Source organism: Providencia sp. NPDC089933, assembly GCF_049545585.1.
In the GTDB taxonomy this organism is placed as follows: Bacteria; Pseudomonadota; Gammaproteobacteria; order Enterobacterales; family Enterobacteriaceae; genus Providencia; species Providencia huashanensis.
This window is the reverse complement of record NZ_JBMWDT010000010.1, coordinates 106,067-150,463: the sequence shown is the minus strand read 5'-3', so window position 1 is coordinate 150,463 and position 44,397 is coordinate 106,067. Positions and strand designations below refer to the sequence as shown.

Sequence of the window (44,397 nt, the reverse complement as noted above, 5' to 3'; positions counted from 1 at the left end):
CGAAACCAGATGCACTTATTGGAACAGCGAAACCAAATACACTTATTGGAACAGCGAAACCAGATGCACTTATTGGAACAGCGAAACCAAATACACTTATTGGAACAGCGAAACCAGATGCACTTATTGGAACAGCGAAACCAAATACACTTACTGGAACAGTGAAACCAAATGCACTTATTGGAACAGCGAAACCAAATACACTTATTGGAACAGCTAAACCAGATGCCCTTATTGAAATGACAGCGGCGCTAGAGCCGTCTCAGGAAATGACTTCATCTGTAGAGGCACTGGTTGAAACTCAACATAAACCTCTCGTTTTTGTTGCTAAGCACAGTTGTTTTGGAAAGACGGCATGGTGTGGAATAACACACTGATAATATTGTTTGATTTTTAATCTGTAAAATAAATCAATCGAAATAATTTATTAGTGTAAGGTACTTATTTATATAGGTACCTTATTCAATCAAATGATTAAAAATACTTACATAATGAAAAATAAAGGGTTTTTAGTTAGAAAGATTGATTCGATAGTTTAATCAATAAGATTTAAGCTTTTAATTTTATCTTTTTGTTTTTTTAGCGTATAAAGTTTTACCGAATAACCTTTCTAGTATTTATCATGTCAATTAATAAACTTATTGATTCACTCTCTACACAGGGCTGGTATGTGTGGGACGGTTTCTTGATCCCGCCTAATATAAAAGCTATCAAGGATTGCATTCCAGAAACACTGCAAGATGCACGTATTGGTCACCGTAATTTGTTACAGGGGAATAAAGCAATTCGAGGTGACCAAACAGTTTGGTTAGAACCTGAAATGGGGGCTCCTATCTGTGATTATATGGAGAAAATGGAACAAATAAGACAGGAAATCAACCGTCAACTTTACCTAGGTTTACGCGGTTTTGAAACGCATTTTTGCCGATATTCACAGGGTGGTTTTTATAAGAGACATGTCGATAACCCTAGGGGTGTTGGGCGGCGTAAGGTCACGACGGTTTTATATATGAATGAATCATGGCAACCTAGTGATGGTGGTGAATTGGTGGTTTACGACCAAACAGGTAATCAACTGTTTACATTAGAGCCGATTGCGGGGCGTATGGTCTTTTTTATGTCAGAAGAGTTTCCCCATGAGGTTTTACCAACTAAATTGATACGTGAAAGTATAGCCGGTTGGTTTTTAACTGAAACAGTATCTTAATTAGTTTTTTCATATTCTAGATACTGTTAGATAGTAAGCTATCTTATCAAGATTTCAACAATAAACTTTTAAAACATACAAACTATAAATTTGTATTTTAACGTTAATAACGATATTTTATTTTACTACGTTAATAGTAGCTTAACTTTAAAAAGGAGTTTTATTATGAAATCTAATTATGGAACGCTTGATAACGTAAAAAATTTGATTAAAGAATTAAATAATCAATTCAAAGTTATTGAAGAGAAGTTTTTAAAGTATGAAACTGAACAGATTAAAAATTTTTATAAACTAATTGATTTAAAACCGTTAAGTTCAGATGAATTAGTATTAGAAAATAGAGAGTCTACAGTAAAATATATTTTTGAATCAATGAGTTTTTATAGTGAAAATAAAATTAAACATTTACTTTTTAAAAATTTAATTCATGAATTAAGTGAATATAATGATGTTGCAGTAGATAAAAAGCTAATAAGTACGCTTGATAAGTTTCAGGAGGGGATAGGTAAAATATCGGATATAACATACACTCTACCTAAAATTTACGCCTCAAAACCGCCGCTTATTCAACATGCTTTTCTATCAAGCTTCAATAATAATATAGAAATGAAATATCTATTTAAAGAAATAAATAGTGAAGTCATTAAATATGTTGATATCATCAAGAAAGACTACAATCCCCAAGAGCAAGTACAGATTTCATCGTTGATTAAAGCGAATCAAAGTAGCGCGTTTCTTCCCCAAAGCCCACCGCAAACTATAGAGGAGCAGGCTAAAGCCTATCGTAAAGTACTTGAGCCACAGAATTTAGCACCAGTTATCGAAGGGTTTAGAGAGGGTACACAAGAAACTTTATTATCGAACCACATGGCGGCACTAAAGCCAGTAGAAAGTCACTCTTTAGATAACAACCTGTCAGCAGATTTTACTATTCACGGCTGCCAGATCTTTATTCCACATCAATATCGTATGTAATAGGTCACGTTGGGGGTCCACCTTTCAGAGTGGACCCCCATTAGTTAGTTACTTCGCTTAAACTCTATTCCAACAAAAGTGATCGTAGCATTTCCCCTTTCTATTTGGTAATGGGAATGATGTCGCTGTTTGTCTAATGAGCTCAGTTGTTGTGAGTAATACTCACTGAGTTTCCACTGGATTAATTGCCTTGCGAGTCTCTTATTTGCGTGTTGGCTACGCTCAGACTGGACTTTAACCGCAATACCTGTGGCAATGTGTTTTGCTCTAACTGCAGAAGACGTTTTATTTACATGTTGCCCACCCGCGCCTTGGGCTTTAGTAAATTCAAACTCAATCTCACTTTCTTCAATAGGTTTGATCGCTGAAAAACGCGTGACATTGAGAAACCAATTTTTCCGTTTATGGCGAGGCCTGATGGGGCTTTGACATTGCCATTGAACAGTGCCGCACCAAGTATTGGCTAATGTTTCTGTATTTTCACCTTCCAGGCAAACTAATGCAGATTTTAACCCTTGTTTCGATGGGACAGACTCTAACAAATTGACTGTAACTTGGTGTTTATTCGCTTCTTGTAGAAAACAGGCTAGTGCTTTTTCAACTGCAATACAGCATTCTTCAGGGCCTTGTGCAGAGGAAAATTGTAATAACATGATTAACACTCCCCACTGGTTTTGTAGGTAATGATAGGTTTAAGCCTAGCCACCACTTGGATTACTCCAATATTCACCATGCTTTCAATCACAGTATCAATTGATTTATACGATTGTGGGGCTTCTTCATAAATCAGTTGTTTATTGGCGCAAATGACACGGCTACCTAGTTCTGTTCGAGATAATTGAACAGGTGTGTAGCGATGAGATAGGCGGCCTTTACACTCCCCTCGCATCCATTTGCGCCCAGCGCCGTGAGCGAGGGAATTCAGGCAAGCGTCATTTCCCTGTGGTGCGACTAAATAACTGTAATCGCCACGCGAACCAGGAATAATTACCAGCCCTCGGTCTGAAGGGGTTGCTCCTTTACGATGTAACCACCCAGTTATGCCATTAATTTGACATGCCTCGACTAAATTATGGTTAACATCTAGGCTTAGTTCACCAGTTGATTTAACCTGTTGCAGCATGCGTAGCCCTATAAGACGGCGATTTACCTGTGCAAAATGTAAAGCACCTTGATGAGCTTTAAGGTAATTATCAGCATCACGAGTGCCTGATAGAAGCCCATTGTGGTTATATTTTTCAACGTGTTGTCGAAGAATTGATTGGCCTAAACCACGCGAGCCGCTATGAACTAATAGCAGTAGCTGTTGCTTATTTAACCCACTCGTAGCAAATAATTCAGGGTGCAATACTTGGTCAATGGCTTGGAACTCTGCAAAATGATTCCCACCACCAATAGAGCCTAATGATGCCATAAATTCACATGTTCTCATTGTGTCTGGCACATGTTCTTCGAGCCATGCTAATGAGGCATGATCTGACATCTGAGATAGCTGTTTTTCTAATTTATCGAGGTTAACTTTTGATTGTTTAATATCTGTTTTAAACAGACTCATACCGCAGCCGATATCATTGCCAACTAATGCAGGATAGAAGCGTTTAGTAGAGAAAAATGCCGCACCAATTGGATATCCTCGGCCTGGATGAAGATCAGGCATACCAACAACAGATATCATATCTGGTAAGTTTGCCGTTGTTTGTAATTGTTGGATCGCTTTGCTTTCAATCCATGTATTTTTCGTTGCGATATAACTAACGTGTTCGCTAACGAAATGAAGGGTATTGCCCATAAGCTATTTACTCATTTAAATATTAAAAATAAGGTTATTTAGCGGGCCAATATGAATAGGATCTTTTTTTTAAAGAATGGCTATTTTTGACAGTGCCCGCAAAGAGTTTGATTAATTTTTGACATTGTAAACCTCCTTGCAGTTAGTTGATGAATATAAAACGTTGGGAATACTAGCTATAACTTTTTTCTTTTGCAAGCGCTATTTTTACAAAGAAATATTTTTAGTCATTTTCTTATAATAATATATTCTCGTTAATATTTTTCGATAATTTATAACGAGATTGTTTATTGTTATATTATATGATTATTAATTTTAAAATATACTTTTTATTATCGTAATAACAGGTGTGAGGAATATAAAAGTTTGTTACGCTGTGATTCTGTGCTTGAGCCTTTCTGGTTCAAGCTTATTTTTTGGATCAGAAATGAAAAAGCCCCGTTAGTTATTATTAACCAACGGGGCTAGATCCAAACCTAGACAGTTAGGTTTGTGGTTTTAAGCACCTAATTAAAATACCCCAACGCTACTATTAGTATTGGGGTATTTATTCATTTAAATAATATAAAAGTATAATTAAGCGATATGAACGGTTTTTCCACCGATAATTGTGCGCAATACTTTTACATTTTCAATATCATCGGCTGGGATTTCAAATACATTGCGATCTAGCACTATCATATCGGCAAATTTGCCTGCTTCGAGTGAACCAAGTACATCTTCTCGGTGTTGCGCATAAGCAGAATCAATAGTTGCTGAGCGCAAAACTTCGATAACAGTAAGGTTGCGGTCATTATCCAGTCTTGGCGCTTTTTGACCATTAATATCACGCCCACGTCGTGTAGCTGCCACTTTTAAGTCATACCATTCGTCAAAATCATCAATTGGCCAGTCACTACCAAAAGCAACAACAGCACCTGCATCGACAAATTTAGCGATAGGTTCTAATTGTTCAAAACGTTCATCACCTAGCATTTTCTTTTCAAAAGCAGCGAGCTCAGGTGTTGGTGCTGCCCATTGGAAAGATAGGCAAGCGATGGTTTTCAAGCGGGCAAAGCGTGCATAATCATCTGCATGTACTAGTTCGTTATGGGCTAAGCCTGGGCGAATATCTTTTTCGGGGTGTGCCGCTCGCATTTTTTCAATCGCATCTAATACAATTGACACAGCACCTTCGCCGACAGTGTGTAAGTGTGGGTCATAACCTGCCGCTGCTATTTTTTCCATCAGTTCATCAAGGATTTCGGCAGTGAAGTAGAGGTCGCCATAGTTATTAGTTTCGACCCAATTAGGGGCATCATCAGTACCTTGATTAATACGATATGGTTGTAATAATGACGCGGTCATGGTTGGAAACTGCATCACGCCATCAACAAACATCTTAATATTATTCAATCCTATTCCTGGAGCCGGTGTCCAATCTGCTTGGTGCCATTTTTTGGCAAATGCAACGGCTTTATCCACCGCGCTAGCAACGGATGCCACATCAGGAGTTTCATCTGGGGTAATTTCACGAGCCGCTTGGAAACGGAGCGTTAAATCACCGCGTTGTTGTAATTGTGAAAATGCTTCGAGTTGTTGTTCAGAAACCCGAGCATCCATGACCATAGTCACGCCTTGTTGATTTAATACTTTTTGAACTAATTCAGCAACTTCAATAGCTTGGTCATCGCGAATAGAAGGAATGCTGTCGGCTGCACGCATGGCAGGGGCATCTTCTAAAATACCGTTTAACTCGCCATTTTCATATTTACCAATTTTACCATCAGGGGGCTCAGGGGTTTCTTTGGTAATGCCAAAGAGTTCGAGTGCACGGCTATTGGCGAGCAATGTATGGCAATCATTGGAAAACAGGACGACAGGGCGCTGAGTGTTCAGTTTATCCATGTCTTCACGGTACATATCAACCCCTGCAGGGAGCATTCCTTGGCGTAGCCAAGCGGTTACTTTTAGCCAATCATTTTCACCGGTACGAGGGTCTTTATCTAAATGGTCTTGAACGCGCTCTAAAATTTGATCGATAGTCAAAGATTCATAGTTCAAATGGCAGCCGAACAATTGAATGCCACCCCAAAATGGGTGCATATGACCATCAATAATGCCGGGCATCATCATTTTGCCTTCTAAATCGATACTTTCTGTTTCAGGACCAACATATTGATGAAGTTCATCTGAGGTGCCTGTTGCGAGAATATAGCCGTCACGGAGCGCAATCGCATCAACTACGCGATTCTGGTTATCTGCGGTGTAGATATAACCGTTAAAATAAATAACATCAGCAAATGGATTATTCATAGTAAACCGTCTGTATCAGTAGTGCTTTAGAAGCAACAAAGCTAAAAAAACAACGGGGAAGGCAAATGCTCCCCCGTAATTATTTATAAAGTATGAAATGATTAGTTAATAATCATCTCAGTTTCGTCATCAGAAATTGCAGGAGGACGACGAGTGAAGCCATGGGTGAGCAGGGTGAGATAAACAGCACCAGCAGCTAACCACCATAAACCGACTTTAAAGGCTTCGCTATCAAGGCTTGTCCATAACCATAAGGTTAAGATAACACCAATGGACGGCATTATCAGGCATGTGACAATTTTTGTATTATCTAATGACGCTTTTCGGTCAATATAGAAATGTTTGATTACGGATAAATTCACGAAAGTGAAGGCAATCAAAGCACCAAAGCTTATCATCGATGCAACCATGCTTAGGGATAAAACTAACGAAAGCAGGGAAGCGATAGCCACAAAAATAATGGAATAAACAGGCGTATTGAGTTTTGGATGTAAATAAGCAAATAAAGAACGCGGCAGTACGCCCTCACGGCCCATCGCATAGAAAATCCGCACAATACTGGCCTGTGAGGTCATCGCTGAGGCAAATACACCAATAACATAGGCGGTGATAAAGCTCGATGCCATCATTGCGCCACCGACTTGTTTCATCACAGCAAGGCTAGCAACATCGGTATTAGGAATAAAGTCCTGCCACATTGGATAAACGAGGTGTGCGCCGTAGGAGATAACGACAAATAGCGTTCCAGCGATAAACACAGTGTATAGGATTGCTTTAGGTAATGCGCTGCGAGCATCTTTGGTTTCTTCTGCCATGGTTGAAATTGCATCAAAGCCAAGGAAGGCTAGGCACAGCACTGCGGCACCTGCAAACAGCCCAGAGGCTTGATCTGCCATAACCGTAATTGGTGCCAATAAGGCATCTGCATCTAATACAAATGATGTTTTAAAGCTTAGGTATAAAAATACAGCGATAAACACAAATTGCATTAAAATGATTAGCATATTCATTGAGGAAACTAATTTGATCCCCAATATATTCATAATGCTAACAATTGTGATGGTGCTACAAATAATCACATACATTGGAATATCAGGGAAAGCTTCATGAACGAAGATCCCAATCGCGATGTAGTTGATAATTGGTAGGAATAGGTAGTCGAGCAATTGTGCCCAACCAACTAAAAAGCCAAGTGTGCCGCCGAAAGTTTTTTGTACATATGAGTAGGCAGATCCAGAAAGTGGAAGTGCGCTAGTCATTTTGCAATAGCTCATGGCAGTAAAAAAGACAGCGGCTAATGTAATCAAATAAGCGACAGGCAAATGCCCTTCACTTAATACAGTAACTTGCCCATAGGTGGTGAAAATTCCGAGTGGTACCATATAGGCCAGCCCGAAAAAAACTAACGCAGGAGTGGTTAGTACGCGTTTCATTTGAACGGTATTCTGTTGCATTTTGAAGCCCTTCCCAAAAGCCCTTAACAACGTTAACTCTGTCTGAATACTCAGGGAGAGTGAACCTAAAATGCAGCCATATAGCTTGGTCTTTATAACATTGGCTATAGTACTACACTGTTTTTATTTAATACTTACGCGTCATATTCAATTTCAGAAAACCTCGCACCAGGACATTTTAATTAAATGTCATCGTGCGCACTTTAATGAAACGTCAGTGATGAATCGGACCATCACCATCCGCTGGGGTGAATACAAGCGGCGTACAATATAATTACCAAGTTCCTATTAAGCAATCATTAATTGAAAAAAATATAGAATTACTTTTATATCAATAAGTTGTTTATAGAAGAGTCAGTTAATTGATGAGAATTTAAGATAGGTTAAATGATAGCTATTTTTAGAATAAAATCAAGCCAAATGAGGTTATTGTAATTAATTGATTTATATGGTTATTTTTGATTTCGTTATGGGGTGTGAGAATTAATCTATCTGGTTTTGATTAACTCTAAGTATTATTCATAATAAAAAATTAATATTCTTTTTTATCATCATTGCATTAATTAAATTAATTATTTTTGTTCCATATAATGAAACACCGACTTTCTTTTTATATTAAAAACAAAGTCGGTGTTTGAAATTGGCACTGTTTATCCACTATGCAGCTTTATATAAATTGCGATAATTTATTTCTTCCTCAGCTTTTGTTGAGTATATAAAGCATCTAATGTAAACAAAACTAATGCAATCCAGATAAAGCCAAAAGTTACTAATAATTCAGTGGTCATGACTTCTCCATACACAAAGACCGCCAGCAAGAACATAATACTTGGCCCCATATATTGGAAAAACCCAAGGGTGGATAACCGTAAATGGTTTGCTGCCTCTGTGAATAATAATAATGGCACCGTCGTAATAACACCCGCGGCAATCAATAGAATATTCAAGTGCCAATCATTGACAGCCATGTTACTGGTAGGGCTATCTGCAAAAAATAATAAGAAAATAACGCCAACAGGTAGTAGCCATAATGTCTCGAATGTCATCCCTGTTTGAGCATCTACGCCAAGTTTTTTACGTAATAAACCATACGTTGCAAATGTTACAGCTAGACTTAAGCCGATAACGGGGACTGAACCGAATTGCCAAAGTTGGATTAATACCCCAGTTAAGGCAAGCGCGACGGCAAACCATTGCATAGGGCGGAAGCGCTCTTGTAAAAATAACATACCAAACAATACGTTAACTAATGGGTTGATAAAGTAGCCTAAGCTTGCTTGTAACATATAACCATTATTAACAGACCAAATATAAATTAACCAGTTGCAAGCAATTGTTGTCGCTGTCACGCCGAGAAGTAATATTTTCTTGGGTTGCTTGAGTACTTGACGGACATAATTCCAATGTCGTGAAACGGTTAATAACAAAATCATAAAGAAAAATGACCAGATAATACGATGAGTCAGGATTTCTTCTGCGGGCACTTCTTGGATACTTTTAAAATAAATAGGTGCGACACCCCAAATAAAATAGGCGCCTAAGGCACATAATACGCCTTTGGTAGTATTTTGCTGGCTCATTGTTGGCTCTGAAATTGAATTAAAAACTAAAAGAAATTTATACAGAGATACCGAGCCGTTTTTTGTGCGGCTCGATTTTTGATGCCACTAATGTGACATTGCTCAGGTTTTTTTACAAGTTAATAGTTTACTAAGTGACTAATTATTTACAACACTAACTCAACCAACGAGATAAGTAGCGGTCGCAGTCGCAATATGTTGGTTATTTTCATTATGTAATTCACAACGGGTGACGGCTATTTTATTGCCGTCTCTTAATAAACTGGCACTCGCGGTAAATACTTCACCACGTCCAGGACGTAAATAATCCACGCGTAGATCAATTGTGCCCATTCGCGACATTTTATCCACAATTTCTGTATGTGATAGCGGGTCAATGCGCTGCAATATGCGGTTAATACACACCATTCCGCCAGCAACATCTAAAATAGAGGCAATCACACCACCATGTAGAATATTTTGAGTGAAGTTGCCAATGAGTTGTTGGCGGTTTTCAATTGTTAGCTGAACAAAATCATCATTCATATTGGCCAGTTTAATGCCGAGTAATTGGTTAAAAGGCATTTTGTAGATAAATGCATGGCTCATTAGCTCACTGGCTTCTTCTAAGGTATAGATACGGTCATTCATCATGTTCATCCTTTGAATAAAATGTAAATGATAAGTTAACATTATGTATAAAATATGTCTCTAACAAACGTATGAATAATCTTTCAACAGTCTGTGGGTTTTATGTGTAAAATAGGACAAACTTTTTTTTGACGATGTTGAAAATAGGAATGACTAATGCGTGCTTTAGCAGTGTTATTGAGTGCCGTGCTCTGTTTTTGGTCTGCTTCTCTATCTGCGACTGAAATTAATTCCCAGTCAAATCAGGATATAACGAGCAACACACCAATCAGAGGGAGCATTATTTCAGGGTTATTACAAAATTATGATAACCCTTTTGTGTTGTATCCGTATGAATCAAATTACATCATTTACACCTATACTTCCTCGATAAATAAAAATGCGATTTCGAGCTACAACTGGGGGGATGATGCATTAAAAGATGAAGTTAAATTTCAATTAAGTTTAGCCTTTCCTTTATGGGAGGGGATTGCAGGGGATGATTCCATTCTCGCGGTCTCGTATACACAACGTTCTTGGTGGCAACTGAGCAATAAAAAAGAATCTTCTCCTTTTCGTGAAACCAATTATGAGCCGCAGGTTTTTGTCGGCTGGCTAACCGATTATCAACTGGGTGGCTGGACTTTGCGTGAAATTGAAACTGGTTTTAACCATGAATCAAATGGTCGTTCCGACCCAACCTCACGTAGCTGGAATCGGGTATATGCAAGGATGATGGCACAAAATGGCAATTGGCAAGTTGACCTAAAACCTTGGTACCGTATTCATGAAAGCGAAGGTAGCGATGATAACTCAGATATCACAAAATATATGGGATATTACCGCCTGAAAGTCGGTTATGCGCTGGGTGACAGTGTGTTTACAACCACGGGTCGTTATAACTGGAACACCGGTTATGGCGGTGCTGAATTAGGTTGGAGCTATCCAATTAGTAAACATGTGCGAATTTATACTCAGTTGTTTAGCGGATATGGCGAGTCAATGATAGACTACAACTATCGCCAAACTCGATTTGGTATCGGTGTTATGTTAAACGACATGTTGTAATCTAAGGTTAGCTCAACCTGATTTTGTTAGTTAGAGCTAAATATCTTTTGATGAATCAACAAATTCGCTGCTCAACTGGGCAGCGACTTGTTTTATAGATTGAGGAAGTTTGTGTCAACTGCTTGTGTCATTAACCAACTTTCGCTGGCTGAAAATGTGCTTAACAGTACATTTGGTTACCAGTCATTTCGCTCTGGGCAAGATGCAGTTATTGGGGCTATCCTTGATAATCGTGATTGCTTAGTGTTAATGCCAACAGGGGGCGGCAAGTCCTTATGTTACCAAGTGCCTGCTTTAGTAAAAGAAGGGGTTACCTTGGTGGTCTCTCCTCTTATTTCACTGATGAAAGACCAAGTAGACCAATTGCGGTTACACGGTGTCAGTGCGGCTTGTCTAAATTCATCGCAAACCTCCCAAGAACAGCGCCAAATCATGGAATTATGTAGCCGTGGTGACATTAAATTATTATATGTTGCCCCTGAGCGGTTACTGACTGATTATTTTCTGAGCCAATTATCGAATTGGAATATCAGTTTGCTGGCGGTTGATGAAGCGCACTGCATTTCACAATGGGGGCATGATTTTCGCCCTGAATATCGTTCATTAGGTCAGTTAAGGCAATCTTTGCCTGATATCCCCGTTATGGCATTAACGGCCACCGCAGATGAAACAACTCGAGCAGATATTATTCGCTTATTAGAGCTGCGTGATCCTTTGGTTCATGTGAGCAGTTTTGATAGACCAAATATTCGTTATACCCTAGTAGAGAAATATAAGCCTTTGGATCAACTTTGGTTTTTTATTAAAAGCCAAAAAGGGAAGGCGGGGATCGTTTATTGTAATAGCCGTAATAAAGTTGAGGAAACCACCGAGCGCCTGCAAAAACGTGGCTTGAGTGTTGCAGCTTACCATGCGGGGCTAGAGGCTTCACAACGAGAGTGGGTACAAGACGCCTTTTTAAAAGATAACTTACAAGTTGTGGTTGCAACAGTGGCTTTTGGAATGGGCATTAACAAATCCAATGTACGGTTTGTTGCTCACTTTGATATTCCTCGTAATATTGAAGCATATTATCAGGAAACGGGTCGTGCGGGGCGTGATGGCGTTGAAGCCGAAGCCATTCTATTTTATGACCCAGCAGATATGGCATGGCTGCGTCGTTGCCTTGAAGAAAAACCCGCAGGTATGCAGCAGGATATCGAGCGGCATAAACTGAATGCGATAGCCGCTTTTGCGGAGGCTCAGACCTGTCGTCGCTTAGTCTTACTGAACTACTTCGGCGAAAATCGACAGCAGCCTTGTGGTAATTGTGATATTTGTTTAGACCCACCGAAACAGTATGATGGGTTAATTGATGCACAAAAAGCGCTTTCTTGTATTTATCGTGTTGGTCAACGCTTTGGTATCGGCTATATTGTTGAGGTGTTGCGTGGTGCGAATAATCAACGGATACGGGATTTAGGGCACGACAAGCTGCCTGTTTATGGTATCGGTAAAGAACACAGTAATGAGCATTGGGTTAGTGTGATCCGCCAATTGGTACATTTAGGCATGATCACTCAGAACATTACGCACTTTTCTGCACTGCAACTCACCGAAGCCGCTAGGCCAATATTGCGAGGTGAAAGTGTATTACAACTCGCAGTTCCTCGTGTTTTAGTGGCAAAAAGCCGTAATCAACAAAACAAAATTTATCATGGTAATTATGATAAGAAGCTATTTGCGAAATTGCGTAAATTACGTAAATCGATAGCAGACGAAGAAAATATCCCACCATTTGTGGTATTTAATGATGCGACACTTATCGAAATGGCCGAACATACACCAACCTCTTCGGTTGAGTTACTGTTAATTAATGGCGTTGGTGAGCGTAAGCTTGAACGTTTTGGGGATGCATTTATGACGCTTATCCGAGACCATCTTGAAGGTTATGAATGAATAAATAAGGAAACTACCGGATGACGCCTGAAAGCCTAAAAGAAAGTTGGCTGAATCGAGAAACTCAATTTTCTGCCTTTACCAATGGCCCCCTTTTAGACTTCTGGCAGCACCGTGAAGAATTTAATTTCCTTGGTGTTGATGATATCCCTATTCATTATGTCCGGTTTATTCATCCTACCCACCATAAAGCGGTCGTCATTTCACCTGGTCGAAGTGAAAGTTATGTGAAGTATCCTGAAGTAGCATATGATTTTTATCATTTAGGCTATGACGTATTTATTATAGATCATCGTGGTCAAGGGCGTTCAGGCCGTATGCTGACAGACCCTCAAAAAGGGCATGTTGAAAAGTTCACTGACTATATTGATGATTTTGAAAAATTTATCGAATTAGAGGTTAAGTATCGCCATTACCCAAAATGTTACGCATTGGCGCATTCTATGGGGAGCGCAATTCTTGCAGGGTATTTATTGCGCGATAGCCTCACCTTTGATGCTGCGACTCTGTGCGCACCGATGATTGGTATCAATCTGCCAATGCCTCGTTGGATGGCGAGTTTTATTGTTGATAGGGCAGAATCACGTGAGAGTGTGCGTAATGATTATGCGGCATCAACAGGTAAGTGGCAGCCTTTACCTTATTTAATCAATGTATTAACACACAGCTCAGAGCGTTATCGGCGTTATTTGCGTTACTATGCGGATTACCCCGAATTACGTTTAGGTGGGCCAACATACCACTGGTTGCGTGAGAGTTTTGCGATGGGCGATGAGCTAATTGCGAAAGCGGGGGACATTGATGTACCACTGATGGTGTTGGAAGCCAGCGAAGAAAAAGTGGTCAGCAATAAAGAGCTACAAGCTTTTTGCCAAAGTCGGCAAAAAGCGCAAATAGGAAGAGAAGAAAAATTACCTCTCGTCATTGAAGGGGCACACCATGAAATCCTATTTGAAGTGGATGCGTTAAGAGCTATGGCACTCAACGCTATCTGTGATTTTTTTGAGCAGTATTAGTTAGGGTTTGAATATGAAATATCCAGTAGTTGCCTCCGATTTAGATGGGACATTACTATCTCCCAATCATGACTTAACGTCTTATACCAAAGACACATTAAAACAGTTAGTTGAAACACAAGATATTCATTTTGTGTTTGCTACTGGGCGCCATCACGTGGACGTTGCACAAATCCGCGATGGCTTAGGCATCGATGCTTATATGATCACTTCAAATGGTGCTCGTATTCATAACACACAGGGTGACTTGATTTTTGAGCACAATGTTGATGCCCAAATCGCCCATGAGCTTTGCCTAATGGAATTTGATAACCCAGAGCTCGTCACTAACTATTATCATGGTGATGATTGGTTTATTAACCGAGAAAGCCCAGAGCAAAAAGAGTTTTTCAAAGAATCGGTGTTTAATTATCAACTGTTTGATCGACATAACTTTAAAACCTCAGAAGTTTGCAAAGTTTATTACACCAGTGAAGATCATGATCTATTAGTGGATTTGCAGCAGCGAATTCAGGATCGCTGGAAAGATAAAGTGAATGTCACATTTTCTTTGCGTAGCTGTCTTGAAGTTATGGCTGGGGCAGTTTCTAAAGGTGAGGCCTTGAAGCAAGTTGCTGGGTTACATGGCTATGCTACAAATGATTGTATCGCATTTGGTGATGGCATGAATGACAAAGAGATGCTTACCATGGCTGGAAAGGGTTGTATTATGCAAAATGCCCACCAGTTACTGAAGGATGCGTTACCGACGATGGAAGTGATCGGTTCAAATAGTGATGATGCTGTTGCTCGTTATTTAAGAAACAAATACTTAAGTAACGTATAGTGTTGAGGTAAGCCCTTCAGTAATAAGTTGGGTAAGTATGGTATTTACCCAACTTATTTATACTTAATTTAGAAAGCTAGCCAGTTGGGACTGAAATTCGGCGAAACGTGCTTTTTAAGTCAATTAGGTCATTTTTCCTATTTTTTCTCACAAAGAGAAAATTTACACTAGGGGTCTAGGTGTTTGGGTCGATATTAATGGATATAGCACTGTTGAGGGTTTCTTAGGATGAAAAAAATTGCGTTAGCATTGTTGGTGAGTTCTGTTTTTTATAGCTCAGTATTAATTGCAACACCGAGTACAGCTCCTACTGCTGCAACCACAGAGCAAGAACCCACGATAGAGCAGATTAAACAATTAGCGCAAAAAGGTGACCCTGAAGCTCAATTCCAACTTGGAGAACGTTATTTTAAAGGTAACGGGGTTTCTCAAGACTCGAAAGCCGCAGCGGATTGGTTTGTTCGGGCTGGGAACCAAGGGAATTCTGACGCACAGTTTAGGCTTGGCACCATGTTTGTGAATGGTTTTGGTGTTCGTCGTGACTATGATAAAGCGATGTTATGGTATGAGCAAGCGGCGGAAAATGGTGATACTCGCGCTGAAACCAATATGGCAATGATGTATGCCCAAGGCTTGGGTGTCCCGCAAAATTTAGAAAAGGCCGCTTTTTGGTTTAGAAAAGCCGCTCAAGGCGGTAATGTTATTGCCCAATTCCATATTGCTCAGATGTATTCGATTGGCAGTGGTGTTGATTTAGATGATGAAAAAGCTGTCTTTTGGTTTAGAAAAGCCGCCAAACAAAAAGATGCCAAATCCCAAGACCGTTTAGGGGTGATGTATTCAGAAGGGCGTGGTGTTAAGAAAAACTTACAGCAAGCTTATGCATGGTTATCTACCGCAGTTTATAGTGGCAATGCGGAGAGCCGCCGTTTGCAAAGTAAAATTGAAGAGCAATTAGAGAGCGCAGACTTACAACAAGCGCAGAAACTGGCTGAAAGTTATATTAAATCCTACGGGAAAAAAGCCAGTTGATTGTTAGTTTGATGGGCCGGAGATAATTCTGGCCCCTGCCATTATAAGTAGTGACAATATCAGGTAGCTCCAACTCAACCGATAAAAGCGGTTATAACCCCACCCCCGTCGGATACTCAGCTGTACCTCTTTAGAAGAAAGCGTCGCCGTCATCATGCGAAATATCACAATGTAGACTAAGCAATAAGCTTGCCATAGGTAGAGTGTATTAAATGCGAAACTTTTACCAACGATTAATAAGATAATTAATGGGATCAAAAAGAATAAAATTGACCCAACTCGTTCAAGTTGGGCAATCCTCAACTTAATTAGCTCATCTTGATGCTGTGGCTCTAGCGACATAATCGGTTTACAACTCCCCAGACTTACGAGCAGGATTACGCCCAGAGAGGTTGTTAGTTGCACTCTGCAGTGAGTTATCGCGCACATCGACCCTCGCTTGGAATGGTGGGAATGGTAAGGTAATCCCTTGTTCAGCAAAGGAAACTAAAATATTTTGGTGGATCTCATGACGAGCCGGTAAGCGGTGCCCCATCTCAGCTGCATAGACACGTAACTCAAATATTTGAATCCCTTGCTGTAAATCAACCAAATACACTTCTGGCGCTGGGTTATCTAAGATCATCGTAGAGCGATTCGCTGCGCGTAAAATAGTGTTAGTCACTAACTCACTGTTGGCATCTGATGGTGCGGGGATGGTCATAACGATACGGGTGATAGTGTCAGAAAGTGACCAGTTAATAAATTGCTCGGTAATAAAAGCCTTGTTCGGCACAATAATTTCTTTTCTATCCCAATCTGTTAGGGTCGTTGCCCGGGTATTGATTTTGGTGATGCTACCCGTTAAGTTACGAATAGTCACGGTGTCCCCGATACGAATTGGTTTTTCAAATAAAATCATCAAACCAGAAATAATATTGGCAAAAATTTCTTGTAAACCGAAGCCAAGCCCAACCCCCATTGCCGCGATTAACCATTGAAGTTTTGACCAGTCAATCCCTAACATAGAGAAGCCGACAATGGTACCAATAAGGGTGATACCATACTTGGTTAGTGTACTGATAGCGTAGCCAGTACCTGGCGTTAAATCTAAATGCTGTAATACTGCAAGTTCCAATAAAGCTGGAAGGTTACGAACTAATTGAGCCGTTACAATAATCGTTAAAATGGCAATAAAGATAGAACCCATCGTGATAGGCTGAATAGTATCAACACCATTTACTGTGGAAGTCACATCCCATAAGCGAATATTTTCTAAGAAAGAAAATGCAGTGTGTAATTCTGACCACAGCCAAATAAGTGATACCAAGGCTATCATGGTTAAAATTGAGCGTACCAGCCCAACAGATTGGGTACTGATAGTATCAAGGTCAATGACCTGTTCTTCGATATCAATATTCCCTTCGCTACTGGCACTTGCTTGTTGGTTATCATCTTCACCTTTGGCTCGTTGTGCCAAAATCTCTGCACGGCGCTGCTTAGCACGCTCAAACGCAAGCTTACGGCGTTGCATCGACATCCATCGACGAATGGTGTGATATATAATGAGGATCACAAACCAAATTGCCACGGAGGTTTCTAAGCGGGCGAGTAGGGCTTGTGATGTTGAAAAATAGCCTAAAATAGAGAAAAATGCGGCAATGATGGGGGCGAGTAATATCATCCACCATAGTGCTTTATTAACAATATTTTCCCCAGACCCATGTCTATCTATATACAGCGGAATTTGTGAGCGACGTAGGTTATTAGTAATTAGGCTTAATGCGATACACAAAAAGATGAAGCAGAAACGGCCAATACTTGCCGCAAATTCCCTATCACTATAATGTTCAAAGGTGATAATGGCCATAACGAGAGGGACGATAACAAAAATAGCCATACGGTAATAACGCATCGCTCGTTTGACAGCGTCTTTGTCCCAACCAAAGTGGGAAATAAATAACCCCGTTGGGCGAGAGAAGGTCTCACTGATCATAAACAGCCATAAAAGTGGTGTGGTTGCACTCACGCCAAAACCAATGGCGACGGCCATCGGATACTGCCATGCACTTTGTAACCCATAACCTATAGCGGACCACATCATTGGTAATGGCAGTGCCACAATAATCGACCAGAAAATAGTACGGATGGTTAAATAGAAGCGGTCTTGCGTCACTTTACCGATACGTAAACTGGAGCGATCAAGGAATGCTTGGTAATGTTTGCGAGTACTGATGCTAAAAATGACCAGTGCTATTGAACCTAAAAGATATAAAAAAGTATCTTGGGTTGTCACCATAACACTGAGTGCGCCAGCAAGCTGGGACAAGGTATCAAGTGACAGTAACTGGGTAATATCTGTGACTAGCAATACGGGATAACTGATGCTAATTGGCGGGACATCAGCTACCCAAAATAGGTAGCGGTTAGACGCATCTTTTACTTCTTTTAATGCATCTGTTAATTGCCCTGTCGCAACATTTAACTTTGTCAGTTCTAACATTTCAGCGTCAAGGCCTGAAATCAACGAGGTTAATAGCTCCCGACGTGTTTTGATTAAAGATTGATAAACCTGAATTTGGGCTGCATTTAGCTCATTAGCCGTTTCTTGTTCGCGGGTATCAATTTTAGTTAGTCTATCAAGGCTATCTTCGTAATTTAAGCGTTGGACTCGTAAATCAGCCATTTCACGGTCAAGTTGCTGGCTTTTAGGGATATCTGGCAAACGAGAAAGCTGTGTCCTCAATGCTTCCCCTAGAGTACTCGAACTACTGATCCATTGAGCTTGCTCGCGAATGGTTGTTAATGCTTGGCGAGCATCGCGAATACTGGTAGATATTTCCGATTGGCTGGTGGTAATCGCACTCATACGTTGAGCTTGAGCCGTTAATTCTTGTGACATTTTACGGTTGACATCAAGCTGTTCTTTCAAAAAGGGCGTTAATTCACCTTGTTCAGCCAACATTTCTGTATGTTCTAAAGCTAAAATGGCTTTTTGTTGGCGTTGAGTATTTTGAAAGTCACGTAATTTTTGAAGCTCAAGCTCCATGCGTTGATAACGTTTTTTATATAACTCTAAAGTAATACGTGAAATTTCTTGGCGATTATTGGCGGACAACTGCGCCATTTCTAATTCATTAACGGCTGATTTGCGAGCACTTACTTCCGCTTGAGCTAAGGTATACTGGGCTTCAGCCAAAGGCGTTGATGGAGTACTAAGGGATTGAAAGCGTGATGTTGCTTCAGTGAGTATACGCCTTGCTTCAGAAAGTTGTTGTGGCAGTACATTTAATGACTCACTGATCTCTCGGCCTTTATCTTGCTCCTGTTGGGTTAGACGGCTTTGGTCCAGTAATTGGCTACTGAGTTGAATAATACGCTGGTCTAATTCCCCTAAACTAATCCCAACTGGGATAGGGGCAGGTTGATCACTTTCGTTAAGTAGCTTTTGTCTTAGCTCCTTAATAATATTAGGGAAATCATCAATAGCTTTTTGATAAGATTTTGCTTTAGCTTCAGAATCACGAGTTTCGTTTATCCAATTGAGTGCGCCTTGTAACGCTTGAGCTATTTCTGCATCTTTGGGGTTTTTACTCGAATCAAGTTGTTTGAGCTCCTGCTTAATCTGTGCTTCATCCTGCGCCGCCGTAGGTGCCGCAACGGAAGAAAAAACGATTAACAGACTAACAAAAAAACTGATAATCAAACGCACAGTAAGGAGCTCCTTTAAGGAATGAGTGATTTACTTAACTTCAGTTGGTTCTTCTGCTACTTGATCTGCTACAGTTTCAGCGAGTAATTCACCCATACGTGTAGCATAACCAGGGATCAGCGATGGGTTAAAACTGATTTTATTGGCTTCAAATAAGTTAACCACCGTTGAACCAAGTTTAAAAAGCCCCATTTCTTCGCCTTTTCTCAGGAAAATAGCACCTTCAGAACCTAATTCAGGGTAAACCCAACGCTTGATTACACCTTCACGAGTCGCATTCACACAGCCGCTCCAGACTGTATCTATACTACCTACGATGGTTGCACCAACAAGAATTTGCACCATTAAACCAACTGGAGTGTCAAAAACGCAAATCAAGCGCTCATTACGCGCAAACAGATTCGGGACGTTTTGTGCCGTCAGTGGGTTCACAGAAAATAGGTCACCAGGGACATAAATCATTTCTTTGAGCAAACCATCACATGGCATGTGGACACGATGGTAATCACTTGGCGATAGATAAGTCGTAATAAATTGGCCACCGCGGAAATGCTCAGCTAATTGATATTGCCCAGCGAGTAATGCTTCAACGGTGTAATTGTGGCCTTTTGCTTGAAAAATAATGCCATCATTAATTGAACCAAGTTGACTCACCGCACCGTCTGCGGGCTGGGCAAGTTGATTATCTTTTTCAACGATTGGGCGTGCATCTTCTTTTAGCAGACGGATAAAAAACTCATTAAAGGTAGAATAAGCGGTCAATTCACTTTTTTGGGCTTCATTCATATCCACTTTATAGGCTTTTACAAACAGCTTAATTGCCCATTGTGTCAGAAACCCTGCATTTCGGCTCGCAAACCAGCCTGCGAATTCAGTAAGGCATTGTTTTGGAAGCATATATTGCAAGCGAATTTTAAATTTATCTAGCACGTTAACCTCTGGTTTTTAAAGGTATGTTAGCAAAAGGGCGGCTATTGTACACAGTTTACTCGCCATATTTCAAACGGTAGTAGGGGGTACCTAAGTGACAGGGAAATACATGTCTTTGGGGTTACCCAATTTTACTGCCGAACACTACTTAGAACTATTTAGAGCCGTAAACAACAAGATTGTAAGCGCTCACTAACTTCACTTGTCTTTCGCTGTAAAGTTACCGCGGGGTTTGACCTGTTCCATACTCTCTAAGATGCGATGGTAGTTTTCAAAGCGTGATTCGGCAATTTTCCCTGTATCTACGGCTTCACGCAGCAAGCAACCAGGATCATCCAAATGTTTGCAATCACGGAATTTACAACCACCAAGGTATTCTTTAAATTCGACAAATCCTTTCGTCACTTGTTCCGTGGTTAAATGCCACAAACCAAATTCACGAACTCCGGGGGAGTCAATCACATCACCACCTAGCGGAAAATGATACAAACGCGCTGTTGTCGTTGTGTGCTGGCCTAACCCAGAGTTGTCTGAAACGTCATTAACGAGAATCGCCTCTTCATTATGCGGAAGTAACGTATTTAGTAAACTAGATTTACCGACACCGGATTGCCCTACAAATACCGACATTTTACCTGCTAGTATGTTAGTAAGTGCTTCCATTCCTTCATTAGTATGGCTAGAGACCTCGAGAACTTGGTAGCCAATATCACGATAAATAGTCATTAAATCGCTTACCCATTCGCGATTCTCTGTATCGAGTAAATCGACTTTGTTTAACACGATAATGGGTTGAATTCCGATAGTTTCACAAGCCACAAGATAGCGATCGATAATATTGAGAGACAGTTCAGGTAAAATAGCTGAAACCACCACGATTTGGTCAATATTTGCAGCGATTGGCTTTAAACCATCATAATAATCTGGACGAGTTAATACTGAGTGGCGGTCATGCACAGCTTCAACGATACCATTAACTTTAATGTCACTTTGTGTGTTTAAGGCAGGGCGCCATACCACTTTGTCCCCAGTCACCAGAGATGAAATGGTCCTACGCAAGTTGCAGCGTTGTATTGTGCCGTCGAGAGCCTCAATATCTGCATGTTGCCCAAACCGGCTGATGACTAGGCCTTCTTGCGCTTCGCCTAATTGGCTATCATCAATCTCAACTGTTTTTTGCTTTTTAAGCCTTTTTTGATGATTTTCCTGAACGCGGCGCTGTTGGCCTTTGGAAAGTTTCTGTTTAGCCACCTGTCCTCTCTTCGCTATTGGTAGTCGTTTAGAATATCAATTATACAGTAAGTTGTTAGTAGAGCTTGCTAAGGCAATACCTGTCACTTAAGGCATGAACAGTGCTATCATACCTTAACTTCATAGAATGCAGTTAGGGTATATCATGCAAAAGAATGAGAATAATTTAATTTGGATCGATTTAGAAATGACTGGTCTCGACCCCGTTCGTGATCGCATTATTGAAATTGCCACTATTGTAACAGATAGTCATCTTAATATTTTAGCAGAAGGCCCCGTAATTGCAGTACATCAGACTGATGAGCAACTTGCGTTAATGGATGAATGGAACGTGAATACTCACACCAACAGTGGGTTAGTTGAGCGCGTACGTAAAAGTACAGTGAGTGAGCGTGAAGCGGAGTTAGCCACTATTGAGTTTTTAGAAAAATGGGTTCCTCAGGGGGCATCCCCAATTTGTGGCAATAGTGTTGGGCAAGATAGGCGTTTTCTGTTCAACTATATGCCTGAATTAGAACGCTATTTTCACTATCGTTACCTTGACGTTAGTACGCTAAAAGAGCTTGCTCGCCGTTGGAAGCCTGAGATTTTAGCGGGTTTCACTAAGAAAAATACTCACCAAGCCCTTGATGATATTCGTGAATCAGTCGCTGAGCTAGCTTATTATCGAGAGACATTTATTAAAGGATGAAAAGGTTTATAAATCTGCGGTCAATAGGCTGGTATAAGTATTATTGTTGAGTAAGTTACCAATGTTAATGTATTGAAATCAGATTTTTACAACGTTTGTTGATAAAATCACCATTGTGACTATTTTGTCGGCAAACGAATAAAAAAATTAAAAATTTGGGTCTAGGGGCTTGCTAGAATCTGAATTTTTCGTATAATGCGCTCCCCGTACCGATGAAGTTTTTGTAGTTAAGTCGGCACGTGGAATACCTAGAAATGGTGATGCGGGAATAGCTCAGTTGGTAGAGCACGACCTTGCCAAGGTCGGGGTCGCGAGTTCGAGTCTCGTTTCCCGCTCCAAATTTTCTTGGTGTTTTAGCTAAAGCACTATTTTCGTGATGCGGGAATAGCTCAGTTGGTAGAGCACGACCTTGCCAAGGTCGGGGTCGCGAGTTCGAGTCTCGTTTCCCGCTCCAAACTTTCTTAGTGTTTTAGTGATAGCAATACCCACCAAATGCGGGAATAGCTCAGTTGGTAGAGCACGACCTTGCCAAGGTCGGGGTCGCGAGTTCGAGTCTCGTTTCCCGCTCCAATATTTTCTTATCGTATTATTTTCTCTTATTACTCTTTCGTATTATTTACTCACACTTAAATCTAAGTGAAATCACGTATCGTTATAAATTCTGACGATCGACTGCTTTTTGGTACATATAATTTCTACAAGCTAGGATCGACGCGGCTTAAACGATCTTTTCCAGATCTTATTCCGATTTTTACTTGCATTCATCATCCGGTCGCCATAGAATAGCCACCCCTTGCTAATAGGGTGTTCTATTTGGTGTTTTATTTAAAAGTGGTTAGGTTAGCCTATTAGACAAAAAATTATTTTTTACCGGGTTTTACTCTTTTTTCATGGTAACTTGGTCTTTTAGTCACTTTATATCGATTAATCAACGTAAAATCAGTTTTTTTCTCTTATTACCTCATTGAAAAGTTATCCACAGCCTCGCCAATCTTAATGGGCGATTATTGTCGTTTGAAATAACTTATTGCACAGAGTTATCCACAGGATGATAGGTTGTTTTTGTTTACATTATCAAGATATGACTTGTTAATTACTCTTTCGTAACCCATTGATTTTTAGTGGTGGGATATATTTTTCTAAAATGTGTTGAGCACGACTTGCAAATTCTTTACCTATTGGTAGCTAAGCCTTTTTTTATTTTATTCACATCTGTTTGACAATTCTTTTTTTTGAATATATAGCCGCGCTTTTTTTAGGCGTCTCTAGGCAAACCTTTAGTAATGGCGCGTACAAGACGCTTTTGTTGTGAAGTTTGAATTGTTACTTGATTTTCGTTGCGTCGATTGAGCTGCTGTTGGATTGCCCAGTGGAAGTGTTCATCCAGCATCCCGTTGATCCCTAAACGGTTTTGTAAGGCAAGTACAATGTTATCTTGGTAGGGGGCATTACCTAATGCTACGCTAATATTGCGTAACCATTTGATATAACCAATTCTGCGGATCGCCGATCCTTCTGTCAACGTTAAAAATTTATCTTCTGTCCATGAAAAAAGCTCAAGAAGTTCAGGGGTATGCAACGCTCGTCTCGGGCTGAAATCTTCTTCATCGGTAAGCTGTGAAAAACGGTTCCATGGGCAAATCAATTGGCAGTCATCACAACCATAGATGCGATTTCCCATTAATGGCCTAAATTCTTCAGGAATAGCGCTATCTAACTCGATAGTAAGGTAAGAAATGCAACGCCTTGCATCTACGGTATAAGGTTCGACAATCGCGCCAGTGGGGCAGGTCGTCATACAAGCCACACAGCGCCCGCAACCCTCTTCGATAGGTTGATCAATAGGCACTGGTAAGTTAATCAATAACTCGCCTAGAAAAAACCAAGACCCTGCCTCACGATTTAATACGAGAGAATGTTTCCCTGTCCAGCCTAAGCCTGCTTTAACGGCAAGGGGACGCTCTAAGATAGGTGCTGAATCGACAAAAGGCCTAAAGTTAAGGTCGTCAACATGGATACCATTTGCTAGCATCATCCCATCAAATTCGCGACAATAGGCTAAAATACGGTCAGAAAGTACTTTTAAACGTTTTTTCAATAGCTTATGATAGTCACGGCCAAGAGCATAACGGCTAATATAGCCTAGCTCTGGGTTATTCAGTGTACTGGCAAATGCGGCTTTGGCTGGAAGGTAGTTCATGCGTACACTGATGACGCGTAATGTGCCGGGGTGTAATTCATGAGGTCTAGCACGCATCATACCGTGGCGGTTCATCCATTCCATTTCTCCATGGTATTGTTTGTCTAACCATGCTTGCAGCTTGGGTTCTTCTTCAGATAGATCTGTATCGCAGATCCCCACCTGTTGGAAGCCCGCTTCAATGCCCCATTGTTTGATATTCTGGGCCAGAAGATTGAGATCGAGGTATGTCGCCATAGATCCTATTATGGTAAAGGTTAAAACGGCAGGCACTCTATCATGTCCTGTGTTTTTCATCAAAATACAGGAAAAAAATGCCTCAATAATTTAGAACTATTATAGGATATTTCTGATCTCATCATTCAAGTCATGTTAATTAAGAAAAATGGCCCGGCTTGGGTTAAGATAAGCAGTAATAATGATATTAATTGTTATATCTGTTATCCATTATTGCGCGATGAACAATAATGCAAAAGATCTTAGGCCTAAACAGGCTAGATAGTTCACTAATGACGTAATCAAAGAACAATATGAAAGAACGTACAATACAACTTGCCAACGAAGAGCAAACTGTTGCGCTAGGTTGCACTATCGCTAAAGCTTGCCAGCAAAATACCGTGATCCACTTGTTTGGAGATCTTGGGGCAGGGAAAACAACCTTCAGCCGTGGTTTCTTGCAGGCTCTTGGTCATCAAGGTCATGTAAAAAGCCCAACTTATACATTGGTTGAGCCATATGAATTAGCGGGTCGTCAGGTTTTTCACTTTGACCTTTATCGCTTAGCCGATCCCGAAGAACTTGAATTCATGGGTATCCGTGATTATTTTTCTGAAAATTCGATCTGTTTGGTTGAATGGCCGCAGCAAGGTAAAGGTTTTTTGCCTGAAGCGGATCTTGAGCTCCATCTAACCTATCAAGGTGAAGGGCGTCAGGCTCACTTTATTGCTTTGTCTGCAAATGGGGAGTCGTTGTTAGAAGCATTATCCCTACTTTAAGGAAGCTATTGCTCATGTTGAATGCATCAATACATAAAATAACAAAAAAGGGTTTTTTTACTGTTTTCTTCCTGTTTATGTTATCGATAGTGTGGTTGTTTGTTGCGAAAGCACAGGCAGCGACGTTGTCTAATATTCAAGTCAGTAATAGCCCATCACAGGCAGAAGTGACCCTAAGCTTTACCGATGGTAAGCCTGATTACTCGTATTTTCCATTGCATTCGCCTGAGCGCCTTGTTATTGATCTAAAACAACGGGGCGAGATCATTGGGCTCCCCCTTAAAGTCCCCGCGGGTGATTTAGTTAAATTAGTGCGCTCGAGCCAACCGTCAGATAATCAACATAAAAGGGTCGTCTTGGAGTTGTCTCGGGCTGCAAAAACTAAAGTGCAACTTAAGCAAGTTTCTGGCCAATACCAATTAATATTTACCATTTATACCGGTAATTCAGCAAATTCGGCATCACTAAATCGGACGAGTAGTGCAGCGGCTCCAGTGGCAAATAGTGCGTCGGATAAACCATTAAAAATGAATAAGCCAGCCCCTGTTGCAACACCTGTTCCCGTAAATAATAAGCAACTGCCAAAAGGCTCTAAACAAGTTGTAATTGCGATTGATGCAGGGCACGGAGGAAAGGACCCCGGGGCAATTGGTAAAAATGGTTACAGAGAGAAAGATGTTACGCTCAGTGTTGCACGCAAGTTATATCAGCGCCTTGAGGCGGACCCAATGTTCAAGCCCGCGATGACGCGTGATGGCGACTACTTTATTTCAGTCAGCGGTCGCTCTGAGGTTGCACGTAAAAAAAGCGCTAACATGTTAGTGTCTATACATGCCGATTCTGCGCCGAATAGCCGTGCTCGTGGGGCTTCTGTATGGGTATTATCTAACCGGCGTGCAAACAGTGAATTAGGTAGCTGGTTAGAGCAACGTGAGAAACAATCGGAACTATTAGGTGGGGCAGGTGATGCGCTTAGTGGTGCTGATCCTTACTTAAGCCAAGCGGTTTTAGACCTGCAATTTGGTCATTCCCAACGAGTTGGTTATGATGTTGCGGTTAAAGTTATCGAACAACTACGGAAAGTTGGCAATATTCATAAAAAAACACCAGAACATGCAAGCCTTGGTGTACTTCGCTCCCCTGACATTCCATCAATTTTAGTTGAGACAGGGTTTATCAGTAATACAGCTGAAGAGCAATTGTTGAAATCCAATGAATATCAAGACAAAGTTGCTGAAGCTATTCATTTAGGGTTACGCCAATATTTCCTTGCGAATCCAATACAAGCGGCACCACGCTAAGGGGTTTTGGGTCATGGCAATACACATTCTCTCTCCTCAACTCGCAAACCAAATTGCCGCAGGTGAAGTGGTTGAAAGGCCTGCCTCAGTAGTGAAAGAGCTTGTTGAGAATAGCCTTGATGCTGGGGCTACACGGGTTGATATCGATATTGAACGTGGGGGAGAGAAACTGATCCGCATCCGTGATAATGGCTGTGGGATTAGCAAAGATGAGCTGATCCTCGCTTTAGCACGTCATGCAACCAGTAAAATCGCAACGTTAGATGACCTTGAAGCGATTATGAGTATGGGGTTCAGAGGGGAGGCTCTTGCTAGTATTAGCTCGGTTTCACGTTTGACCTTAACATCAAAACCAGCAGATCAAACAGAAGCATGGCAGTCTTACGCTGAAGGTCGGGATATGGAAGTGTTAGTTAAGCCCGCGGCCCACCCAAATGGCACAACCGTTGAGGTGTTAGATTTATTCTATAACACGCCAGCACGGCGCAAATTTATGCGTACAGAAAAAACGGAATTTGGCCATATCGATGAAATTGTTCGTCGTATTGCGTTATCTCGCCCTGATGTTGCTATTAACCTGACGCACAATGGCAAATTGGTGAAGCAATATCGTGCTGCCCATGATGAAACTCAACAAGAAAGGCGGCTTGGTACCATCTGTGGTACCGCTTTTATGCAAGGCGCATTGAGCTTATCTTGGGAACATAGTGACCTTGCTATTAAAGGCTGGGTGGTTTCACCATCGAATATGCCAGTTAGTGAAGCACAATATTGTTATGTGAACGGCAGAATGATGCGTGACCGGCTGATTAATCATGCAATACGTCAAGCTTATGAAGGGCACTTAGAAGAAAACCAGCAGCCTGCCTATGTCCTTTATTTGACCATTGACCCGAAACAGGTTGATGTTAATGTGCATCCGGCAAAACATGAAGTACGTTTCCATCAGGCTCGCTTAGTCCATGATTTTATTTATCAGGCTGTTCGTACTGTACTACTAGAAGCAGCATCAATTGGTGAATTGCCTGGTATTGAACCTGCAAATGCAGAATTTGAAAACCGTACCTCAGCAGGGGATAATTATTTTTCTTCTGTATCTTCTTCAACGAAGCCTGCTGAAACTGAACATGACGCTCGGGAGCCACTGAAACCGTCGTACGGAAAGGAGAGCAGGGAAAAGCAAGTTGCAGAGCCTTTGCTATCACAGCCAAAAGCGACATATTCAGGGGCCATAAAGACAGAATCAAAAAACCTCGCACCGGCCTACGACAAAAAAGCAGGTAGCCTTTACCAAAGCTTAATGTCGATCCCTGTTGCCCCTGAAGATAAAAAAACGCTATTTCCAGAAAGGCAAACTATAGATAACCCGCAAGTTACGTCACAATCTGTAGCAAAAAATGCGGATGACTACCTTTTTGGCAAAGTATTGACAATTTACGCAAAAAACTTTGCATTAATTGAGTCTTCATTAGGGTTAATCCTGCTATCCTTAACGGAAGCTAATTATTTATTGAAACTTGCGCAATTGTCACCTGCGGAAGGTGGTTTAAAGCCTCAACCATTGTTAATCCCTCTAAAATTGTCACTTAAAAGTGATGAAATAGAGGTTTTACAGCGGTACAAGGAACAATTGACAATATTTGGTATCGAAGCCACGATATTTCATGGAAAAGTAACAATTCATACGGTATCGTTACCACTAAGAACACAAAATTTATCACAGCTTTTTTCTGACTTGCTCGGTTTTTTATCGACAAAAGAAAGCGTAACCGATGAAGATATCGCACAATGGCTCGCTAAAGCGATTTCACAGGTGAAACCAGATGAAAGCTGGAGTTTAGCTCAGGCTGTCCAGTTGCTGGCTGATGTTGAGCGGGTTTGTCCGCAGTGGGTGAGAAATCCTCCATCAACATTATTACAATTAATTAATTTACAATCCGTGGTAGCTACACTAACAAATGAGTGATTTAGTAACTCAGAAAAAACCTGATGCAATATTCTTAATGGGTCCAACGGCCTCAGGTAAAACCGCTTTAGCGATAGAACTTCGCAAGCATCTGCCTGTGGAAATAATTAGTGTCGATTCGGCATTAATTTACCGTGGAATGGATATTGGTACAGCAAAACCAACGGCAGAAGAACTCAGCCAAGCTCCCCACCGTTTGATTGATATTCTCGATCCAGCTCTCCCGTATAGTGCTGCCGACTTTCGCCGTGACGCATTAAATGTAATGGGGGAAATTACAGCACAAGGTAAAATCCCATTATTAGTAGGCGGTACGATGCTGTATTTCAAAGCATTGTTGGAAGGGCTTTCACCATTACCTTCTGCAGATCCTGCTATCCGCTCAGAAATCGAACAAATTGCACAAAAACAAGGGTGGGATGAAATTCACCGTCGTTTGGCTGAGGTGGACCCGGTTGCGGCAGCAAGGATCCACCCTAATGATCCACAAAGATTATCCCGTGCTTTAGAGGTATATCTCATTTCGGGACAAACTTTGACTGAAATGACACAAACAGCCGGTGAAGAATTGCCTTATAATGTGTTTCAGTTTGCTATTGCGCCACAAGATCGTAAAATTTTACATGAGCGTATAGAACAACGTTTTCATCAGATGATAAACGCGGGCTTTGAAGATGAAGTGCGAGCGCTTTATCAACGAGGTGACTTACATGTCGATCTCCCTTCAATTCGTTGTGTGGGGTACCGGCAAATGTGGTCATACTTAGATGGCGAAATTAGCCATGATGAAATGATTTATCGGGGGGTCTGTGCAACTCGCCAATTGGCAAAACGCCAGATTACCTGGTTAAGAGGCTGGGAAAATATTCACTGGTTAGATAGTGAACAACCTCAGCAAGCGCTTGACACAGTTATGCAGGTTGTATGTGCATAGGACTGATGTTTGTGTACAATTAGAACGTTAAGCGCAATTTTTGAGTAGTTAATTTTGGAATCTTAAAGATTCTCTTTTAAAAACAACAAAATAAGGAAAACATAGAATGGCTAAGGGGCAATCTTTGCAAGATCCGTTCCTGAACGCATTACGTCGTGAAAGGGTTCCGGTCTCTATTTATCTCGTTAATGGCATCAAATTGCAGGGGCAAATTGAATCTTTTGACCAATTTGTCATTTTATTAAAAAACACAGTTAGTCAGATGGTTTATAAACACGCTATCTCTACTGTTGTCCCTGCTCGCCCTGTCTCCCACCATAGCGGTACTGGTGGCAGCACTGGTACTGGTAATGGTAATTACCATTCAGGTGCTCCGGCAGCGCAAGATGGCGAAGTAACTGAGTAAGTTTGTACGCTAAAAGACAAGGAAAGCATGGGTAGGGAGACTATACCTATGTTTTTCCTTTGCAATTATTGTTTAGCCTAAGAGGTTACACCTTGTTTGATAGGTATGAAGGCGGTGAACTAGCGGTATTAGTCCATGTCTTTTTTTCTCAAGAAAAAGACGTTGATAATCTGGCAGAATTCGAGTCACTTGTGACATCTGCTGGGGTAAAGCCAGTACAAATAGTTACGGGCAGTCGTAAAGCTCCTCATCCAAAGTTTTTTGTTGGTGAAGGAAAAGCAGAAGAAATAGCCCAAGCCGTTGAGGAAAGTGGTGCAGATGTGGTGTTGTTTAATCATACTCTAAGCCCTGCTCAAGAACGTAATCTCGAAAGGATTTGCCAATGTAAGGTGGTTGACCGTACAGGGGTAATTTTAGATATTTTTGCTCAACGCGCACGCACGCACGAAGGTAAGCTTCAAGTTGAATTGGCTCAATTACGGCATTTATCGACTCGTTTAGTGAGAGGATGGACGCATCTTGAGCGACAAAAAGGCGGGATTGGCTTACGTGGTCCCGGTGAAACTCAACTTGAGACAGACCGGCGGTTATTACGGGACAAAATCAAACAAATTTTATCTCGTCTTAGCCGGGTGGAAAAACAGCGTGAACAAGGGCGTCAAGCGAGAAGCAAGGCGGATATTCCAACTATATCCCTTGTGGGTTATACCAACGCAGGTAAATCCAGCCTGTTTAACCGTATGACGGCCGCGGATGTTTATGCTGCTGATCAGCTATTTGCAACACTTGACCCAACGCTTCGCCGTATTGATGTAGAAGATGTTGGCGCCGTGGTTCTTGCAGATACTGTGGGTTTTATCCGTCATTTACCACATGATTTGGTTGCGGCATTTAAAGCAACCCTGCAAGAAACACGTGAAGCAACGTTATTGCTGCACGTTATCGATGCAGCAGATAATCGTTTGGATGAAAATATCCATGCGGTTGAAAGCGTGTTGGAAGAAATAGAAGCGGATGAAATACCCGTACTTTTAGTGATGAACAAAGTGGATATGCTGGAAGATTTTATCCCGCGTATCGACAGAGATGAGGATAACAAACCTGTTCGTGTCTGGGTCTCAGCACAAACGGGTGATGGTATCCCGTTGCTGTTACAAGCATTGACGGAACGTCTTTCAGGTGAGATCGCACATGTTGAATTGCGTTTACCACCTAATGAAGGTCGTTTGCGAAGCCGTTTTTATCAACTCCAATCTATCGAACGTGAGTGGTTGGAAGAGGACGGCTCAATCGGCCTTGAGGTGCGTATGCCAATGGTGGATTGGCGACGTCTATGCAAACAAGAGCAGCAATTACCTGACTACGTTATATAATTGTATAGTTAGGCAATGGAATTGATATTAAGAGCCCTATCGCTCTTAGCCCTGAAAATCAATCATAAAGAATGGAGCTAAAACATGGCGTGGAATCAGCCCGGTAATGACGGACAAGACCGCGATCCGTGGGGAAGCGGCAATAAAGGCGGCAACTCTGGCGGGAACAAAGGTGGTCGGAAACGTGGGGCTTATGATCTCGACGATCTCTTTCGTAAACTAGGCAGTAAGCTTGGTGGAAATAAAGGCAGCGGTGGCGGTGATGGTGATAACAAACAATCATCACCAATTAGTGGCCGTTTAGGTATGTTAGCTCTTGCTGCCATCGTTGTTGTATGGGCCGGCTCAGGTTTCTACACCATTAAAGAAAGTGACCGTGGTGTAGTTTTACGTTTTGGTGAATATAGTGGCATTGTTGGGCCTGGTTTGAACTGGAAACCTACGTTTATTGATAGGGTTATACCTGTTAACGTAGAAACTGTTCGTGAACAAGCTACAAATGGCATGATGTTAACATCAGATGAAAACGTGATCCGCGTTGAAATGAACGTTCAGTATCGTGTTACCGACCCAGCACAATATTTATTTAGTGTAACGAACCCAGACAACAGTTTACGTCAGGCGTTAGATAGCGCAGTGCGTGGTGTTATTGGTCAGTCTGCGATGGAGCAAGTACTGACTACGAATCGTGCTTTTATCCGTGATGTCACACAAAAAGAGCTCGAAGCAACAATCGCACCATACAAAATGGGTATCACATTACTCGATGTCAACTTCCAAGCCGCGCGTCCACCAGAGGATGTTAAAGCAGCCTTTGATGACGTAATTGCAGCAAGGGAAGAAGAACAAAAAACAATTCGTGAAGCTCATGCTTATCGAAATGAAGTTCTTCCATTGGCAAAAGGTAATGCTCAAAAGCTGATTGAAGAAGCAGAAGCTTATAAAGCGAGTGTGGTCTTCAAAGCAGAGGGTGAGGTGGCAAGCTTTGCCAAAATGTTACCTGAATATCGTGCTGCGCCAGAGATAACTCGTGAGCGTCTCTATATTGATACGATGGAACGAGTTCTGAGCAATACACGTAAAATCATCGCGAATGATAAGAGCAACAGCATGCTAGTTCTGCCGCTTGATCAAATTATGCGTAATGGTAATGCAGCACAAGCACCAAAAGTGGCTCCATCAGCAAGAATGACGACACCAAGTAATAATTCGTCATCTTCAGGCGCAACTTCTACGCAGCCAAATAACGCTGTCCGTGGTGATGCAGTTAGAGTAGGGAGACAATAATCATGCGTAAATCGCTAATTGTTATCGTTATTGCCATTTTGGCAGTTGCATACGCATCTATCTTTATTGTGCCTCAAACGGATCGCGGTATTGTTTTGCGTTTTGGTAAGGTTCTGCGTGACTCTGAAAACAAGCCGATCATTTATGAGCCGGGTCTACATTTTAAAGTGCCATTTATTGAAACGGTTAAAATGTTAGACGCACGTATTCAGACGCTGGAAATTCAAGCTGACCGTTATTTGACGAGTGAAAACAAAGATTTAATGGTGGATTCATACCTGAAATGGCGCGTTACTGATTTCAGCCGTTACTATGTAGCGACGGGTGGCGGTAACCCATATCAAGCAGAAACACTATTAAAACGTAAGTTTAGTGACCGTTTACGTTCTGAGTTTGGTCGTTTAAGCGTTAAAGATATCATTACAGACTCTCGTGGTCGTTTAACTATTGATGTCCGTGATGCACTGAATAAAGGTTCTGCTACAGACGAAGCAACGAAAGATGCGGATGCAGCGATTGCTGATGCAGCAAAACGTGTAGAAGAAGAAACTAACCTGAAGCCACTGGTTGTTAATGCAAATAGTATGGCTGCATTAGGTATTGAAGTCGTTGACGTACGTATTAAACGTATTGAACTGCCAAATGAAGTTTCTGAAGCTATCTATGCTCGTATGCGTGCAGAGCGTGAAGCGGTAGCTCGTCAGCATCGTTCACAAGGCCAGGAAGAAGCGACTAAAATTCGTGCAGTTGCAGATAAAACTGTAACTGAAACCCTAGCAGAAGCTGAACGTACTGCTCTGACTTATCGAGGTGAAGGCGATGCAATGGCAACGAAACTGTTTGCTGATGCATTCAACCAAGACCCAGAGTTCTATGCATTTATTCGTAGCTTGCGTGCTTATGAGCAAAGCTTCAAGAGTGGTGAAGACGTGATGGTAATGAGTCCTGATACCGATTTCTTCCGCTTTATGAAAGCACCTACTAAGCTTCGCGCGACAGATTAATAAATAAGCTAAGTTGCGTGCAACCTAGCAAAATAACTGTTAAGCTATTAAAGAAAAGCCCGCTTCGGTGGGCTTTTTTTCGCCTGTCGTTTTAAGTGTAGGATTTTTCAGGGAAAATTTAAGCTGCTCAACTGATGATATTCACTTTGAGTTTACGGCAGAAATAAAAATACCATTTTACTTGCTTTCCAGAAAAAAATTTTTGTAATGCCAAAATATCACTGGAACAGTTCATTTTTGATGGTAGAATTCATTTTTAAGCAACCGAGTGTATTTCAAAATGGGTAAGAACGTTGTCGTACTGGGCACCCAATGGGGTGACGAAGGGAAGGGCAAGATCGTTGACTTGCTGACAGAGCGTGCTAAATATGTAGTTCGCTATCAGGGCGGCCATAATGCTGGCCATACTCTTGTTGTAAACGGTGAAAAAACCGTTCTCCACTTAATTCCATCCGGTATTCTTCGTGAAAATGTCATCAGTATTATTGCTAATGGTGTAGTTCTAGCGCCAGATGCATTAATGAAAGAAATGAAAGAATTGGAAGACCGCGGTGTTCCTGTTCGAGAACGCTTACGTCTTTCTGAAGCCTGCCCACTGATCCTGCCTTATCATATTGCATTAGATAATGCGCGCGAAAAAGCACGCGGTTCTAAAGCGATCGGTACAACGGGTCGTGGTATTGGTCCTGCTTATGAAGATAAAGTTGCACGTCGCGGTTTACGTGTTGGTGATTTGTTTGATAAAGCAACGTTTGCAGAAAAATTAAAAGAAATCGTTGAATATCATAATTTCCAACTGGTTCATTACTATAAAGAACCTGCTGTTGATTACCAGAAAACGTTAGATGATATTATGGCTGTTGCTGACATCTTGACTGGCATGGTAATTGATGTTTCTGATCTGCTCTATAAAGCCAATCAGAAGAATGAATTAGTGATGTTTGAAGGTGCGCAAGGTACATTACTGGATATCGACCACGGTACTTACCCTTATGTGACGTCTTCAAATACAACGGCTGGTGGTGTTGCGACAGGTTCAGGCTTAGGTCCGCGCTATGTTAACTACGTACTGGGTATCATTAAAGCTTACTCTACACGTGTTGGTGCTGGTCCATTCCCAACTGAACTATTTGATGAAGTGGGTGACTTCCTGCGTGAGAAAGGCCAAGAATTTGGTGCGACTACAGGTCGTAAACGTCGTACAGGTTGGTTAGATATCGTTGCTATTAACCGTGCGGTACAGATCAACTCATTGTCAGGCTTCTGCATGACTAAACTGGACGTGTTAGACGGTTTAGAAGAAGTTAAACTTTGTGTCGGTTACCGTCGTCCAGATGGCCAAATACTTGAAACTACGCCTTTGGCGGCAGACGAGTGGGATGGTTTAGAGCCAGTTTATGAATCAATGCCGGGTTGGAAAGAAACAACTTTTGGTGTGAAACAAAGAGAATTACTGCCACAAGCTGCTTTGAATTACATTAAACGTGTTGAAGACTTAACCGGTATTCCAGTTGATATTATTTCAACCGGTCCAGATCGTTCAGAAACAATGATCTTACGTGACCCATTTGACGTTGAGTAATAACACTGACAGCGCCTAATACAGGCGCTGTTTTTTTACTGCCTTATCCACATTTCCTGCCTTGTGATGTATCTTCTTTGATAAAGCATTCCAAATTTCACATAATATCCGCATAATGATTGATAAAATTGAATCTTCTGTATGTATTTTGTGCAATTAAGTGCATATTTGATTTGGGTAATACGCTAAACTGTATTTAAGTCTATATAATTTACTTACGTGCTCTATTTTATGCAGAAAGTAACGTTTCTGGGAGTAAAATAGAAAATATGCATTTTAAGCTAAGTCACATTTTTTAAGCCAAAAGCTTTTTTAGACTAATCGCTTTGTGGCCAAATGCGTTAAAGCCAAAATTTTGAGGTGATTGTGCAACTAACGAGTTTTACAGACTATGGATTACGAGCTCTGATTTATCTGGCTTCTCTCGGTGAGGGGAAGATGACCAGTATTACAGAGGTCACCGAAGTTTATGGTGTATCTCGTAACCATATGGTGAAAATTATTAATCAACTCAGTCACCTAGGTTATATAAAAGCCACCCGAGGTAAAAATGGCGGGATTACACTTGGGCAACCAGCTGAATCTATTCGTATAGGGGATGTGGTTAGGGCATTAGAACCCCTAACACTTGTTAATTGTAGTGGTGAATTTTGCCACATAACACCTGCGTGTCGTTTGAAAGGTGTATTACACCAAGCAATACAGCAGTTTTTACAAGAACTTGATCAATATACGCTGGCGGACATGGTAAAAGATAACAGCCCGCTCTATCAATTACTGCTTGATTAATATTCGCAGTAGTTATGAATTCTGATGACAACGGAGGTAACGATGTCACAAGATCCTTTTCAGGAAAGAGAAGCAGAAAAATACGAGTCACCAATTCCAAGTCGAGAATATATTCTTGACCTTATCTCTAAACGTACAGCTCCTGCCAAACGCGAAGAAATCGCACAATTATTGAACTTATCAACTGAAGATGAACTAGAAGCTTTACGTCGCCGGTTAAGAGCGATGGAGCGTGATGGTCAACTGGTCTTTACACGCCGCCAGTGCTATGCGTTGCCAGAACGCCTAGATTTATTAAAAGGAAAGGTAATCGGCCACCGTGATGGTTATGGCTTCTTACGCGTTGATGGTAAAAAAGAAGACTATTATTTGTCTCAAGATGAAATGAAACGCGCTTTGCATGGCGATATCATTTTGGCTCAACCTTATGGGCAAGATCGCAAAGGGCGCACGGAAGTCCGTGTTGTCCGCGTGTTAGAACCCCGTAATAACCAAATTGTTGGCCGTTATTTTATTGAGTCAGGCATGGGGTTTGTTGTACCTGATGATAGCCGCCTTAGCTTTGATATTTTGGTCCCTAAAGACAAAATTAATGGCGCTCGTATGGGGAATGTTGTAGTTGTTGAGTTAGTCACTCGTCCACAACGCCGTTCTCAAGCTGTCGGTAATATTATTGAAGTACTGGGTGAAACGATGGGAACCGGAATGGCGGTTGAAATCGCATTACGCACCCATGAAATTCCACATTCTTGGCCACCTCAAGTTGAAAAACAAGTTGCTGACCTCAGTGAGCATGTCCCTGAGTCAGCCAAAAAAGGGCGCGTTGATTTACGCGACTTACCTTTAGTGACAATTGATGGTGAAGATGCCCGCGACTTTGATGATGCCGTTTATTGTGCACCGAAGAAAGGCGGAGGTTGGCGCTTATGGGTCGCAATTGCGGATGTTAGTTACTATGTTCGTCCGCAGACAGCTCTAGACACCGAAGCGCGTAGCCGCGGTAATTCGGTATACTTCCCATCTCAAGTAGTCCCTATGCTGCCTGAGGTGCTATCAAATGGTCTGTGCTCATTAAACCCAGGTGTTGACCGCTTGTGTATGGTGTGCGAAATGACGGTGTCTGCATCAGGAAAACTGTCTTCATACAAATTTTATGAAGCTGTTATGAGCTCTCATGCAAGGTTAACTTATACAAAAGTATGGAAAATCTTAGAAGGTGATGAAGAGCTACGTGAACACTATAAAGCACTTGTGCCACATATTGAGCATTTGCATCAACTATATAAAGCATTAGATTCCGCACGTATTGAGCGTGGTGCGATTTCTTTTGAATCTGAAGAAGCGAAATTTATTTTTAATGCTGAACGCCGCATTGAAAGTATCGAGCCGGTTGAGCGTAATGATGCACACAAATTGATTGAAGAGTGCATGATTTTAGCTAATATTGCGGCAGCTCGGTTTGTTGAGAAAAACGAAGAGCCCGCGTTATATCGCGTGCATGATCGCCCGAAAGAAGAGAGCGTGATGAATTTACGCTCTGTTTTCAGTGAATTAGGTTTAACTTTACCCGGCGGAATGAAACCTGAGCCAAAAGACTATGCTCAGGTCATGAATGAAGTGGCAGAGCGCCCTGATCATGAATTGCTGCAAACTATGATCCTGCGTTCAATGAAACAAGCTATTTATGACCCAGAAAATCGCGGTCACTTTGGTTTAGGTTTAAAATCGTACGCCCACTTTACGTCGCCAATACGCCGATACCCAGATTTAACATTACACCGTGGTATCAAGTATTTGCTGGCTAAAGAGCACGGTCATTCGGATAAACGTTGGACTGAAACGGGTGGCTGGCATTCTGATATGGACAGTATGCTACAATTAGGTGAGCATTGTTCGATGACTGAGCGCCGTGCTGATGAAGCAACTCGTGACGTCGCAGACTGGCTGAAATGTGACTTTATGCAGGATCAAGTTGGTCAAGTTTTCACAGGGTTAATTACCAGTGTGACCGGTTTTGGTTTCTTTGTTCGTCTGAATGATTTATTTATTGATGGCTTAGTGCATATTTCTACCTTGGATAACGATTACTATCGTTACGATGCTATTGGTCAACGTTTAATTGGTGAGTCATCGGGTACGACCTATCGTCTTGGTGATGAAGTGGAAATCCGTGTTGAAGCCGTGCACATGGATGAGCGTACAATTGATTTTGCTTTGATTTCAACAACTCGCAAGGCTAAAAACCCTGGTAAAACGACTCGGGACAGAATGAAGAAAGATGTCAAAAATGCGACGCGTTCAACCCGTAAAAAAGGGGATGCAAGCAAAGAGAAAAACTTCGAGCCTGATTCTGCATTCCGTCGTTCTGAGAAAAAAGCCAAAAAAGGTGATGCTAAGCCAGATGTGAAAGGTAAAGGAAAGAGTAAAAAACCTTCCGATAAAACCAAGAAAATTACGGCTAAATTAAAAGCAAAACGTGTTGCAAAGAAAATACCAAAACAAGATGGATAGGTCTTTCTTAGCTGTAATACTTTGTTAATTAACGAAAGTGGCGTAAACGCGCCACTTTTACATTTTTATCAATACATAAGAAATTTATGAGCGAAATGATTTATGGCATTCACTCTGTGAAAGCCTTACTTGAGCGTTCACCGCAACGCATTAAAGAAGTGTATATTCTGAAAGGCCGCGAAGACCGTCGATTAATGCCACTCGTGCGTGAAATCGAAGCCTTAGGTGTTGTCGTTCAAGTTGCCAATCGTCAGTGGATGGATGGGAAAACTGAAGGGGCGGTTCACCAAGGTATTATTGCGAAAGTGTTGCCGGGTAAGCAGTATCAAGAAGGTGACTTGCCCGACTTACTCGACAATACTGAGTCGCCATTCTTATTGGTACTCGATGGCGTGACAGACCCTCATAACTTAGGGGCTTGTTTACGTAGTGCGGATGCGGCTGGTGTTCATGCAGTTATTGTTCCGAAAGATAAGTCTGCTCAATTGAATGCAATAGCCAAAAAAGTTGCTTGTGGAGCGGCTGAAAATGTACCGCTTATCCGAGTTACAAATTTGGCAAGAACCTTGCGCTTGTTACAAGAGTACAATGTTTGGATTGTGGGGACAGCGGGAGAAACTGACCATAACTTGTATCAAAGCAAGCTAACGGGGGCTATTGCTCTAGTGATGGGAGCAGAGGGCGAAGGTATGCGCCGTTTAACTCGGGAGCATTGTGATGAGCTAATCAGTATCCCGATGGCAGGTTCAGTTTCGTCACTGAATGTCTCCGTTGCAACAGGGGTTTGCTTGTTTGAAGCCGTTCGCCAACGTCTGGCGGGTGTTAGCAAATAAATATTATGGTAATAACTGCATCCATCACTTGAGTTTTATCTCAGGGATGGGTATAGTTACGCGTCAATTTTTTAGCCGCACTCAATAAGTTCCTTGCCTCCGCGGGCCGCGGTTAACCCAGACAGGAGGCTAATAATCCGTAAGGAGCAACTACTAATGCGTCATTACGAAATCGTTTTTATGGTCCATCCTGACCAAAGCGAACAGGTTCCGGGCATGATCGAGCGTTACAGTGCTGTTATCACTAACGCACAAGGTCAGATCCACCGTCTGGAAGACTGGGGCCGTCGTCAACTGGCTTACCCAATCAACAAACTGCACAAAGCTCACTATGTTCTTCTGAACGTAGAAGCTCCACAGGAAGCGATTGATGAGCTGGAAACTAACTTCCGCTTCAACGATGCCGTTATCCGCAGCATGGTTATGCGCTTAAAACACGCAGTAACAGAAGCTTCTCCAATGGTTAAAGCTAAAGACGAACGTCGTGGCCGTGACCTATCTGATGAATATCAGGAAGAAGAAGCTGAAGAAGCTGGGGATTCTGAAGAGTAATTGCGCAGGTGACCACCAATCGTTTAGTGCTCACAGGCATAGTCTGTAAAGCATTGATTCGAAAAGTGAGTCCGTCAGGCATTCCTCACTGCCAGTTTGTTTTAGAACATCGTTCGAAGCAACAGGAAGCGGGGTTGTCAAGGCAAGCATGGTGCAGAATGCCCATTATCGCCAGCGGACAAACCTTACAAGCCCATACTCACAGTATAACGGTCGGCAGTTGGATTACAGTAAGCGGTTTCATTAGCACTCATCAAGGGCGCAATGGAATTAGCAAGATAGTCCTCCATGCCGAGCAGATTGATTTGATAGATTCTGGAGACTAGCCATATGGCACGTTATTTCCGTCGTCGCAAGTTCTGCCGTTTCACAGCGGAAGGCGTTCAAGAGATCGACTATAAAGATATCGCAACGCTGAAAAACTACATCACTGAAAGTGGTAAAATTGTACCAAGCCGTATTACCGGTACTCGTGCAAAATATCAGCGTCAGCTCGCTCGTGCTATCAAGCGCGCTCGCTACCTGTCTCTGTTACCATATACTGATCGTCATCAGTAATTGGTACAGTCCATTAACGACTTAAGAGGATAAGGTAATGCAAGTTATTCTGCTTGATAAAGTAGCTAACCTAGGTAGCCTAGGTGATCAGGTTAACGTTAAATCGGGCTATGCTCGTAACTTCTTAGTTCCACAGGGCAAAGCTGTTCCTGCAACTAAGAAAAACATCGAATTCTTCGAAGCTCGCCGCGCTGAACTGGAAGCTAAATTAGCTGACGTTCTAGCAGCAGCACAGGCTCGTGCAGCAGCAGTTACTGCGCTGGGTTCTGTAACTTTAGCTTCTAAAGCTGGTGACGAAGGTAAACTGTTCGGTTCAATCGGTACTCGTGATATCGCTGATGCAGTTACTGCAGCTGGCGTTGCAATCGCGAAAAGCGAAGTTCGCCTACCAAACGGCGTTCTGCGTACTACTGGTGACCACGAAGTTCACTTCCAGTTACACAGCGATGTTTTCGCAGAGCTGAACGTTATCATCGTTGCTGAGTAATCAAAAATGATGGTATGCACTGTTGATTTATCAGTGGTGCAATAAAAAACACCGGCATAGCCCGGTGTTTTTTGCTTTCTAGGGGATCTATTTCCCTATAACCTATATTCTAAGTAATTCATTGGAATTAGCTTTAATGTATTTAAACGCTAAACTTTATTGATTTGCTAAACATTGGTAGTCGAGTATTTCCCCCGCTGAACCTAAATTCAACTCCGTGATATCCAACCGATTTGCTAGCAACACCTTTGAGCCATCTTTCAGCTGTACCATTGCTAAACCATAATTTCCCATCTCGTCGTGATGTTTCACAACATAATCATACAGTTGATTGAATGGATTTTTTGCATCGTTAAATTCAGATTGAAGCTTTTTTGCTAAGTAATGATGGCCAACGAGCTCAGTTGGTAGAAAAGCCCAGTCTGTTGTTATCGTTGACGAAAATTGGTTTAGTTTCTGGTGGACTTCTTGTTTTAAACAGGCAAGGTGAATATGTAATTGGTCTTGTGAACGCCCATATTGTGAATTAACGGCAATAGCTAATAAATCATCAGGGATCTCTTTTTTTGATTGTTGCAATAAACTGGCTCGTTCTTGCCAAGCTAAAGCGAAATAGTTAGGCGCATTTGCCGTTATTAATTGTTTTGCTTCAATCCCTTTAACCTTACTGGTAGGGATAACTAAGTTATGTAATGGCCCTTTTTTGTCTTTAAATAACACATACTGATTTTCCGTATCGACTTTTAGGCAAGGGGGAGTGATTGAGTGAGTTTGTTGTTGGGGAATGCATTGGCTATTAATGATATTCCAGAGTGCATTAGCATTGAGTTTAATCCAAGAAATATAACCAATAATGATGGCTAACAATAGGAAAAAAAGCCCCAAAAAAAGTTTAACCCATTTATTTTTTAGCATAATAATTTGTTAATGTGTGTATTTTAGGTTGAAAGAACTTTAAGTATACAGCAAAAGCAGGTAGGTGAGAGGGAAATAGTGGTTGGATGTCGCTTATCGGGCAGCTTAATGACAGTGAATTAAGCTGCCCATCGTTATTTACTATGGCGTACGGTAATAGCCACCGTCACTTAACCTAGCAAAGCTATAAGTTTTCCCATCAGATGCGGTAATTTCCAATAGTTGGACTTCGCCTTTTGCATTTGCTTTCAAACGAATTTTTTGCCCTTGGCGCAAATTACTTAATGGCTTTTCTGCGCCTTCAACGCGAGCCATGGTAAAGGCATCATTGGCTTGCAGGTTATTATCACGAAATAGTTGGGCGAGTGTTTTGCCTTTTTGTACGCGATAATTCTGCCATTTATTGGCTGATGAACTCACCGTATTAGGTTCTTCACTTGGCGGTTGCGCGGTTGCCGTTGGTGGCTCAACCGGTGCAGGGTCAATGGGTTCAGGTACTATTTCGGGCTCTGAGGGTAACGATTGTGGTGCGCTTTCTCCTTGGGTTTCAGGTTCTTGGGTTGGAGAGGGGATGACTGGGTCAGGTGTAATATCAGGTGTGGTTGGCGGTGGGACCACAATAGGTTGATTCTGTGCAGTTGTGTTTAACGGTTTATCTTCCGCGGGCCAAAGTAGGGCTACCACGACAATGAGAACTAAAGTAGCAATACCATAGCGGTGAAATTTTGAAAGTTTAAACATCACTCCTCCTTGATGAGGCAATGAGTAAATTTGTTCATATTTCCACGATATTAACACCATTTTATTGTATTTTAAGGGCCTGACTCGATTTTTCAGAGAACACTGAGTTAATTTATCGCTAATCAGCTGCTTTTATTATTTAGATCGATTGTTTGGGTTTACCCATAAGTGTCAGGCTGCTATCCTTGCTTTTTTCTCAAAACCATATGGGTGTTTTCATGGCAAACCAAAATTTCGATTCAGTAGAAGCACAAGCGAGTTATGGCATTGGTCTACAAGTTGGGCAGCAATTATTAGAGTCAGGCTTAGAAGGTTTAGTGCCAAATGCGATTTTGGCAGGGCTTGTTGATGCTTTAGAAGGCAATATGCCATCAGTGCCTGTTGAAACACTACATAAAGCACTGCGTGAAGTTCATGAACGCGCCGATGCTGTTCGTGTTGCACGTCAGGCTGCATTAGCAGAAGAAGGCCAACAGTTCCTTGATGAGAACCAAAAACGTGAGGGTGTTTCAACCACTGAATCTGGTTTGCAATTCTCAGTAATTAGCCAAGGTGATGGTGCAATTCCTTCACGCACAGACCGTGTTCGTGTTCACTATACGGGTCGTTTAATTGATGGCTCAGTATTTGATAGTTCAGTTCAACGTGGTCAGCCAGCAGAATTCCCAGTGAGTGGCGTGATTCCTGGGTGGATTGAGGCATTAACACTGATGCCTGTAGGGTCTAAATGGGAGTTGTATATCCCTCATCAATTAGCATATGGTGAGCGCGGTGCGGGTGCTTCTATCCCTCCATTTAGCACATTAGTGTTTGAAGTAGAATTATTGGAAATCTTATAATTTAAGTAAATTTGCTTAAGTTTTAGATAAATGCCTCATTGTTGGTTCAACGGTGAGGCTTTTTTTATAGCGTAAACTTTTCACGCTTGCTAATCTTGCTGTAAAGGGTGATTGAGAGGTGATTAAAATGCTACAACAAATTTGTGAACTAGCTCAAGAAGCAGGCTATGCCATTATGGAAACCTACAATGCACAAGAGCCTTTGCAGGTTGAACATAAAAGTGATAATTCCCCTGTAACAGAAGCGGATATTGCAGCTCATAAAGTCATTGCAGCAGGGCTCACTCGTATTGCTCCAGATATTCCACAACTTTCGGAAGAAGACCTTGTTGACTGGTCAGTTCGTCAACATTGGCAACGCTATTGGCTAATAGACCCACTTGATGGCACAAAAGAATTTATCAATCGCAATGGGGACTTTACCGTTAATATTGCATTGATTGAAAATGGAGTGCCTGTGATGGGGGTTGTGTATGCCCCCGCGAAAGGGCTGTTATATTACGCAGAGGGGAGCCAAGCATGGAAAGAAGAAGGTGGTCATAAACAGCGTATTCATGTTCAGGATATGACCCCCCCTGTCATTGTGATCAGCCGTTCCCATCAAGATAGCGAACTGATGGATTATTTAACCCAAATGGGCGAACACACTACGGTGGAAATTGGTTCCTCATTAAAGTTTTGTTTAGTTGCAGAAGGCAAGGCGCAGCTTTATCCACGCTTTGGGCCAACCAATATTTGGGATACTGCGGCAGGTCATGCTGTGGCTATTGGT

At 41.6% G+C, this 44,397-nt stretch carries 40 protein-coding genes and 3 tRNA genes (1 of these 43 running past the window's edge); 30 read left to right on the top strand and 13 right to left on the bottom strand.

Annotation, left to right across the window (positions count from 1 at the left end; genetic code table 11):
* The 3 genes from ACPEH5_RS15235 to ACPEH5_RS15225 form a co-directional block, all read left to right on the top strand.
* Window positions 1-377, top strand: a 377-nt coding sequence (locus tag ACPEH5_RS15235; protein WP_423727056.1) for a hypothetical protein, incomplete at its 5' end; no start/stop codon positions are given.
* A 245-nt stretch (window positions 378-622) separates the two neighbouring features.
* The gene (locus tag ACPEH5_RS15230) at window positions 623-1,207 is read left to right on the top strand and encodes a 2OG-Fe(II) oxygenase (protein WP_042845847.1); all 585 of its coding nucleotides are present in this window, start codon (window positions 623-625) and stop codon (window positions 1,205-1,207) included.
* Between the two features lie 165 nt (window positions 1,208-1,372).
* Window positions 1,373-2,182 carry a hypothetical protein gene (locus ACPEH5_RS15225; protein WP_129466649.1) on the top strand — a complete coding sequence of 270 codons (810 nt, stop codon included), beginning with the start codon at window positions 1,373-1,375 and terminating at the stop codon, window positions 2,180-2,182.
* 44 nt (window positions 2,183-2,226) lie between these two features.
* Here ACPEH5_RS15225 and prfH read toward each other — a convergent pair whose 3' ends face one another.
* From prfH to ACPEH5_RS15195, 6 genes are all read right to left on the bottom strand, one after another.
* Entirely contained in the window at window positions 2,227-2,838 is a 612-nt protein-coding gene (prfH, locus tag ACPEH5_RS15220) for a peptide chain release factor H (RefSeq protein WP_226693414.1), read from the bottom strand.
* Window positions 2,838-3,971 (bottom strand): RNA ligase RtcB family protein, encoded by a 1,134-nt coding sequence (locus tag ACPEH5_RS15215; RefSeq protein ID WP_048605796.1) that lies wholly within the window; start codon window positions 3,969-3,971, stop codon window positions 2,838-2,840. Before ACPEH5_RS15215 ends, prfH begins: the two co-directional genes overlap by 1 nt.
* A 576-nt stretch (window positions 3,972-4,547) precedes the next feature.
* Window positions 4,548-6,266 (bottom strand): amidohydrolase, encoded by a 1,719-nt coding sequence (locus tag ACPEH5_RS15210; RefSeq protein WP_042845840.1) that lies wholly within the window; start codon window positions 6,264-6,266, stop codon window positions 4,548-4,550.
* Between the two features lie 101 nt (window positions 6,267-6,367).
* Window positions 6,368-7,720, bottom strand: coding sequence for an APC family permease (locus tag ACPEH5_RS15205; protein ID WP_042845838.1), 1,353 nt, complete (start codon window positions 7,718-7,720; stop codon window positions 6,368-6,370).
* A 686-nt stretch (window positions 7,721-8,406) separates the two neighbouring features.
* A complete protein-coding gene (rarD, locus tag ACPEH5_RS15200) occupies window positions 8,407-9,300 on the bottom strand; it encodes an EamA family transporter RarD (RefSeq protein WP_042845837.1) in 894 nt (297 codons plus the stop codon).
* A gap of 159 nt (window positions 9,301-9,459) precedes the next feature.
* Window positions 9,460-9,930 (bottom strand): thioesterase family protein, encoded by a 471-nt coding sequence (locus ACPEH5_RS15195; protein ID WP_042845835.1) that lies wholly within the window; start codon window positions 9,928-9,930, stop codon window positions 9,460-9,462.
* Between the two features lie 156 nt (window positions 9,931-10,086).
* Here ACPEH5_RS15195 and pldA point away from each other — a divergent pair, with 156 nt between their 5' ends.
* The 5 genes from pldA (at window position 10,087) to ACPEH5_RS15170 (ending at window position 15,789) form a co-directional block, all read left to right on the top strand.
* Complete coding sequence (gene pldA / locus ACPEH5_RS15190) at window positions 10,087-10,977, top strand: phospholipase A (RefSeq protein ID WP_042845834.1); 891 nt, start codon at window positions 10,087-10,089, stop codon at window positions 10,975-10,977.
* A 111-nt stretch (window positions 10,978-11,088) separates the two neighbouring features.
* Window positions 11,089-12,915 (top strand): ATP-dependent DNA helicase RecQ, encoded by a 1,827-nt coding sequence (gene recQ / locus ACPEH5_RS15185; protein ID WP_423727055.1) that lies wholly within the window; start codon window positions 11,089-11,091, stop codon window positions 12,913-12,915.
* 20 nt (window positions 12,916-12,935) lie between these two features.
* Window positions 12,936-13,931: a lysophospholipase L2 gene (gene pldB, locus ACPEH5_RS15180; RefSeq protein WP_042845831.1), complete on the top strand. Its 996-nt coding sequence runs from the start codon at window positions 12,936-12,938 to the stop codon at window positions 13,929-13,931.
* A gap of 13 nt (window positions 13,932-13,944) precedes the next feature.
* Window positions 13,945-14,757 (top strand): sugar/pyridoxal phosphate phosphatase YigL, encoded by an 813-nt coding sequence (gene yigL, locus ACPEH5_RS15175; RefSeq protein ID WP_042845830.1) that lies wholly within the window; start codon window positions 13,945-13,947, stop codon window positions 14,755-14,757.
* Between the two features lie 228 nt (window positions 14,758-14,985).
* Complete coding sequence (locus ACPEH5_RS15170) at window positions 14,986-15,789, top strand: tetratricopeptide repeat protein (protein ID WP_129466647.1); 804 nt, start codon at window positions 14,986-14,988, stop codon at window positions 15,787-15,789.
* Between the two features lie 3 nt (window positions 15,790-15,792).
* Here the strand turns inward: ACPEH5_RS15170 and ACPEH5_RS15165 are convergent, their stop codons facing one another.
* The 4 genes from ACPEH5_RS15165 to rsgA all read right to left on the bottom strand — a co-directional run bounded on the left by ACPEH5_RS15165 (window position 15,793) and on the right by rsgA (window position 21,661).
* A complete protein-coding gene (locus ACPEH5_RS15165) occupies window positions 15,793-16,131 on the bottom strand; it encodes a hypothetical protein (protein ID WP_048605800.1) in 339 nt (112 codons plus the stop codon).
* Window positions 16,132-16,138: 7 nt separating this feature from the next.
* On the bottom strand, window positions 16,139-19,480 hold the full coding sequence (gene mscM / locus ACPEH5_RS15160) for a miniconductance mechanosensitive channel MscM (protein WP_042845826.1): 3,342 nt from the start codon (window positions 19,478-19,480) through the stop codon (window positions 16,139-16,141).
* Window positions 19,481-19,510: 30 nt separating this feature from the next.
* Window positions 19,511-20,410 (bottom strand): archaetidylserine decarboxylase, encoded by a 900-nt coding sequence (gene asd / locus ACPEH5_RS15155; RefSeq protein WP_129466646.1) that lies wholly within the window; start codon window positions 20,408-20,410, stop codon window positions 19,511-19,513.
* Between the two features lie 198 nt (window positions 20,411-20,608).
* A complete protein-coding gene (gene rsgA, locus ACPEH5_RS15150) occupies window positions 20,609-21,661 on the bottom strand; it encodes a small ribosomal subunit biogenesis GTPase RsgA (protein WP_042845824.1) in 1,053 nt (350 codons plus the stop codon).
* Between the two features lie 145 nt (window positions 21,662-21,806).
* Between rsgA and orn the strand changes: the two genes are divergently transcribed.
* The 4 genes from orn to ACPEH5_RS15130 all read left to right on the top strand — a co-directional run bounded on the left by orn (window position 21,807) and on the right by ACPEH5_RS15130 (window position 22,922).
* Complete coding sequence (gene orn / locus ACPEH5_RS15145) at window positions 21,807-22,352, top strand: oligoribonuclease (RefSeq protein WP_042845823.1); 546 nt, start codon at window positions 21,807-21,809, stop codon at window positions 22,350-22,352.
* A gap of 262 nt (window positions 22,353-22,614) precedes the next feature.
* Window positions 22,615-22,690 (top strand) — tRNA-Gly (locus tag ACPEH5_RS15140).
* 40 nt (window positions 22,691-22,730) lie between these two features.
* A tRNA-Gly gene (locus ACPEH5_RS15135) sits at window positions 22,731-22,806 on the top strand.
* A 40-nt stretch (window positions 22,807-22,846) separates the two neighbouring features.
* Window positions 22,847-22,922: transfer RNA gene (locus tag ACPEH5_RS15130), tRNA-Gly, on the top strand.
* Between the two features lie 685 nt (window positions 22,923-23,607).
* On the opposite strand, the gene queG is transcribed toward ACPEH5_RS15130, so the two are convergent.
* On the bottom strand, window positions 23,608-24,789 hold the full coding sequence (queG, locus tag ACPEH5_RS15125) for a tRNA epoxyqueuosine(34) reductase QueG (protein WP_042845822.1): 1,182 nt from the start codon (window positions 24,787-24,789) through the stop codon (window positions 23,608-23,610).
* Between the two features lie 293 nt (window positions 24,790-25,082).
* On the opposite strand from queG, the gene tsaE reads away from it, so the two are divergent.
* The 16 genes from tsaE to rplI all read left to right on the top strand — a co-directional run bounded on the left by tsaE (window position 25,083) and on the right by rplI (window position 41,130).
* Window positions 25,083-25,547: a tRNA (adenosine(37)-N6)-threonylcarbamoyltransferase complex ATPase subunit type 1 TsaE gene (gene tsaE / locus ACPEH5_RS15120; RefSeq protein ID WP_042845821.1), complete on the top strand. Its 465-nt coding sequence runs from the start codon at window positions 25,083-25,085 to the stop codon at window positions 25,545-25,547.
* A gap of 14 nt (window positions 25,548-25,561) precedes the next feature.
* A complete protein-coding gene (gene amiB, locus ACPEH5_RS15115; RefSeq protein ID WP_042845820.1) occupies window positions 25,562-26,848 on the top strand; it encodes an N-acetylmuramoyl-L-alanine amidase AmiB in 1,287 nt (428 codons plus the stop codon).
* Between the two features lie 13 nt (window positions 26,849-26,861).
* Complete coding sequence (mutL, locus tag ACPEH5_RS15110) at window positions 26,862-28,814, top strand: DNA mismatch repair endonuclease MutL (protein WP_131680925.1); 1,953 nt, start codon at window positions 26,862-26,864, stop codon at window positions 28,812-28,814.
* The gene (miaA, locus tag ACPEH5_RS15105; RefSeq protein ID WP_042845818.1) at window positions 28,807-29,748 is read left to right on the top strand and encodes a tRNA (adenosine(37)-N6)-dimethylallyltransferase MiaA; all 942 of its coding nucleotides are present in this window, start codon (window positions 28,807-28,809) and stop codon (window positions 29,746-29,748) included. The genes mutL and miaA overlap by 8 nt, the downstream gene beginning before the upstream one ends.
* Window positions 29,749-29,854: 106 nt before the next feature.
* Window positions 29,855-30,154 (top strand): RNA chaperone Hfq, encoded by a 300-nt coding sequence (hfq, locus tag ACPEH5_RS15100; RefSeq protein WP_042845817.1) that lies wholly within the window; start codon window positions 29,855-29,857, stop codon window positions 30,152-30,154.
* Between the two features lie 92 nt (window positions 30,155-30,246).
* Window positions 30,247-31,527: a ribosome rescue GTPase HflX gene (hflX, locus tag ACPEH5_RS15095; protein ID WP_042845815.1), complete on the top strand. Its 1,281-nt coding sequence runs from the start codon at window positions 30,247-30,249 to the stop codon at window positions 31,525-31,527.
* An 84-nt stretch (window positions 31,528-31,611) separates the two neighbouring features.
* Window positions 31,612-32,814, top strand: a complete 1,203-nt coding sequence (hflK, locus tag ACPEH5_RS15090; protein WP_042845813.1) for an FtsH protease activity modulator HflK — start codon at window positions 31,612-31,614, stop codon at window positions 32,812-32,814.
* A 2-nt stretch (window positions 32,815-32,816) separates the two neighbouring features.
* Complete coding sequence (gene hflC / locus ACPEH5_RS15085; protein WP_042845811.1) at window positions 32,817-33,818, top strand: protease modulator HflC; 1,002 nt, start codon at window positions 32,817-32,819, stop codon at window positions 33,816-33,818.
* 280 nt (window positions 33,819-34,098) lie between these two features.
* The gene (locus tag ACPEH5_RS15080; RefSeq protein ID WP_042845810.1) at window positions 34,099-35,400 is read left to right on the top strand and encodes an adenylosuccinate synthase; all 1,302 of its coding nucleotides are present in this window, start codon (window positions 34,099-34,101) and stop codon (window positions 35,398-35,400) included.
* A 366-nt stretch (window positions 35,401-35,766) separates the two neighbouring features.
* Entirely contained in the window at window positions 35,767-36,189 is a 423-nt protein-coding gene (gene nsrR, locus ACPEH5_RS15075) for a nitric oxide-sensing transcriptional repressor NsrR (RefSeq protein WP_004907407.1), read from the top strand.
* 42 nt (window positions 36,190-36,231) lie between these two features.
* On the top strand, window positions 36,232-38,700 hold the full coding sequence (gene rnr / locus ACPEH5_RS15070; RefSeq protein WP_042845806.1) for a ribonuclease R: 2,469 nt from the start codon (window positions 36,232-36,234) through the stop codon (window positions 38,698-38,700).
* Between the two features lie 86 nt (window positions 38,701-38,786).
* The gene (gene rlmB / locus ACPEH5_RS15065; RefSeq protein WP_071548703.1) at window positions 38,787-39,533 is read left to right on the top strand and encodes a 23S rRNA (guanosine(2251)-2'-O)-methyltransferase RlmB; all 747 of its coding nucleotides are present in this window, start codon (window positions 38,787-38,789) and stop codon (window positions 39,531-39,533) included.
* Window positions 39,534-39,689: 156 nt separating this feature from the next.
* The gene (gene rpsF / locus ACPEH5_RS15060) at window positions 39,690-40,085 is read left to right on the top strand and encodes a 30S ribosomal protein S6 (RefSeq protein ID WP_042845804.1); all 396 of its coding nucleotides are present in this window, start codon (window positions 39,690-39,692) and stop codon (window positions 40,083-40,085) included.
* Window positions 40,086-40,093: 8 nt separating this feature from the next.
* On the top strand, window positions 40,094-40,411 hold the full coding sequence (gene priB / locus ACPEH5_RS15055; protein ID WP_042845802.1) for a primosomal replication protein N: 318 nt from the start codon (window positions 40,094-40,096) through the stop codon (window positions 40,409-40,411).
* 4 nt (window positions 40,412-40,415) lie between these two features.
* Window positions 40,416-40,643 (top strand): 30S ribosomal protein S18, encoded by a 228-nt coding sequence (rpsR, locus tag ACPEH5_RS15050; RefSeq protein WP_000135199.1) that lies wholly within the window; start codon window positions 40,416-40,418, stop codon window positions 40,641-40,643.
* A gap of 37 nt (window positions 40,644-40,680) precedes the next feature.
* A complete protein-coding gene (gene rplI / locus ACPEH5_RS15045) occupies window positions 40,681-41,130 on the top strand; it encodes a 50S ribosomal protein L9 (RefSeq protein WP_042845797.1) in 450 nt (149 codons plus the stop codon).
* Window positions 41,131-41,286: 156 nt separating this feature from the next.
* Here the strand turns inward: rplI and ACPEH5_RS15040 are convergent, their stop codons facing one another.
* Together ACPEH5_RS15040 and ACPEH5_RS15035 are read right to left on the bottom strand one after the other, a co-directional pair.
* Window positions 41,287-41,997 (bottom strand): CDP-diacylglycerol diphosphatase, encoded by a 711-nt coding sequence (locus tag ACPEH5_RS15040; protein ID WP_238563954.1) that lies wholly within the window; start codon window positions 41,995-41,997, stop codon window positions 41,287-41,289.
* Window positions 41,998-42,186: 189 nt separating this feature from the next.
* A complete protein-coding gene (locus ACPEH5_RS15035) occupies window positions 42,187-42,786 on the bottom strand; it encodes a LysM-like peptidoglycan-binding domain-containing protein (RefSeq protein ID WP_131680922.1) in 600 nt (199 codons plus the stop codon).
* 218 nt (window positions 42,787-43,004) lie between these two features.
* On the opposite strand from ACPEH5_RS15035, the gene ACPEH5_RS15030 reads away from it, so the two are divergent.
* Together ACPEH5_RS15030 and cysQ are read left to right on the top strand one after the other, a co-directional pair.
* Window positions 43,005-43,625: a peptidylprolyl isomerase gene (locus ACPEH5_RS15030; RefSeq protein WP_281110880.1), complete on the top strand. Its 621-nt coding sequence runs from the start codon at window positions 43,005-43,007 to the stop codon at window positions 43,623-43,625.
* 127 nt (window positions 43,626-43,752) lie between these two features.
* Window positions 43,753-44,397, top strand: partial view of a 3'(2'),5'-bisphosphate nucleotidase CysQ gene (gene cysQ / locus ACPEH5_RS15025; RefSeq protein ID WP_281110879.1) — the 5' portion only. Its footprint extends 96 nt past the window's final position; 645 of the gene's 741 nt are visible here — the first part of the coding sequence; its start codon is at window positions 43,753-43,755; the stop codon falls past the right edge of the window.

What these genes read in the sequence shown, in the direction of transcription:
- ACPEH5_RS15230 (WP_042845847.1), top strand. Translation starts at nt 623, where the DNA reads ATGTCAATTAATAAACTTATTGATTCACTCTCTACACAGGGCTGGTAT.
- ACPEH5_RS15225 (WP_129466649.1), top strand. Translation starts at nt 1,373, where the DNA reads ATGAAATCTAATTATGGAACGCTTGATAACGTAAAAAATTTGATTAAA.
- ACPEH5_RS15215 (WP_048605796.1), bottom strand. Translation starts at nt 3,971, where the DNA reads ATGGGCAATACCCTTCATTTCGTTAGCGAACACGTTAGTTATATCGCA.
- ACPEH5_RS15210 (WP_042845840.1), bottom strand. Translation starts at nt 6,266, where the DNA reads ATGAATAATCCATTTGCTGATGTTATTTATTTTAACGGTTATATCTAC.
- ACPEH5_RS15205 (WP_042845838.1), bottom strand. Translation starts at nt 7,720, where the DNA reads ATGCAACAGAATACCGTTCAAATGAAACGCGTACTAACCACTCCTGCG.
- rarD (WP_042845837.1), bottom strand. Translation starts at nt 9,300, where the DNA reads ATGAGCCAGCAAAATACTACCAAAGGCGTATTATGTGCCTTAGGCGCC.
- ACPEH5_RS15195 (WP_042845835.1), bottom strand. Translation starts at nt 9,930, where the DNA reads ATGAATGACCGTATCTATACCTTAGAAGAAGCCAGTGAGCTAATGAGC.
- pldA (WP_042845834.1), top strand. Translation starts at nt 10,087, where the DNA reads ATGCGTGCTTTAGCAGTGTTATTGAGTGCCGTGCTCTGTTTTTGGTCT.
- pldB (WP_042845831.1), top strand. Translation starts at nt 12,936, where the DNA reads ATGACGCCTGAAAGCCTAAAAGAAAGTTGGCTGAATCGAGAAACTCAA.
- yigL (WP_042845830.1), top strand. Translation starts at nt 13,945, where the DNA reads ATGAAATATCCAGTAGTTGCCTCCGATTTAGATGGGACATTACTATCT.
- ACPEH5_RS15170 (WP_129466647.1), top strand. Translation starts at nt 14,986, where the DNA reads ATGAAAAAAATTGCGTTAGCATTGTTGGTGAGTTCTGTTTTTTATAGC.
- ACPEH5_RS15165 (WP_048605800.1), bottom strand. Translation starts at nt 16,131, where the DNA reads ATGTCGCTAGAGCCACAGCATCAAGATGAGCTAATTAAGTTGAGGATT.
- orn (WP_042845823.1), top strand. Translation starts at nt 21,807, where the DNA reads ATGCAAAAGAATGAGAATAATTTAATTTGGATCGATTTAGAAATGACT.
- queG (WP_042845822.1), bottom strand. Translation starts at nt 24,789, where the DNA reads ATGGCGACATACCTCGATCTCAATCTTCTGGCCCAGAATATCAAACAA.
- tsaE (WP_042845821.1), top strand. Translation starts at nt 25,083, where the DNA reads ATGAAAGAACGTACAATACAACTTGCCAACGAAGAGCAAACTGTTGCG.
- amiB (WP_042845820.1), top strand. Translation starts at nt 25,562, where the DNA reads ATGTTGAATGCATCAATACATAAAATAACAAAAAAGGGTTTTTTTACT.
- mutL (WP_131680925.1), top strand. Translation starts at nt 26,862, where the DNA reads ATGGCAATACACATTCTCTCTCCTCAACTCGCAAACCAAATTGCCGCA.
- miaA (WP_042845818.1), top strand. Translation starts at nt 28,807, where the DNA reads ATGAGTGATTTAGTAACTCAGAAAAAACCTGATGCAATATTCTTAATG.
- hfq (WP_042845817.1), top strand. Translation starts at nt 29,855, where the DNA reads ATGGCTAAGGGGCAATCTTTGCAAGATCCGTTCCTGAACGCATTACGT.
- hflK (WP_042845813.1), top strand. Translation starts at nt 31,612, where the DNA reads ATGGCGTGGAATCAGCCCGGTAATGACGGACAAGACCGCGATCCGTGG.
- hflC (WP_042845811.1), top strand. Translation starts at nt 32,817, where the DNA reads ATGCGTAAATCGCTAATTGTTATCGTTATTGCCATTTTGGCAGTTGCA.
- ACPEH5_RS15080 (WP_042845810.1), top strand. Translation starts at nt 34,099, where the DNA reads ATGGGTAAGAACGTTGTCGTACTGGGCACCCAATGGGGTGACGAAGGG.
- rnr (WP_042845806.1), top strand. Translation starts at nt 36,232, where the DNA reads ATGTCACAAGATCCTTTTCAGGAAAGAGAAGCAGAAAAATACGAGTCA.
- rlmB (WP_071548703.1), top strand. Translation starts at nt 38,787, where the DNA reads ATGAGCGAAATGATTTATGGCATTCACTCTGTGAAAGCCTTACTTGAG.
- rpsF (WP_042845804.1), top strand. Translation starts at nt 39,690, where the DNA reads ATGCGTCATTACGAAATCGTTTTTATGGTCCATCCTGACCAAAGCGAA.
- rpsR (WP_000135199.1), top strand. Translation starts at nt 40,416, where the DNA reads ATGGCACGTTATTTCCGTCGTCGCAAGTTCTGCCGTTTCACAGCGGAA.
- rplI (WP_042845797.1), top strand. Translation starts at nt 40,681, where the DNA reads ATGCAAGTTATTCTGCTTGATAAAGTAGCTAACCTAGGTAGCCTAGGT.
- ACPEH5_RS15035 (WP_131680922.1), bottom strand. Translation starts at nt 42,786, where the DNA reads ATGTTTAAACTTTCAAAATTTCACCGCTATGGTATTGCTACTTTAGTT.
- ACPEH5_RS15030 (WP_281110880.1), top strand. Translation starts at nt 43,005, where the DNA reads ATGGCAAACCAAAATTTCGATTCAGTAGAAGCACAAGCGAGTTATGGC.